This window comes from Klebsiella sp. CN_Kp097, from assembly GCF_040064495.1.
Classification (GTDB): Bacteria; Pseudomonadota; Gammaproteobacteria; order Enterobacterales; family Enterobacteriaceae; genus Klebsiella; species Klebsiella aerogenes.
The window spans coordinates 400,724-457,719 of sequence record NZ_JBEAIL010000001.1 but is presented as its reverse complement, the minus strand read 5'-3'; the positions used below and the strand labels follow the sequence as shown (position 1 = coordinate 457,719).

Here is a 56,996-nt window from a genome sequence, read left to right as displayed (position 1 = left end):
CTCCGGGCGCACCGAGAACAACCGCGTGGTGAACTTCGAAGGCACGCCGGATATGGTCGGTAAATTCGTCGACGTAGAAATCGTCGATGTCTACACTAACTCATTACGCGGCAAAATTGTCCGCACAGAAGATGAGATGGGACTGCGCGTCGTGGAATCGCCGGAATCGGTCATTGCGCGTACGCGAAAAGAAAACGATCTGGGCGTCGGCATCTACCAGCCGTAATCCCGGCAGGCCTGTCGGTTCCGGCAGGCCTTGCATTTCCCCTCCTCGCCCCTATATCTACAGCAATGCTTGCGCCATATTCCCGTGACGTGAATAATTTCCTTATTGGCCGGATGACGATTGTCCTCCGGCAACACACGTAATAAGAGGAACAGTTTGAACATAGAAACCCGTGAAATTACCCTGGAGCCAGCGGACAATGCCCGCCTGTTAGCACTGTGCGGCCCGTTTGACGACAACATCAAACAGCTGGAGCGTCGGTTGGGTATTGAGATCAACCGCCGCGACAATCACTTTAAACTGACCGGCCGCGCCATCTGCGTGCACGCCGCGGCCGATATTCTGACAAGCCTGTATGTCGATACCGCGCCAATGCGCGGCCAGATTCAGGATATTGAACCGGAACAAATCCACCTGGCTATTAAAGAAGCCCGGGTGCTCGAGCAGAGCGCCGAGAGCGTGCCGGAATACGGCAAGGCCATCAATATCAAAACCAAACGCGGGGTGATCAAACCGCGTACGCCAAACCAGGCGCAATACATCGCCAATATCCTCGACCACGACATTACCTTTGGCGTCGGCCCGGCGGGTACTGGTAAAACCTATCTTGCGGTCGCCGCGGCGGTCGATGCCCTGGAGCGTCAGGAAATTCGCCGCATTCTGCTGACTCGTCCTGCGGTCGAAGCAGGCGAGAAGCTCGGCTTCCTGCCAGGCGACTTAAGCCAGAAGGTTGACCCGTATTTGCGCCCGCTGTACGACGCGCTGTTCGAGATGCTCGGCTTTGAGAAAGTCGAGAAGCTGATTGAGCGTAACGTCATTGAAGTCGCGCCGCTGGCCTACATGCGCGGGCGTACGCTGAATGACGCCTTTATCATTCTCGATGAAAGCCAGAACACCACCATCGAGCAGATGAAGATGTTCCTGACCCGTATCGGCTTTAACTCGAAAGCGGTTATCACCGGCGACGTGACCCAGATTGACCTACCGCGCAATACCAAATCAGGTCTGCGCCACGCCGTTGAAGTGCTGGCGGAAGTCGATGAAATCAGCTTCAACTTCTTCCACAGCGAAGACGTGGTGCGCCACCCGGTGGTCGCCCGCATCGTCAATGCCTATGAGGCATGGGAAGAAGCCGAACAAAAACGTAAAGCAGAACTGGCCGCCGAGCGCAAACGCGAAGCCCAGGAACAGGAGCAAAAATGAGTCAGGTGATTCTCGATTTACAGCTGGCCTGCGAAGACACCAGCGGTCTACCGGACGAAGCCCTCTTTCAACGCTGGGTGGAAGCCGTGATCCCGCAGTTCCAGGAAGAGTCAGAGTTAACGATTCGCCTGGTGGATGTCGCCGAAAGCCACGAGCTGAACCTGACCTATCGCGGCAAGGATAAGCCGACTAACGTCCTCTCCTTCCCCTTCGAAGCCCCGCCGGGCATTGAGATGCCGCTGCTCGGCGATCTGATCATCTGCCGCCAGGTGGTTGAACAGGAAGCCAAAGAGCAGGAAAAACCGCTGGAGGCTCACTGGGCGCACATGGTCGTGCACGGTAGCCTGCACCTGCTGGGCTACGATCATATCGAAGACGACGAAGCGGAAGAAATGGAAGGCCTCGAAACAGAGATAATGCTTGCTCTGGGCTATGAGGATCCGTACATTGCCGAGAAGATTGCTGAATAGTAACTTGCCGGATGACGGCGCAAGCGCCTTATCCGGCCTACATTCATGCGTATCCCAGGCCTGATAAGCGTAGCGCTATCAGGCAAAACATGCCGTACGACGCTGAGTTTACGCGCGACGAGCGACAATTAAATCAACACGAGAACCCATACGACGCCATGAGCGACGACAATTCACACAGTAGTGACACAGTAAACAGCAAAAAGGGATTTTTCTCCCTCTTACTCAGCCAACTTTTCCACGGCGAACCCAAAAACCGTGATGAATTATTGGCGCTGATCCGTGACTCCGGGCAGAACGAGCTTATCGATGAAGATACGCGCGACATGCTCGAAGGGGTAATGGATATCGCCGACCAACGCGTCCGCGATATTATGATCCCGCGTTCGCAAATGATTACCCTGAAACGCAACCAGACGCTGGACGAGTGCCTCGATGTGATCATCGAATCCGCCCACTCGCGTTTCCCGGTCATTAGCGAAGATAAAGATCACATTGAAGGGATTCTGATGGCTAAGGATCTGCTGCCGTTTATGCGCAGCGACGCCGAAGCTTTCAGCATGGAAAAAGTGTTACGTCCGGCGGTTGTCGTGCCTGAAAGCAAGCGGGTTGACCGCATGCTGAAAGAGTTCCGCTCGCAACGTTATCATATGGCGATCGTCATCGATGAGTTCGGCGGCGTTTCCGGCCTGGTGACTATCGAAGATATTCTCGAACTTATCGTCGGCGAAATCGAAGACGAATACGATGAAGAGGAAGATATCGATTTCCGTCAGCTAAGCCGTCATACCTGGACGGTACGCGCGCTGGCATCGATTGAAGATTTCAATAAAGCCTACGGCACCCACTTCAGCGATGAAGAGGTCGATACCATCGGCGGACTGGTGATGCAGGCCTTTGGTCATCTTCCGGCCCGCGGCGAGTCGATTGACATTGATGGTTACCAATTCAAGGTCGCAATGGCTGACAGCAGACGTATTATTCAGGTCCATGTAAAGCTTCCTGATGATGCGCCGCAGCCGAAGCTGGAAGACTAATTTAACGGGACGATTAACCTAAATGGTATTTGCCTCTTTACTTGAACGCCAGCGCGTACGTCTGCTGCTGGCGCTGTTATTCGGAGCCAGCGGAACGCTGGCTTTTTCACCTTACGACTTCTGGCCAGCGGCGATTGTCTCGCTGTTTGGTCTGCAGGCGCTCACTCTCAACCGTCGCCCGCTACAGAGCGCCTGGATTGGCTACTTCTGGGGGCTTGGGCTATTCGGCACCGGTATTAACTGGGTTTACGTTAGCATCGCGCAGTTCGGCGGCATGCCGGGCCCGGTTAACGTTTTCCTTGTTGCTTTGCTGGCGGCCTATTTATCGCTGTACACCGGTCTGTTCGCCGGGATCCTCGCGAGACTATGGCCGAAAACTAACTGGATCCGTTTGGCCATCGCCGCGCCTGTCATCTGGCAAATTACCGAATTTCTCCGCGGCTGGGTGCTGACCGGTTTCCCGTGGCTACAGTTCGGCTATAGCCAGATTGACGGTCCGCTAAAGGGTCTGGCGCCGGTGATGGGCGTTGAGGCGATAAACTTTCTGTTGATGGTGGTCAGCGGCCTGCTGGCGCTGGCTATCGCGCAGCGCCACTGGAAACCGTTGCTGGTGGCGATAGTGCTGTTTGCCCTGCCCTTCCCGCTGCGTTATATCCAGTGGTATCAACTGCTGCCTGAGCGGGCGACGGAAGTCTCTTTGGTGCAGGGCGATATTCCGCAGGCGATGAAATGGGATGAAAACCAGCTGGTTAACACCCTGAAAACCTATCTCGATCTCACCCAGCCGCATATGGGTAAATCGCAGCTGATTATCTGGCCGGAGTCGGCGATTCCGGATCTGGAAATCAATCAGCAGCATTTCCTCAGCATGGTTGATGACCTGATGCGGGCCAAAAATAGCTCGTTGATTACCGGTATTGTCGATGCGCGCCTCAATAAACAAAACCGCTACGATACCTACAACACCATCATCACGCTGGGTAAAGATAACCCGTACAGCTACGACTCGACCAATCGCTATAACAAAAACCATCTGGTGCCGTTCGGCGAATTCGTACCGCTGGAATCGATTTTACGCCCACTGGCGCCGTTCTTCGATTTGCCGATGTCCTCGTTCAGCCGCGGCCCTTACGTGCAGCCGCAGCTGGTAGCGCATAACCTGAAGCTTACGGCGGCAATTTGCTACGAAATCATTCTCGGCGAGCAGGTCCGCGATAATTTCCGCCCGGATACCGATTATCTGCTGACTATCTCCAACGATGCGTGGTTTGGTAAGTCAATTGGCCCATGGCAGCACTTCCAGATGGCGCGGATGCGCGCGCTGGAACTGGCGCGCCCGCTGCTACGCAGCACCAACAACGGTATCACCGCCGTTATTGGCCCGCGTGGTGAAATTCAGGACATGATCCCACAGTTTACCCGCGCGGTGTTGACCACTAAGGTCACGCCAACCACCGGCCTGACGCCGTATGCTCGTACCGGCAATTGGCCGCTGTGGGCGTTAACCGCCCTCTTTGGCTTTGCCGCGCTGGTGATGAGCCTGCGCCAGCGTCGACGCTAATCTTTTCCGCCGGGCAGCCGCCCGGCCTGCTCCCGGCGGCATTCGTCGCCGGCGGGCCTTCCCCGCTTTACGCTCTCCAGCGCCAATCTGGCACGTCCATTGCTTAATTTCATCCCTGTAGGCGATTTTGACCGCGGTTGTACCAGGGTTGCACCGAAAGCGTTCGCACTTCGCGCCACGTTGGTGCAACAACCCATTTTTGCCCACAAATGGTGCGGTGCGCTTCGCAAAAATAAACAATAACGCATCAAAATCTTTACATTAAGCCAAACTAAATGCTAACAAGCTCATACAAATACTGCACTTTAAGATTGCAGACGATTCCCGAAAGCGCCGCCTTACGGCAGTGCTCGCAGGAATAACAACACATACACACAATCACAATGGGTATCACTAGCGTCCCTGGCGTTAAGGATAAGGAGTTGGATATGCAATTACGTAAACTGGCCGCCGCAATGCTGGTCATGGGAGTGACCGCTGGTCTGGCGCACGCTGAAGATGCCGCCCCGGCCGCAGGTCAGAGCACGCTGGATAAAATCGCCAAAAACGGGGTGATCGTCGTCGGCCACCGCGAGTCGTCAGTACCATTCTCCTATTACGATAACCAACAAAAAGTGGTGGGTTACTCTCAGGATTACTCCAACGCTATCGTTGAAGCCATCAAGAAAAAGCTGAATAAACCCGATCTGCAGGTGAAACTGATTCCGGTCACCTCGCAGAACCGCATCCCGTTACTGCAGAACGGCACTTATGATTTCGAGTGCGGTTCCACCACCAACAACCTTGAGCGTCAGAAGCAGGCCGCCTTCTCCGATACCATTTTCGTCGTCGGCACTCGTCTGCTGGTGAAAAAAGGTGGGCCGATTAAAGACTTCCCGGATCTGAAAGACAAAGCGGTAGTCGTCACTTCCGGTACCACCTCGGAAGTACTGCTGCATAAGCTGAACGACGAGAAGAAAATGAACATGCGCATCATCAGCGCGAAAGATCACGGCGACTCTTTCCGTACGCTGGAAAGTGGCCGCGCGGTGGCCTTTATGATGGATGATGCCCTGCTGGCCGGCGAGCGCGCAAAAGCGAAGAAACCGGATAACTGGGAAATCGTCGGTACGCCGCAGTCGAAAGAAGCCTATGGCTGCATGCTGCGTAAAGACGACGCATCGTTCAAAACACTGGTCGATGACACCGTTGCCCAGGCGCAGACCTCTGGCGAAGCGGCGAAATGGTTTGATACCTGGTTTAAGAACCCGATTCCGCCGAAAAATCTGAACCTGAACTTCGAACTGTCCGACGACATGAAGGCGCTGTTCAAATCACCCAATGACAAGGCTCTTAACTAATTAAAAAAACAGGGGCTCGATAAAGTAGCCCTCCCGATTGTTGCCTTTGCACGGACAGACTATACGGTGGCTGGTCGTTCCCCAGCCGCCGCGAATACCGAAACAAGCAGGGCAACAATCTTCGAGGGTAGCGCTGCTACCCTTTTTTTTCTGGAGTTTATTTATGTCAATAGACTGGAACTGGGGAATATTCCTGCAACCCGCCCCGTTCGGCAACACCACTTATTTAGGCTGGTTATGGAGCGGCTTTCAGGTTACCGTCGCACTGTCGATTAGCGCCTGGATTATCGCTTTCCTCATCGGCTCGCTGTTCGGTATTCTGCGTACCGTCCCTAACCGCTGGTTAGCCGGGATCGGCACCTGCTACGTCGAACTGTTTCGTAACGTTCCACTGATTGTCCAGTTCTTTACCTGGTACCTTGTTATTCCGGAGTTTCTGCCGGAAAACATCGGCATGTGGTTTAAGTCGGAACTGGATCCAAATATTCAGTTCTTTGTCTCCTCAATGCTGTGCCTTGGGCTGTTTACCGCTGCCCGCGTCTGCGAGCAGGTCCGCGCCGCGATACAGTCCCTTCCTCGCGGGCAGAAAAATGCCGGCCTGGCGATGGGGCTGACTCTGCCGCAAACCTATCGCTACGTGCTGCTGCCGAACGCTTATCGCGTTATCGTGCCGCCGATGACCTCGGAAATGATGAACCTGGTAAAAAACTCGGCTATCGCTTCCACTATCGGTCTGGCGGATATGGCGGCGCAGGCGGGTAAGCTGCTGGATTACTCAGCCCACGCCTGGGAATCGTTTACCGCGATCACCCTCGCCTATGTATTCATCAACGCCGTAATCATGCTGGTGATGTATGTGGTTGAACGTAAAGTTCGCCTGCCGGGCAATATGGGAGGCAAATAATGTACGATTTTGACTGGAGTTCAATTGTTCCTTCCATGCCCTACCTGCTGGCAGGGTTGGTCATTACGCTGAAAATCACCGTCACGGCAATTATTATCGGTATCGTCTGGGGCACCATTCTGGCGGTGATGCGCCTGTCAAGCTTCCTGCCGTTGGCGTGGTTTGCCAAAACCTACGTTAACGTTTTCCGCTCGATTCCGCTGGTGATGGTGCTGCTGTGGTTCTATCTGATCGTTCCCGGATTCCTGCAAAACGTGCTGGGGCTGTCGCCGAAAACCGATATTCGTCTGATTTCGGCGATGGTGGCATTTTCGATGTTTGAAGCGGCCTACTATTCGGAAATTATTCGCGCCGGGATCCAGAGTATTTCCCGTGGTCAGTCGAGCGCCGCGCTGGCGCTGGGGATGACCCACTGGCAATCGATGAAGTTGGTGATTCTGCCGCAGGCCTTCCGCGCGATGGTCCCGCTGCTGTTAACCCAGGGTATCGTCCTGTTCCAGGATACCTCGCTGGTGTACGTCCTGAGCCTGGCCGATTTCTTCCGTACCGCCTCCACCATTGGCGAACGTGACGGAACCCAGGTGGAAATGATCCTGTTCGCAGGCGCCGTTTATTTTGTATTTAGTCTCAGCGCATCGCTGTTGGTCAGCTGGTTGAAGAAAAGGACTGTGTAATGATTACCCTGAAAAATATTTCAAAATGGTATGGTCACTTTCAGGTGCTGACCGATTGCTCCACCGAAGTGAAAAAAGGCGAAGTGGTGGTGGTTTGCGGGCCGTCAGGCTCCGGTAAATCGACGCTGATTAAAACCGTTAATGGCCTTGAGCCGGTGCAGCAAGGCGAAATTATCGTTGATGGCACTCAGGTTAACGATAAGAAAACCAATCTTGCTAAACTGCGTTCCCGCGTAGGTATGGTATTCCAGCACTTTGAACTGTTCCCGCACCTGTCGATCATCGACAACCTGACGCTGGCGCAAATTAAGGTTCTCAATCGCGATAAAGAATCTTCGCGTAAAAAGGGGCTTAAGCTGCTGGAGCGCGTGGGTCTGGCGGCGCATGCGGAAAAATATCCGGCGCAGCTCTCCGGCGGCCAGCAGCAGCGTGTCGCGATCGCGCGCGCGCTGTGCATGGATCCGATCGCGATGCTGTTCGATGAGCCAACTTCAGCGCTAGACCCGGAGATGATCAACGAAGTACTGGACGTGATGGTCGAGCTGGCTAACGAAGGTATGACCATGATGGTGGTGACGCACGAAATGGGCTTTGCCCGTAAAGTAGCGAACCGGGTCATCTTTATGGATGAAGGTAAAATTGTCGAAGATGTCGATAAAGAAGCCTTCTTCGCCAACCCGCAATCAGAACGCGCGAAAGATTTCCTTGCCAAAATCCTGCACTAAAATCCCAGCGCGCACGTCATGTGCGCGCCTTTTCTCTCTCGATAATGTGTGCCATATATTAGTGGTTTATTTTAATTGTTTTCTTATTAAACCAGTGAATAATTTAACACTCCCCCCTAACAAATCACATTCTAAATTAATTTAATTCATACAAAATTCAGTTTTCTTCGCATGGCTAAGCGTTACTGCCACCGCTAACATACCCCCCTTAAGAACAAGCCCTGGGAATATTACCCAACACATTACTTTCTGATAATAAAAATAATATTTTTATAGATGGCCCTATGGCCTGAATAAGGTCACATATTAAGCAAGCTTAACAATACAGCATGCAAATTAAATGAAACAAATGGAACTTGCTTCATGTTTAATAAAAAAAATCTGATTTACACCCTGCTGATTCTATTTTTCTGTCAGCAGCAGGTTTTCGCCAGTACGATAGTCTCCACCACGACTAACCAAAACGAGCAGGATAAAGCCCGTCAGGCGGCGCTGACACCACAGCAGCAGGCCGCCCAGGCTTCATTAATTAATACCGACCGACAAACGCTCACATTTCCAAAGGAAGAAAACTGCAGATTCATCAATAATATTCATATCGATTCTGCCGAGCCGAAGCTCACGCATCAGCTTCTTGATAACCTTACAGCTCAGGCTCTGCATCGTTGTCTGGGGATTAACGGTATTCAGCACCTCACCATGGCATTACAAAATGAGTTAATCGCCCGTGGTTACATCACTTCATTACTAACCATCCCGGAACAGTCATTGACGGCGGGCACATTAAGGCTCGAACTCGCTTATGGCAAAATCGGTGATATTTTCTGGTCAACGACAAGCGAGCAAACCACCAGCATCTGGAACAATATCCCCACCCGCACGGGAGATATCCTGCGTCTCACCGATCTCGAACAGGGAATGGAAAACCTGCGCCGCCTGCCAGGAAGTTCGGCGAATATGCAAATATTACCGGGACAACGGGAGGCAGAAAGCAATCTGCAGCTAACGCGTCGGCTGGATAAAAAATGGCAGGTGGGAGCCTGGATGGATGACGCTGGCAGCCGCGCCAGCGGTCGCTATCAGGCCGGAGGTGCGCTCTATCTTTATGATATCACCACACTCAACGACATTTTCTATGTCTCAGGGGGAGGAGATATCGAGTTTAATCAACATAATGATGGTAACCAGAATGGCAGTCTGTATTACTCGATTCCCTTCGGTTACTGGGCGTTAGGTCTTTACGGTTCACAGAGCCAATATCGCCAGTTGTTCAAGGGCAACTGGTCGCAAACGGATTATAAAAGTAAAAATCGCTACTATAGCGCGACGCTGTCACGACTGCTGTCTCACACCCGTCAGCAAAAAACGTCGCTGGATTTCCGTATCTCAAAAAGTACATCACACTACTATTTTGGCGGTGAAGAACTTAGGGTGATGCGCAAACAGAACCCGACATGGGAGCTGACGCTACGACAGCAACGCTATTTCGATAAAAAAGTCGTCGCCGCCAGCCTGGGGTTACAGCGCCGCCTCCCATGGCTAAACTCCGTCGCCACACCGGAAGAAAAAGCAGGCCAGTTCAGTAAGCGCTCACGCGTAGTACATGCCGATTTGCAGGCCTTAATGAAATTCGATTTAACCGGAGATAGATTTAGCTATGCACCGCATTTTAATGCGCAATATAGCCCGGACATTCTCTCTTCGGATAACCAATTTAATATTGGCAACCGCTGGACGGTTCGCGGATTTGATGGCGAATATACTCTCTCTGGCAATCAGGGATGGTACTGGAGCAATGATTTCATCTGGGATATTGCCGGCCCGGAACAGCAATTCTATTTAGGATTAGATATTGGTCGTATTATCGGCAGTGAACAATATCGGCAAGGAAAAGTTATTTCAGGTGCCGTTAGCGGATTGCGCGGTGATATATTCTCAACACAATATGATTTTTTCATCGGCACACCGCTAAGTAAACCAGATAACTTTAGTAGTGACTCATTCAATATGGGTTTCTCATTGAAGTGGAAGTATTAACACAACCTATTTTTCACTATATTTAAAGGAATAAATTCATGTTTAAGTTTAAATTAACCTATGTTGCTTTAGCAGCAGCGTTAAGCTCGACGGTGGTGTACGCCGATCCGTCGACTTACACCCATCTATCAGGCGCAACGGTGGTTGATATTGAAGCGCCGAATGCTGCAGGCGTTTCGCACAACCTGTACCGTGAATTTAACGTTGGCAGCAAAGGTTTAATACTCAATAACAGCGACAGCGATATTAATCATGCGACTTTTGGCAATATTGCTAAAAACAACAATCTGACTAATGGCGGCGCATCGGTGATCCTGAATGAAGTCACCTCCAATAAAGCCAGTTCATTAAATGGCTTCATTGAAGTCGCCGGGCTGAAAGCTGACGTGGTAATCGCTAACCCTAACGGTATTACCTGCTCCGGCTGTAGTTTCGTTAATACCAACAAGGCAATATTAACGACAGGTCAGGTGAATTTGACCGATGAAGGCGCTATCGGCAGCTATACCATCACCAATGGCAAAATCACCATCGATGAAAATGGCATGAACGCCGCTAACAGCTATGCTGCTCTACTCGCCGACGCGATTAAAATTAATGGTAAAGTGCAGGCCAAGAACGCCCTTGTTAGTGCAGGTAATTTCACCATGGATAACAGTTCTGGCGCGGTGACCTCAGCGGGTAAAAAAGCGACCCTGATCGAAATGACGATTAACCCGCAATACAGCATCGACGTCAGTAGTCTTGGCGGCATTACTGCCAACAGCATTAGCATGATTGGCAATAACATTGGTTTTGGCGTACGTAATAATGGCTCTATTATCTCAAACAGCTCACTGCAACTCACCAGCTACGGAAACCTGATAAATAAAGGGACGATAAAAGGAAACGGTCTGCTAAGCCAGGTTTCTACGGTCACAGGTATCACCAATGAAGGCAGTATCGGCGGAGCCAATTATTTAATGCTCTCCAGTGGGGATTATATCGTTAACGTCGGTTCTATCACTGGCGGTCAGCTAATTGCCACCGCTAACGGCAACATCACTAACGGCGACTCTGGAACGATGACCGGAACCAGTGGGTTAAGCCTGGCCAGCGGTGGAAAAATCCGTAATGAGGCTAAGGCCTCCCTGCTGTCGAATAACCAGATTTCCGCCACGGCAATAGGCGATTTTCTGAATGAAGGGAAAATCAGTGCTAAAAACACCACCCTTACTTTTGTTGGCGAGAGTTTTAAAAATACCGGGAACATTAATTCAACCGGCAACACCACCATTCAGTCTCTTAAGCAGGATGGCACCGTAAATGTCGGGGAAATCTACAATCTGGGTAATATCACTGGCGAAAACATCAATCTACAAACCAACGGCACGCTGGCGCAAAGCACCAGTGGCCGCATGGAGGCCACCAACGCCATTACCGCGCATAGCTACTGGCTGAATAACAACGGTTATATGAAAGCCGCTGATATTACTACCGATCATGGCACGATTAGTAACACAGGTACTATCACCGCGGCCAATGTCTCTCTGACAACTTATTATGATGTTACTAATGAAGGGACGATTTACAGCACCGGCGATCTGCTGCTGGACACCCAGTTGAAAGGCAATATCTATAACTACTCATTAATTCAGGCGAACGGCACCTTAACCATGACCGCGAAAAAGGTTGTTAACAGTGGTCGCGGCTGCGGTTGGTTGAAATTTAATACCTGTGATGTCGGCACCATCAGCGCCAACAAGATGGTCCTCAACTCCTCATATAAATACGCCAGCGAGATGGGCGGTTATCAATACTTTAAGATTGCGGAAATCAATACCGTTCTGTAATGACTCAGCGATGCGCAGCGCAATGCGCATCGCTGCTTTTAGCGTTTACGGCTCAAATGGCCGACGCTGGAACTGATCGTGCCCGCACTTTGGGCACCGCGGCAATACGTCCGGGGTATACACCGCCAGGTGATAGTGGCACTTCTCGCATACCAGGTTGCCAAGACCTACCACTTCACCGCTGTGATAGACCCCGTGGTGGTTCAGATCCTGAAATACTTCGCGCCACTCAAGCTGGGTTTTATCGGTGATATCGGCAAGCTCCTGCCACAGACTCTCTTTGATCACCCGCATAAATACGCTGTCGCTGTCGTCTTCCTGACTCTCTTCATAGCTGCGGGCAAATTCTTCCAGATCGCGCTTTACCGCCGCGATTAGCGATTCAATCTCGCTCTGCGTCAAATCGCCTGCCTGGGTGATTTTCTCCCTCGCCTGCTTCACCAGCGCGTCAATGTCACGCTCTCCATTGCGCAGCCGTTCACTGAGCGAGGAGACCAGTTCCCGGTAATATTGAGCAACCTTGTTCATCATTTCGCCTCCGGTGTGATTAACTGCTTCTAATAATAGACGTTATCGGCGGTTTGCTTTGCCATCCGCGCCACAGAGTCGCGAAAAATTCTGCGTCGCTTTTGCCGATGTTAATGTGCGAAAGGCTGTTTTGACGTGGACGTTTGGGCTATGCTATGCCGATCTGAAATAACACATCCATTGGCTACATTTTGTAGCTGTATTGAAAACAGGACCACTGGCTGCCATGCAAGAGCAATACCGCCCGGAAGAGATAGAATCGAAAGTCCAGCTTCACTGGGACGAAAATCGTACATTTGAAGTAACTGAAGACGAGAGCAAAGAGAAGTATTACTGCCTGTCGATGCTTCCTTATCCTTCTGGTCGACTACACATGGGTCACGTGCGTAACTACACCATCGGCGACGTCATCGCGCGCTATCAGCGCATGCTGGGCAAAAACGTCCTGCAGCCGATCGGTTGGGATGCGTTTGGTCTGCCTGCGGAAGGCGCGGCGGTGAAAAACAATACCGCCCCGGCCCCGTGGACCTATGACAACATCGCATACATGAAAAACCAGCTGAAAAAGCTGGGCTTCGGCTATGACTGGAGCCGTGAAATTGCGACCTGCACCCCGGAATACTACCGCTGGGAGCAAAAATTCTTCACCGAGCTGTATAAAAAAGGCCTGGTGTACAAAAAAACCTCAGCGGTGAACTGGTGTCCGAACGATCAGACCGTGCTGGCTAACGAACAGGTTATCGACGGCTGCTGCTGGCGCTGCGACACCAAAGTTGAGCGCAAAGAGATCCCGCAGTGGTTTATTAAAATCACCGCCTACGCCGACGAACTGCTCAACGATCTGGACAACCTGGATCACTGGCCTGACACCGTTAAGACCATGCAGCGCAACTGGATCGGCCGCTCTGAAGGGGTAGAAATCTCCTTTGACGTCAACGACTACGCCGATAAGCTGACCGTCTACACCACCCGCCCGGATACCTTCATGGGCTGCACCTACCTTGCCGTCGCAGCGGGTCACCCGCTGGCGCAACAGGCTGCGGCTAACAATCCGGCGCTGGCCGCCTTTATCGACGAATGCCGTAATACCAAAGTTGCCGAAGCCGATATGGCGACGATGGAGAAAAAAGGCGTCGACACCGGCTTTAAAGCTATTCACCCGCTGACCGGCGAAGCCATCCCGGTATGGGCGGCTAACTTCGTACTGATGGAGTACGGCACCGGCGCGGTGATGGCCGTTCCAGGTCACGACCAGCGCGACTACGAGTTTGCCAGCAAATACGGCCTGAACATCAAGCCAGTTATTCTCGCCGCTGACGGTTCCGAGCCGGATCTCTCCGAGCAGGCCCTGACCGAGAAAGGCGTGCTGTTCAACTCCGGCGAATTTAGCGGCCTGGATTACGAAGCAGGCTTCAACGCCATTGCCGATAAACTGGCCGCGATGGGCGTTGGCGAGCGCAAAGTTAACTACCGCCTGCGCGATTGGGGTGTTTCCCGCCAGCGTTACTGGGGCGCGCCAATTCCGATGGTGACCCTGGAAGACGGTACCGTGATGCCGACGCCGGAAGACCAACTGCCGGTTATCCTGCCGGAAGACGTCGTCATGGACGGCATCACCAGCCCGATCAAAGCCGATCCTGAGTGGGCGAAAACCACCGTTAACGGCATGCCGGCGCTGCGTGAAACCGACACATTCGACACCTTTATGGAGTCCTCCTGGTACTACGCGCGCTACACCTGCCCGCAGTACGATAAAGGTATGCTGGACCCGAATGCCGCGAACTACTGGCTGCCGGTGGATATCTACATCGGCGGCATCGAACACGCCATCATGCACCTGCTCTATTTCCGCTTCTTCCACAAGCTGATGCGCGATGCCGGTATGGTGAATTCCGATGAGCCAGCTAAACAGCTGCTGTGCCAGGGTATGGTACTGGCCGATGCGTTCTACTACGTCGGCGAAAACGGCGAGCGTAACTGGGTATCACCGATTGACGCCACCGTTGAGCGTGATGAAAAAGGCCGTATCGTTAAAGCCTTCGACCCACAGGGCCGCGAGCTGGTGTATACCGGCATGAGCAAAATGTCCAAGTCGAAGAACAACGGTATCGACCCGCAGGTTATGGTTGAGCGCTACGGCGCGGATACCGTACGTCTGTTCATGATGTTCGCCTCCCCAGCAGAAATGACCCTTGAGTGGCAGGAATCTGGCGTAGAAGGGGCAAACCGCTTCCTGAAACGCGTCTGGAAACTGGTTTACGAGCATACCTCTCAGGGCCCGGCTGTCGCCCTGGATGTGGCAAGCCTCAGCGAAGATCAGCAAGCGCTGCGTCGCGACGTGCATAAAACGATTGCCAAAGTGACCGATGATATCGGCCGTCGTCAGACCTTCAATACCGCCATTGCCGCGGTAATGGAGCTGATGAACAAACTGGCGAAAGCGCCGCAGGAAAGCGAACAAGATCGCGCGCTGATGCGTGAAGCGCTGCTGGCCGTGGTGCGTATGCTCAACCCGTTCACCCCGCATGCCTGCTTCACCCTGTGGCAAGAACTGGGCGGCGAAGGCGATATCGACAACGCGCCGTGGCCGGTAGCAGACGAAAGTGCAATGGTTGAAAACACGACTCTGGTCGTCGTCCAGGTAAACGGTAAAGTTCGTGGTAAAATTACCGTTGCGGTAGACGCAACCGAAGAGCAGGTTCGTGAACGTGCAGGCCAGGAACATCTGGTCGCAAAATACCTTGAAGGCGTGACCGTACGTAAAGTGATTTACGTTCCGGGCAAACTGCTCAATCTGGTCGTTGGCTAAGCGCGGGAGGAAGCGTGCGATATCTGGCAACAATGCTGTTATCTCTGGCGGTGTTAATCACCGCCGGTTGCGGCTGGCATCTACGTAGTAATACGCAGGTTCCAACCACAATGAAAACTATGATTTTCCAGTCAGGCGATCCGAATGGTCCATTAAGCCGTGCGGTACGTAACCAGCTACGTCTGAATGGCGTAGAGCTGATCGAAGCCGATACGCTGCGTAAGGATATTCCGTCCCTGCGTCTGGGTAACTCATCCATTCAGAAAGATACGGCATCCATTTTCCAGGATGGTCGTACTGCTGAATACCAAATGGTGCTGACCGTTAACGCCACCGTATTGATTCCGGGCCATGACATTTACCCAATCAATACCAAGGTTTATCGCTCGTTCTTCGATAACCCGCAGGCGGCGCTGGCGAAAGATGCCGAGCAGGACATGATTGTTCGTGAAATGTACGATAAGGCTGCGGAACAGTTGATCCGTAAATTGCCGAGCGTGCATGTCGCGGATGTCGAAGCCACTAAAGAGGCTGAGCAGCCGGTGTCTGGTACCCCGGCCACCTCAACCTCTGGCAACCGCGTCTCCACTACGCTGGGTAACTGATGATTCGGTTGTACCCGGAACAACTCCGCGCGCAGCTCACTGAAGGGCTGCGCGCGGCGTATTTATTGCTTGGTAGCGACCCATTGCTGTTACAGGAAAGCCAGGATGCGATCCGCGAAGCCGCGGCCGCCCAGGGCTTTACCGAACATCACACCGCGACCATCGATGCCAGCACCGACTGGCCCGCCCTTTTTTCCTTAAGTCAGGCGCTGAGCCTCTTTTCCAGCCGCCAGACGCTTCTGCTTATCCTGCCGGAAAACGGCCCGAATGCGGCGATCAACGAACAGCTGTCCACGCTGGTCGGTATGCTGCATGAAGATCTGCTGCTGATTGTCCGCGGCAACAAGCTTACCAAGGCGCAGGAAAACGCGGCGTGGATAACAGCGCTTGCCAGCCGCGCCGTGCAGGTGAGCTGCCAGACGCCGGAATACGCGCAGTTGCCTCGCTGGCTGGCCGCCCGCGCTAAACAGAATCAGTTGCAGTTAGATGAGGCCGCCAGCCAACTGCTGTGCTACTGCTATGAAGGCAACCTGCTGGCGCTGGCGCAGGCGCTGGAGCGCCTCTCTTTGCTGTGGCCTGACGGTAAACTGACGCTGCCGCGCGTTGAACAGGCAGTGAATGACGCCGCCCACTTTACGCCGTATCACTGGGTCGATGCCCTGCTGGCCGGCAAAAGCAAACGCGTACTGCACGTCCTGCAACAACTGCGCCTTGAAGGTTGCGAACCCGCTATTTTGCTGCGCACGTTGCAGCGCGAACTGCTGCTGCTGGTCACTCTGAAGCGCCAGTCGGCACATACGCCGCTGCGCACGCTGTTTGATAAACACCGGGTCTGGCAGAATCGACGTCAGCTGGTCGGCGACGCGCTCACGCGCCTCAGCGCCGAACAGTTACGCCAGGCCGTTACGTTATTAACCCGCGCCGAGCTCACCTTCAAACAGGACTACGGCCAGTCAATATGGCCCGAGCTGGAAAGCCTTTCGTTACTGCTCTGCCATAAAGCGCTGGCGGACGTTTTTATTGATGGTTGATATGACTCAGTTGCAGGCAATGTACGGCGGCACCTTCGATCCGGTGCATTATGGTCACCTTAAGCCGGTAGAGATTCTGGCAAACCAAATTGGTCTTAGCCGGGTCATTATCGTGCCCAATAACGTGCCGCCGCATCGCCCGCAGCCGGAAGCCACCAGCGCCCAGCGGGTGCATATGCTGGAGCTGGCAATTGCCGATAAACCCCTATTCGTTCTCGACGAACGAGAGCTACAACGCGATACGCCGTCCTGGACTGCGCAAACGCTACAGGAGTGGCGGCAAGAACAAGGCCCGGAACAGCCCCTGGCGTTTATCATCGGCCAGGACTCGCTGCTGACCTTCCCCACCTGGCATAACTACGCCACGATCCTCGATAACGCGCATCTGATCGTCTGCCGCCGTCCGGGATATCCGCTGGCGATGAAGCGCGAAGAAGATCAGCAATGGCTCGATAAACATCTCACCCACGACGTCGAGTTGTTACATACCCGTCCCGCCGGGGTTATCTATCTGGCGGAAACCCCGTGGTTCGATATTTCCGCCACGCTGATTCGTCAGCGTCTACAGCAAGGTGTCTCCTGCGCCGATATGCTGCCGACCGCCGTACTGGACTATATTCACCAGCAGAAGCTCTATTGCTGAGAACCGGCTGCGAGGATATCGTTACGCTACGCGATTTCCACGGAGTGCATCATGAAATTATGGCTGGTTCGCCACGGCGAAACGCAGGCTAACGTCGACGGACTGTATAGCGGACATGCCCCCACCCCCCTTACCGAACGCGGTATCCAGCAGGCGCGCTCGCTGGGTGACTATCTGCAAGCGGCGCCTTTCGACCAGGTATTGTGCAGCGAGCTGGCGAGAACCCAGCACACCGCCGACCTGTTGCTCGCTGGCCGGCCTGTCCCCCGGCTAATTATTCCTTCATTGAATGAGATGTTCTTTGGCGATTGGGAAATGCGCCACCATCGCGATCTGCAAAAAGAAGACCCGCGGAACTACGCTGCCTGGTGCAAAGACTGGCAACACGCCACGCCGACCAATGGCGAAAGCTTCCAGGCCTTTGCCCAGCGTATCGCGGACTTTGCCGCCAGCCTCGGGCAATATCAACAGCGGGCTAACCTGCTGATCGTCGGCCATCAGGGCGCTTTAAGCCTGTTAATCGCACTCTTATTGCAGATGCCGGCGGCAGCAATGTGGCATTTTCCCCTCGCCCACGGTTGCTGGAGCCTTATCGAACAGCGTGACGATTTCGCTACCCTGCGGGTATTAAATAGCCAGGCGCAGTGGCGCGCGGAATAAGAATTCATGGCCGCCCATTGACAGCCCCGAGCAGGCTGCTATTCTCCGCAGCCAGGCTACACCCGCTATACGCATCTTGCAGAAATTGTTTTACAAAAATGGCGATGCATTCGTCGGCAAGGGATGGGATGATAGCCCGCTTTCAAGGGCTGAAAGCTGACTTTTCTCCCGACATTGCCATGACTTCGGGTATACTGTCAGGCTCGTTATTGTTATCACTCTTCACGCACCCAGGGGGAACACTTGCAGGGTAAAGCACTCCAGGATTTTGTTATCGACAAAATTGATGACCTGAAAGGTCAGGACATCGTCGCCATTGATGTACATGGCAAATCCAGCATCACCGATTGCATGATTATTTGCACCGGCACCTCCACGCGCCACGTAATGTCCATCGCCGACCATGTGGTGCAGGAATCCCGCGCCGCCGGTATGCTGCCGCTGGGCGTTGAAGGTGAAGCCGCCGCCGACTGGATCGTAGTCGATCTGGGCGACGTGATGGTTCACGTCATGCAGGAAGAGAGCCGTCGTCTGTACGAGCTGGAAAAACTCTGGAGTTAATGCGTGAAGCTACAATTGGTGGCCGTTGGCACCAAAATGCCGGACTGGGTTCAGACCGGCTTTAGCGAATATCTGCGCCGTTTTCCAAAAGATATGCCGTTCGAACTGGTAGAGATCCCTGCCGGTAAGCGCGGAAAGAATGCCGATATCAAACGTATCCTCGAAAAAGAGGGCGAAATGATGCTGGCAGCGGCAGGCAAGAACCGTATCGTGACCCTGGACATCCCCGGCAAACCCTGGGATACGCCACAGCTGGCGCGAGAACTGGAACGCTGGAAGCAGGATGGCCGGGACGTCAGTTTACTCATTGGCGGCCCGGAAGGTCTCTCTCCGGCCTGCAAAGCTGCAGCGGAACAGAGTTGGTCGCTTTCCACGCTCACGTTGCCCCATCCGCTGGTACGCGTGCTGGTGGCTGAGAGCCTGTATCGTGCGTGGAGCATAACGACTAACCACCCTTACCACCGTGAGTAATGATGACCTGGGTAGACTAAGCAGCGAATGAAATTACAGAATTCTTTCCGCGACTATACGGCTGAATCCTCGCTGTTTGTACGCCGCGCGCTGGTCGCTTTTACGGGCATTTTGTTGCTTACCGGCGTGCTGATTGCCAACCTCTACAACGTACAGATTGTCCGTTTCAACGACTACCAAACGCGTTCCAACGAAAACCGCATTAAGCTGGTCCCTATTCCGCCCAGCCGCGGCATTATTTACGATCGTAACGGCACGCCGCTGGCGCTGAACCGCACCATCTATCAGTTGGAGATGATGCCGGAAAAAGTCGATAACGTGCAGCAGACGCTGGATGCGCTGCGCGACGTCGTCGACCTGACCGACGACGACATCGCCGGCTTTAAAAAAGAGCGCGCGCGCTCTCACCGTTTCACCTCGATTCCGGTGAAGGTCAATCTTAATGAAGTCCAGGTGGCGCGTTTCGCCGTAAACCAGTACCGCTTTCCCGGCGTTGAAGTCAAAGGCTACAAGCGCCGCTACTATCCGTATAACTCCGCCCTGACCCACGTTATCGGCTACGTCTCTAAAATTAACGATAAAGACGTCGATCGCCTGGATAAAGAGGGCAAACTGGCTAACTACGCGTCGACCCACGACATCGGTAAGCTGGGAATCGAGCGCTATTATGAAGACGTGCTACACGGACAAACCGGCTACGAAGAGGTTGAAGTCAACAACCGCGGCCGCGTTATTCGTCAGCTAAAAGAAGTGCCGCCGCAGGCCGGGCGCGATATCTACCTAACCCTTGATTTGAAGCTGCAGCAGTATATCGAAACGCTGCTGGCGGGCAGCCGCGCGGCGGTGGTGGTCACCGACCCGCGCAGCGGCGCGATTCTGGCGCTGGTTTCAACCCCGAGCTACGATCCCAACCTGTTTGTCGATGGTATCTCCAGTAAAGATTATTCCGGACTACTCAACGATCCAAATACCCCGCTGGTCAACCGCGCGACGCAGGGGGTCTATCCACCCGCCTCGACGGTAAAACCCTACGTCGCGGTCTCAGCCTTGAGCGCCGGCGTCATTACCCGCAACACCAGTCTGTTCGACCCCGGCTGGTGGCAGTTGCCTGGCTCGGAAAAACGCTATCGCGACTGGAAAAAGTGGGGTCATGGTCATCTGAACGTCACCAAGGCGCTGGAAGAGTCCGCGGATACCTATTTCTATCAGGTTGCCTATGATATGGGCATCGATCGCCTTTCCGAATGGATGAGTAAATTCGGCTACGGCGATTACACTGGCGTTGACCTGGCGGAAGAACGCTCCGGCAACATGCCAACTCGCGAATGGAAGCTTAAGCGCTTTAAGAAACCCTGGTATCAGGGGGATACCATCCCGGTCGGTATCGGCCAGGGCTACTGGACCGCCACGCCGATTCAGATGAACAAAGCGCTGATGATCCTGATAAACGACGGCGTGGTTAAAGTGCCTCACCTTCTGCAAAGCACCCTCGAAGACGGGAAACAGGTACCGTGGGTTCAGCCGCATGAACCGCCGGTCGGCGATATTCATTCCGGCTATTGGGAAATCGCTAAAGATGGGATGTATGGCGTTGCCAACCGCGGCAATGGTACCGCGCACAAATACTTTGCCAGCGCGCCGTATAAGATTGCGGCGAAGTCCGGTACCGCGCAGGTATTCGGCCTGAAAGCCAACGAAACCTATAACGCGCACCGAATTTCCGAACGTCTGCGTGACCACAAACTTATGACGGCGTTTGCGCCTTACAACAACCCCCAGGTCGCGGTGGCGATGATCCTGGAGAATGGCGGCGCCGGCCCGGCGGTCGGTACCATTATGCGCCAGATCCTCGATCACATCATGCTGGGTGATAACAACACCAATCTGCCGAGTGAAAGCCCGGCGGTGACGGCGGGGGAGGATCAATAATGACCGATAATCCGAACAAAAAATCACTATGGGATAAAATCCATCTGGACCCCACGATGCTGCTCATCCTGCTGGCGCTGCTCACCTACAGCGCGCTGGTTATCTGGAGCGCCAGCGGCCAGGACGTGGGCATGATGGAGCGTAAAATCGGCCAAATCGCCATGGGCGTGGTGATAATGATCGTGATGGCGCAGATCCCGCCGCGGGTATATGAGGGCTGGGCGCCCTACCTCTATATTTTCTGTATTATTTTGCTGGTTGCCGTAGACGCCTTCGGCGCAATATCCAAAGGCGCACAGCGCTGGTTGGATCTCGGTATTGTACGCTTTCAGCCCTCGGAGATTGCCAAAATAGCGGTACCGCTGATGGTGGCGCGGTTTATTAACCGCGATGTCTGTCCGCCGTCATTGAAGAATACCGCCATCGCACTGGTCCTGATCTTCCTGCCGACCCTGCTGGTTGCGGCGCAGCCAGACCTCGGCACCTCGATTTTGATCGCCCTCTCCGGCCTGTTTGTCCTGTTCCTCTCCGGCCTCAGTTGGCGTTTAATCGGTATCGCGGTAGTGCTGGTCGCCGCCTTTATTCCGATTTTATGGTTCTTCCTGATGCACGATTACCAGCGTCAACGCGTCATGATGCTCCTCGATCCAGAGACCGATCCGCTGGGCGCGGGCTATCATATTATTCAGTCGAAAATCGCTATTGGTTCCGGCGGCTTACGCGGTAAAGGCTGGTTGCATGGTACTCAGTCGCAGCTCGAATTCCTGCCTGAGCGCCATACTGACTTTATCTTCGCCGTGCTGGCGGAAGAGCTGGGTCTTATCGGGGTGTTGATCCTGCTGGCATTGTACATTTTGCTTATCATGCGCGGACTGTGGATCGCCGCCCAGGCGCAAACCACCTTTGGCCGCGTCATGGCAGGCGGTTTAATGTTGATTTTATTCGTTTATGTCTTCGTAAATATTGGTATGGTAAGTGGTATTTTGCCGGTGGTGGGGGTACCTTTGCCGCTGGTCAGCTACGGGGGCTCAGCCCTAATCGTATTGATGGCCGGGTTTGGTATCGTAATGTCGATCCATACCCACAGAAAAATGTTGTCGAAAAGCGTTTAAGGGGTTCGCAATGCGTAAGCAATGGCTGGGGATCTGCATAGCAGCGGGGCTGCTGGCGGCATGTTCGGGTGAAGATGTTCAGCAGAAGACGGTTAGCGTCCCGCAGCCGGCTGTCTGTAATGGTCCGACGGTAGAAATTAGCGGCGCCGACCCGCGTTTCGAAACGCTGAACGCCACGGCCAATCAGGATTATGAACGCGATGGCAAAAGCTACAAAATCGTCCAGGATCCGGCCAACTTCACCCAGACCGGTCTGGCGGCAATTTATGACGCCGAGCCGAACAGCAACCTGACCGCCTCTGGCGAAGCGTTCGATCCAACACAGCTTACCGCCGCGCATCCGACCTTGCCCATCCCAAGCTATGCGCGTATCACGAACCTGGCTAATGGCCGAATGATCGTGGTGCGCATTAACGATCGCGGCCCGTACGGCAATGACCGGGTCATTTCCCTGTCCCGCGCCTCCGCCGACCGCCTGAATACCTCGAACAATACTAAAGTTCGTATCGATCCTATCATCGTCTCTCAGGACGGCGCCTTGTCCGGCCCTGGTATGGCATGCACCACCGTCGCCAAACAGACCTATGCCCTGCCTTCACGTCCCAACCTTGATGGCGATGGTTCTGCCGCCATCGCCCCGGCCGATCAGTCAAACGTTCACGCCATCAGCAACTCAACGCTTAAGCCTGAAGATAACGTGGGCGCGCCGGTTAACGGCAGTGGATTCCTTGGCGCGCCGACGCCGCTGAATAATGGCGTGCTGGAAGGTAGCGAACCTGCTGCTGCGCCTGCCGCCGTCGCCGCGACGCCGGCAACACCCAGCGCACCGGTCACCGCGCCGGGCTCGATTCAGGGAAGCGTTGCGCCTGCCGCGACCGCAGCAGCAGCCGCGACTGTTGCCGCACCAGCCGCCAGCACCAGTGGCGAGTTCGTCGTGCAGGTGGGCGCCGTTAGCGACCAGGCTCGCGCCCAGCAATATCAGCAGCGCCTGAGCCAGCAGTTCGCCGTTCCCGGACGTGTGATGCAAAACGGCGCCGTATGGCGGATCCAACTGGGGCCATTTGCCAGTAAGTCGCAAGCGTCGACGGTACAACAGCGCCTGCAAAACGAAGCGCAGCTGCAATCATTTATTACTCGCGCCAACTAAACGCAACGCCGCGGCATCCCGTGCTACTGCATATGTAAAAATCATTAACAAAGTCATATGTAATGTCGGGTGCCGCTGCGAAATGCATTTGTTATAGTAAGGCACTTTTTTTAATTTCATCACGGATGCCGTTGTTCTAACCATGAAGACCTCTTTCACCGCTCGTTTACTCGTTACGGCCCTCTCCGTTGCGGCACTGTCTACCGCTGCCCGCGCCGATGACCTGAATATGAAAACCATGATCCCAGGCGCTCCGCAGATCGATGCTGAATCCTGGGTTCTTATCGATTACAACTCAGGTAAAGTACTGGCGGAAAACAACGCCGACGCCCGTCGCGATCCGGCGAGCCTGACCAAAATGATGACCAGCTACGTCATTGGCCAGGCCATGAAGGCGGGGAAATTCAAAGAATCCGATCTGGTCACCGTGGGTAACGACGCGTGGGCAACCGGTAATCCGGTGTTTAAAGGTTCTTCCCTGATGTTCCTGAAACCGGGCATGCAGGTGCCGGTTTCTCAGCTGATCCGCGGCATCAACCTGCAATCCGGTAACGATGCCTGCGTGGCGATGGCCGACTACGTCGCCGGCAGCCAGGACGCATTTGTCAGCCTGATGAACAATTACGTTAACGCGTTGGGCCTGAAAAACACCCATTTCCAGACCGTTCACGGCCTGGATGCCGACGGTCAGTACAGCTCCGCGCGTGACATGGCTCTGATCGGCCAGGCGCTGATCCGCGACGTACCGAATGAGTACTCCATCTACCGTGAGAAAGAGTTCACCTTTAACGGTATTCGCCAGCTGAACCGTAACGGCCTGCTGTGGGATAACAGCCTCAACGTCGACGGTATTAAAACCGGCCATACCGATAAAGCAGGTTACAACCTGGTCGCTTCTGCTACCGAAGGCCAGATGCGCCTGATCTCCGCGGTTATGGGTGGACGTACCTATAAGGGTCGTGAATCCGAGAGCAAGAAACTGCTGACCTGGGGCTTCCGCTTCTTCGAAACCGTAAACCCCATTAAAGCAGGTAAAGAGTTCGCCTCTGAACCGGCCTGGTTCGGCGATAGCGATCGCGCCTCTCTGGGCGTAGATAAGGATGTCTATCTGACTATCCCACGCGGGCGCATGAAAGATCTGAAAGCCAGCTATGTGTTGAATAACACCGAGCTGCACGCGCCGCTGCAGAAAAACCAGGTAGTCGGTACCATCAACTTCCAGTTAGATGGCAAAACTATCGATCAGCGTCCGTTAGTGGTGCTGCAGGAAATTCCGGAAGGTAATTTCTTCGGCAAAATCATTGATTACATTAAGTTAATGTTCCATCACTGGTTTGGTTAAAAATTGAACACTTGAAAGTGTGATTTCTATCCCCATATACTATTCATCAAAGAAACCTGATAACTCCCACATCACGTGGGAGTTATTATTTTAGTCGTCACACCGGAGCTGACATGAAAACCAAACTTAACGAACTGCTTGAATTCCCTACTCCATTTACTTACAAAGTAATGGGGCAGGCGTTGCCTGAGCTGGTTGATCAGGTGGTGGAAGTGGTACAGCGCCATGCGCCTGGTGATTACTCTCCGTCAGTAAAACCGAGCAGCAAAGGTAACTACCACTCGGTCTCCATCACCATTAACGCTACCCACATTGAGCAGGTCGAAGCCCTGTACGAAGAGCTGGGCAATATCGAAATCGTGCGGATGGTGCTGTAATCCCTCGCCTTACCCGGCCTCAAGCGCCGGGTAATCCTCTTTCTTTCGCTGTGATATACTCTCCCCCACTTAAGTCATCCCTCTCGGCGGAGACGTTGTTTTGCAGCACAATACCATTCTTATTCGACAACTCGGCCTGCAACCTTACGAACCCATCTCGCAGGCAATGCATGAATTTACCGACAGTCGTGACGACACGACGCTGGATGAAATCTGGCTGGTAGAACATCACCCGGTCTTTACTCAGGGTCAGGCCGGTAAAGCCGAACACGTGCTGGTGCCAGGCGATATCCCGGTTATTCAGAGCGATCGCGGCGGTCAGGTGACCTATCACGGGCCAGGCCAACAGGTGATGTATGTATTGCTGAATCTTAAACGGCGTAAACTCGGCGTACGTGAATTAGTGACGCTACTGGAGCAGACCGTGGTCAATACTCTCGCAGAGTATCAGATTGAATCCCACCCACGCGCCGATGCGCCGGGGGTTTACGTTGGTGAACAGAAAATCTGTTCACTGGGGCTGCGTATTCGCAAGGGCTGCTCGTTCCACGGACTGGCGCTGAATGTGGCAATGGATTTGACGCCATTCCTGCGTATTAATCCGTGCGGCTATGCCGGCATGGAGATGACGCAAATGCGCCACTGGCAGCCGCAGGCCACTACGGAAAACGTCGCGCCGCGGCTGGTCGCCAACCTGCTGGCGCTGCTGAATAACCCGCCGCATGAATATGTCGCCGCTTGATGCGCACCGCGCTCTGAACCTTCAGAGCGCAACTCATTATTAATACTTCAAATTTGCAATCAATTGTCACTCTACGCCACATAATCGCCCGCTATAATGAGGCTATGACCCAACGACCGGATCCGCGAGTGGCCGACAATCATCCTCCATTGGAAAGCAACGAACAGCCAGAAGATCGGCAGATCTTTCGTATTCTGCGTAATATCGATCTTAACCTGTTAACTATCTTCGAAGCCGTGTACGTGCACAAAGGCATCGTCAACGCGGCGAAGGTATTAAATATCACACCTTCGGCGATTAGCCAGTCCATCAATAAACTACGGGCTCTATTCCCCGACCCGCTCTTTATTCGTAAAGGTCAGGGAGTCACGCCCACAGCTTATGCGACCCACCTGCATCAATATATCAGCCAGGGGATGGAAGCCTTTCTCAATGCGCTGGATTTGGGCAGCGGCTCACATCAGCAGCGTGTGCTCACTATTGCCACCGCGCCGACCGTCGGCGCTCTGGTGATACCGAAAATCGCCAATGCGTTGAAATCGCGCTTTCCTCAGGTATTACTGCACAATATGGCGATTACCGATGCCGCCAGCCAGCTTAATCAGCGGCAGGTTGACTTACTGATCGACAGCTATCCCCATAGCGGGCTGGCTATTGCACACCAGGTGCTGTTCTCCGAACCGGTTGTCATCTTTTGCCGCGAAAATCACCCCATTTTGCACCTTCCCCTGACGAAGGAAAATCTGCAGCAGTATGAGTTCGCGCTATTGCTACCGGAAGGGCAGCGCTACCCTACCCTGCATCGCCAGCTAGAAGAGTACGTCGGCGAACGCCGCTGCGGCTTTAGCAGCTATAACCTGTTGACCCAGGCGGCAATGATGAATAATAGCGATTTGCTGGGGCTGACGCCGGAGAGTATGTTCGCGCTGGTGGCGAAAATCTGGCCTTTACAAGCGATTTCTTTTCCACCTCTGCAGGACCAGCGTATTGATATTTCGCTCCATTACAACCGGCAAAGCGCACAGGAGCCGTTACTGAAAGCGATTATCGACACCATTGTGCAAACTTATGCCTGCTAACCGCACGCGAGGGAAAAGGATAAAACAACAACTATTTTACAATTTGCCGGGTAACCAGGCTGCTTTCAACCCCGTATCAATGATATACTGCCTGTCCTTAGTTCAAAAATAGTTGATAAATACAACATTTGATTGAATTAATTCGCTTTCCTTCGTGACTCGCAACTGGAACACGCACGCTATGAGTAAACCCATTGTGATGGAACGCGGTGTTAAGTACCGCGACGCCGATAAAATGGCCCTTATCCCGGTGAAAAACGTGGCAACTGAGCGTGAAGCTCTGCTCAGAAAACCGGAATGGATGAAAATCAAACTTCCGGCTGACTCGTCCCGTATTCAGGGGATCAAGGCAGCGATGCGTAAGAATGGCCTGCACTCCGTGTGCGAAGAAGCCTCTTGCCCGAACCTTGCCGAGTGCTTCAACCACGGTACCGCGACCTTTATGATCCTCGGCGCTATCTGTACTCGCCGTTGTCCGTTCTGCGACGTTGCCCACGGTCGTCCGGTGACGCCTGATGCCAATGAGCCGCAAAAACTGGCGCAAACCATCGCCGATATGGGTCTGCGCTACGTGGTGGTGACTTCCGTTGACCGCGACGATCTTCGTGATGGCGGCGCGCAACACTTCGCTGACTGTATCAGCGCTATCCGCGAGAAGAGCCCAAATATCAAGATTGAAACGCTGGTGCCGGATTTCCGTGGCCGTATGGATCGCGCGCTGGATATCCTGAAAGTGACGCCGCCGGATGTGTTTAACCACAACCTGGAAAACGTACCGCGTCTGTATCGCCAGGTGCGTCCGGGCGCAGATTACAACTGGTCGCTGAAGCTGCTGGAGCGCTTTAAAGAAGCGCATCCGGAAATCCCGACCAAATCGGGTCTGATGGTCGGTCTTGGCGAAACCAATGAAGAGATCATCGAAGTGATGCGCGATCTGCGCCGTCATGGCGTCACCATGCTGACGCTGGGTCAGTATCTGCAGCCAAGTCGTCACCACCTTCCGGTACAGCGTTATGTTAGCCCGGAAGAGTTTGAAGAGATGAAAGCTGAAGCCATGGCGATGGGCTTTACCCATGCTGCCTGCGGCCCGTTCGTCCGCTCTTCCTATCATGCCGATCTGCAGGCAAAAGGTATGGAAGTAAAATAACTCCTGTCTTTCTCTGGCCGTCGTTCGCGGCGGCCTGATTTACCGGCTAATCCCCCTTTCCATTGTCATACCTGGTTGCATCTTTTTTCATATCCAAAACGCTAACCATAAAAAAGGCGACAACGAATACGCTGCCGCCTCTTTGCCGCCTGAGCTTCACACCCGGCCGCGACGCGCCCCCGTTCGTCGGGAGCCCGTGATTAATTACTCTTTATGAGAGAGCTTCTGTGCCGGCGCGTCTTCCTCAGCGCTGGTCTTTTTGGCACTATCATCGTCATCATTCATGGCTTTCTTGAAGCCTTTGATAGCCGAACCCAGGTCTCCACCCAGCGTGCGTAATTTTTTGGTACCAAACACTAAAATAATCAGCGCTGCGACTACCAGCAGTTTGGTAATACTAATCTCACCCATAGCTAACCTTCTTCTCTATACAAGCTCAAGCTGCGAATACGCCATCATACACATATACGCATACAATTAACGGCTATTTGACGCGCCGACACAATAGCAATCTGTAACAAGGTGAATCAAGCCTTGTTTAAAAAAACGTCACAATAATTGCGGTGGCGCAAATCTGCGATTACGCAGCACCGGCAAACTCTCACGCACCTGACGAATATAATCTGCGGATATCTCAGCAAAAATCAGCTGCGGCTGGGCAGCAGCGCCAGCAATGGTGGTACCGAGCGGATCGATAATCCGGCTCTGACCGATATTACGCGTTCCACATTCGCCTGCCGCAATAATGTAGCAGGTGGTATCCAGCGCTCTTGCCGCCAGCAGCGTTGCCCAGTGATGTTCTTTCAATGGCCCGCGAACCCACGCGGTAGGAAGCACCAACACATCGGCCCCCTTTAACGCTAACGATAGCGCTAATTCGGGAAAGCGTAAATCGTAGCAGGTCATTAAGCCGATTCGCATCCCATTTACATCAATTAACGGCGGAATTTGTTCGCCGGCATCCACCAGCCGCGACTCCTGCATATTAAACGCATCGTACAAATGGAGTTTCTGGTATTGTGCGCTAATCATCCCCTGTCGTATTGCGACCAGGGTATTGCTCGCGCGCCCTTCGCCAGAGGGCACGTGCAGCGTTAATATCGTGGTTAAGTCATTACTCCGGCTTTCGGCCAGCAGTTGCTGCATGAAGCCGCCGTCCAGCGCCTGCGCTGATTTTACCGACATATCAGGATCGTTATCGGCCCGCGCCAGCAACGCCTCGGGTAAGACCAGTAACGATACCCCGCATTCTGCCGCCTGACGCATCAGTTCAACGCAGATCTGCGCATTAGTTTGCCACTGCGCCGTGACGGCAAATTGCCCTGCTGCTACCCGCATCTCTTTCTCCCACTTCGAATCCATAGCCAAAAACGCCTTTGGCGCGCTACACTCGGCCTTATACCTAACCAAATAGCAGGAAATGACCGTGTTACAACTCCTTTTAGCCGTTTTTGTTGGCGGCGGAACCGGCAGCGTGTTGCGCTGGTGGCTGGGCATGAAATTTAACCCCATGCATCATGCGATTCCCATTGGCACGCTAATCGCTAACCTGCTGGGCGCATTTATTATCGGCGCCGGGCTGGCGTGGTTCAATCGCCTGACGAATGTCGATCCGATGTGGAAACTGCTTATCACTACCGGTTTCTGCGGCGGCCTGACGACTTTCTCCACCTTTTCAGCAGAAGTGGTCTTCCTGCTCCAGCAGGGGCGTTTCAGTTGGGCATTGTTAAACGTGCTGGTCAATCTACTGGGTTCTTTCGCCATGACCGCGACGGCATTCTGGCTGTTCTCACAGTCAGCCGCCCGCTAACGACAGGCAAAAAAAAACCCGCTATAAGCGGGTTTTTATATTCTACTGACGCGTTGGTTAGATAGCCATTACGTTTGCAGCAGAAGGGCCTTTGGCACCGTTAGTGATTTCGAACTCTACGCGCTGACCTTCAGCCAGAGTTTTGAAACCGTTGGACTGGATTGCAGAGAAGTGTACGAATACATCTTTGCTGCCATCTTCCGGAGTAATGAAACCGAATCCTTTGGACTCATTAAACCACTTAACGTTACCTTTAATCTTAGACATCAAAATTACCTTTAAATTAAAAAACGACACTAATGCTGTGTCGGATACCAGTACATCAATTGTGATGCCTTTTGTCCAGCGTAACTTTCTTAAAAAGTGATAAAAGTCTCTATCTTTATAGCCGACAGTTACGTTAGTCATTGTTTTTCAACAAGACAAAGAACTTATCACTTTTGTCACTACGTTATAACGATTAAAACTGAATGCGTGCCCAGGCAAAATAAACGTTGCCGTTGTTATAAGTGCCGGGGATGTAGGTCATCTGGAACGTCGCCGGGCCGTAGCCAATCGATGCCAGCGGCAGCACCACCGGGATCGGGATATAGTTCCAGTTGTCGCGCGCCGTTACGCCAAGGGTGTAACCAAGGCCAAGATGGAAGTTGTCGTCGGCCAGCGGGCGCCAGGTTTTTTCCCAGCCATAGCCGCCAATCGGCTCCCACTTATTAAAGGAATCTTTAAACGCCATCAGATAAAGGCCGTGCCAGTTACCTTTATCGTCCCAACGCGACATGCCAAATCCCGCGCCCCATGGGCGTTCGTTATACTTATCGGTTTTCTCTTTGTCATAGGCAAAGCGCGCGTGCCAGGTGATCGCCGGGATGTAGAGATCGTAGTGCTCAGGCTCGTTCCAGGTTTGCGCGACATTGTCCGTCAGCGTGTTGTAGCCATCGCGGAGCGTTGACGAGAACGAGGCGTTAGCATAGCCGGACGACAGCAGCAGGCCGGACAGCGCAAGCATAAATAATGTAAATTGACGTAGTTTAAACACTTCTCTATTACCGATTGCAATTTTAAAAACGAAGTAAAGTAACAAATGTAATCTTAATAGACTGTTAACGGAATAAGGCAAAATCCTGAATTGCGCCATAGCAAAAAGCTCATGCTGGTAGACAACTTTTGTGATGTTAGCCGTGCCACGGGTTCTGATTAGTCAATTCTCAGTAGTTTATTGATTTGGGTCAGCAAGTTCTGTCCGTTTTTTGGGCACATTCCATCACTTAATTTTTGTAGTGCTTTAGATATCAGCAGATTCTTTGGGTTAATGGCTTAGGGGTAAAGTATGCTTACGCTTGTTGAGATCCTTATCGGGGTCGTGGTTATTGTGGGCGTCGCCCGCTACATTATAAAAGGTTATTCCGCGACAGGGGTGCTGTTTGTCGGCGGTTTAATCTTGCTTATCGCCAGCGCCATTATGGGGCATAAAGTTCTCCCGGCCAGCGCCGCCAGTACGGGTTACACCGCAACCGACATCTTTGAATATATTAAAATACTGCTTATGAGCCGCGGCGGCGACCTCGGCATGATGATTATGATGCTCTGCGGTTTCGCCACCTATATGACCCATATCGGGGCCAACGATATGGTGGTTAAACTGGCCTCTAAGCCGCTGCAATATATTAACTCGCCTTATCTGTTGATGATTGCCGCCTACTTCCTCGCCTGCCTGATGTCGCTGGCGGTCTCCTCGGCAACTGGCCTTGGGGTGCTGCTGATGGCGACCCTGTTTCCGGTAATGGTCAATGTCGGCATCAGCCGCGGCGCCGCGGCGGCGATTTGCGCCTCCCCTGCCGCGTTGATCCTGTCACCAACCTCCGGTGACGTAGTGCTGGCGGCCAAAGCTGCCGAAATGCCGCTGATTGATTTCGCTTTCAAAACCACTTTACCTATCTCGATTGCCGCTATCGTCTGTATGGCCATCGCTCACTTCTTCTGGCAGCGCTACCTCGATAAAAAAGAGAACGCCTCGCACGAGATGCTCGACGTCAATGAGATAACCACCACCGCCCCGGCGCTGTACGCCATTCTGCCTTTCACACCGATTATCGGCGTGCTGATTTTTGACGGCAAATGGGGGCCGGAGTTACACATCATCACGATTCTGGTGATCTGTATGGTGCTGGCTTCAGTACTGGAATTCCTGCGCAGTTTTGACACTAAAAAGGTCTTCACCGGGCTGGAAGCCGCCTATCGCGGCATGGCGGACGCCTTCGCCAGCGTCGTCATGCTGTTAGTCGCGGCGGGCGTATTTGCCCAGGGTCTGAGCACTATCGGTTTTATCGACGGTCTTATCTCTATTGCGACCTCGTTCGGATCCGCCAGCATCATCCTGATGTTGGTATTAGTCGTCCTGACCATGCTGGCGGCGATGACTACCGGTTCCGGCAACGCGCCGTTTTACGCCTTCGTTGAGATGATCCCGAAGCTTGCCCACTCTTCCGGCATCAACCCGGCCTATCTGTCGATCCCTATGTTGCAGGCATCGAATCTGGGACGCACCATTTCACCGGTTTCCGGCGTGGTGGTGGCGGTGGCGGGAATGGCGAAGATTTCTCCGTTCGAAGTTGTTAAACGCACCTCGGTCCCCGTTATCGTCGGCCTGTTAGTGGTGATCATCGCCACCGAGATTCTGGTCCCCGGCGCCGCGATTCAATAAACCACAAACCGCAGTGAAAAGGCGCCAGCAGGCGCCTTTTTTATGCTTTAATAAATCCCAGCAATTAATCATCTCCCACTATCAGGAATAAAAATGTTCAGGAAGGATGTCGTCGCCATTGCCCTTTTACTCGGCGCAACACAGGTTGGCGCAGAACCGCTTACCGCGACGAAATACGGTGATTTCGATCGTTACGTGCTGGCATTGTCCTGGCAAACCGGTTTTTGTCAGAGCATGCTGGATAGGAATCGTAATGAACCAGAGGAGTGCCGGCTACAGCAGGAAGAACGCAACAAAGCCGATTTTCTGACGGTACACGGCCTGTGGCCGGGCCTGCCGAAGTCGATCGCCTCGCGCGGCGTCGATGAGCGCCGCTGGATGCGCTACGGCTGCGCGACGCGCCCTATCCCCAATATGCCGGAAGTCAGAGCCGGGCGTAAATGCCAGGCCGCGGAAACCGGGCTATCGCTGGAAATGGCCAATAAGCTGAATAGCGTGATGCCGGGTTCCGGCGGTAACTCCTGCCTGGAACGCTATGAGTATGCCAAACATGGCGTCTGTTTCGGCTTCGATCCGGATAGCTACTTCGGCACGATGGTGCGCCTGAATGGCGAAGTGAAGCAAAGCGCAATCGGCGATTTTCTGGCGAAACATTACGGACAAACCGTTAGCCGTAGCGATTTTGATGCCGCCGTCGCCAAAGCCTATGGCGCGCAAAACGTGAAAGCCTTTAAATTAACCTGTGACGGCAATCCCGCTTATTTAACGGAAATGCAAATCTCCATCAAAGCTAGCGCGATCAATGCTCCGCTGGGCGCAGATTCGTTCCTGCCGCAGCCGCATCCGGGCAACTGCGCTAAGCAGTTTGTGCTGGACAAAGTCGGTTCTTGATAACAAAGCGATGCGTCCATTTCATCTGCTTTTGCTAACGATGCGCTGAATGTGCACTTAATCACTTCAAACATCAGGCAAGTCTCAGTATGATGAAGGGACATTAACCCTTGCCCCTTTCGGCGAGGGTTTTCTTTTACGGAAAAGGTTCCTGGATAACATGGAGTATGCAATGACCAGACCCGCAATCATTATTAATGAATTCGATGCTGAACGTATCGACAGACTGCTTGAACAGCCGGCGTATGCTAATTCACCGGTAGCCGATGCCCTGAACGACGAACTGGACCGCGCGCAAATGCTGGCGCCGGAAGCAATGCCGCACGACGTCGTCAGCATGAACAGCAAAGTCCGCTTCCGCGACTTAACCAGCGGTGAAGAACGGGTGCGGACCCTGGTTTTCCCAGCGCAGGCGACCGATAGCGCCACTCAGCTTTCGGTTCTGGCGCCGGTTGGCGCGGCGCTGCTCGGGCTGAAAGTAGGTACCTCCATTCATTGGGAGTTACCCGGCGGCGCATCGGCGCATCTGGAAGTGCTGGAACTGCTGTACCAGCCGGAAGCCGCAGGCGAATTCCACCGCTAAATACCCCGCTGCCTGAGGCGTTTCACGCTTTATTCAGAGGATGCCTCGTCATCCTCTTTCTGTTTCCCTTCCTCTCTGACAAATTTTTACCTCATCCCGTGACGGCGTATACAGTTTTGCGACCTGAATGCCACAATATCCTTGTATAATATGTTGATATAGAAACAGACAAACAAGGAGAAATGCATATGTATAAAACTATCATTATGCCGGTTGATGTCTTTGAAATGGAGCTGAGCGACAAGGCTGTCCGCCATGCAGAGTTTCTCGCCCAACAGGACGGTATTATTCATTTACTTCACGTCTTACCCGGTTCATCCAGCTTCACCATGAGCCGTTTTACCGCCGATCTGCGCCGCTTTGAAGAGCATTTACAGCATGAAGCGGAAACTCGCTTACAGACCATGGTCGGCCACTTTAGCATTGACCCTTCACGTATTAAGAGCCATGTGCGTTTCGGCAACGTCCGCGATATGGTTAATGAACTGGCCAATGAAATCAAAGCTGACGTGGTAGTCATCGGTTCACGTAATCCGTCGATCAGCACCCATTTACTGGGTTCAAACGCCTCAAGCGTGATTCGTCATGCCCATATTCCGGTAATGGTCGTGAGATAACGGAACGGTGCAATAAGCAAAAAAAAGAGGCGACCCCAGGGTCGCCTCTTTGCTGTGTGCAGGTGTTGTCTTACGACTTTTTATGCGCTTTTGCTACGAATCAGATAATCGAATGAGCTCAGAGAAGCCTTCGCACCTTCGCCAGTGGCGATAATAATTTGTTTGTACGGCACGGTAGTGCAGTCGCCGGCGGCAAATACGCCCTTCACGTTGGTTTCACATTTGGCATCAATGATGATTTCACCCATGCGGTTACGCTCAACCGTACCTTCCAGCCAGTTGGTATTCGGCAACAGGCCGATCTGGACAAAAATACCGGCTAACGCGACATGATGCTCATCGCCGCTGACGCGGTCGCGGTACTGCAGCCCTGTCACCTTACTACCGTCGCCAACCACTTCGGTGGTCTGGGCGTTGAGAATAATATCGACATTTTTCAGGCTGCGTACTTTATCCTGCAGCACCTGGTCGGCTTTCATTTCTGGCGCGAACTCCAGCAACGTCACGTGTTCAACGACGCCCGCCAAATCAATTGCCGCTTCAACGCCAGAGTTACCGCCGCCAATCACCGCCACACGTTTACCTTTAAACAACGGGCCGTCGCAGTGCGGGCAGTAGGTTACGCCCTTAGTGCGGTATTGGTCTTCACCAGGCACGTTCATGTTACGCCATTTGGCGCCGGTTGCGATGATCACGCTGCGCGCTTTCAGCACCGCGCCGGAGGCGGTTTCGATCTGATGCAGGCCGCCTTCGACGGCTGCCGGGATCAGTTTTGCCGCGCTTTGTGAATCAATCACATCAACATCATATTCACTGACGTGCGCTTTCAGGGCGCCGGCCAGTTTTTGGCCTTCGGTTTTCGGTACGGAAATATAGTTTTCGATATCTACAGTATCCAGCACCTGGCCGCCGAAACGTTCGCCCATCAGGCCGGTACGAATGCCTTTACGCGCGGAGTATACCGCCGCCGCTGCGCCAGACGGGCCGGAACCGACGATTAGAACATCATAAGCATCGCGTTTGTTCAGCTCTTCCGCCGCGCGTTTTTCCGCGCCGGTATCCACTTTGGCGACGATTTCAGTCAGCGTCATACGACCTTGACCAAACTCCTGACCATTCACAAACACCGCCGGTACGCCCATCACGTTGCGATTGGTGATTTCATTCTGGAAGGTTCCACCATCAATCGCCGTGTGTTTGATGCGCGGGTTCAGCACCGCCATCAGGTTCAGCGCCTGCACCACGTCCGGGCAGTTGTGGCAAGAGAGCGAGTAGTAAGTCTCGAATTCAAAATCACCGTCAAGGTTGCGGATCTGCTCCAGCAGCGACTGCGCTTCTTTCGACGGATGACCGCCGGTCCACAGTAGCGCCAGTACTAATGAGGTGAACTCATGTCCCAGGGGAGAACCAGCAAAACGCGGCCCCTGGTTGGAACCTGGGTTAGTAATCAGGAACGATGGCTTACGTACCGCCAGCGTGTTGTCTTCTTTAAAGGTAACTTTGTCTGACAGTTCAGCGATTTCAGCCAACAGTTCCTTGATCTCTGCCGATTTAGCGCTGTCATCCAGCGTGGCAATCAGCTCAACAGGTTTGGTCAGCTTCTCAAGATAGGCCTTGAGCTGGGTTTTCATGTTGGTGTCGAGCATTTTTATCTCCTGGGCTTAAAACATCATCATGCAAGCGGCCTTAGTCAGGCAGCCTGAATGCGCTTGCATCATGGTGTTGGAATAAAACGGGCGCTGGTGCGCCCGTTGATTAGCGGGAATAAAACGAATTAGATCTTACCAACCAGATCTAAAGAAGGAGCCAGCGTCGCTTCGCCTTCTTTCCACTTAGCCGGGCACACTTCACCTGGGTGGGAAGCAACGTACTGAGCGGCTTTGATTTTACGCAGCAGGTCAGACGCATCACGGCCGATACCTTCAGCGGTAACTTCGATTGCCTGGATGATACCCTGCGGGTCAACGACGAAGGTCGCGCGGTCAGCCAGACCTTCATCTTCACGCATATTGTCGAAGTTACGGGTCAGGGCGCCAGTCGGGTCGCCGATCATCGCGTATTTGATTTTAGCGATGGTGTCAGAGCTGCTGTGCCACGCTTTGTGGGTAAAGTGGGTGTCGGTAGAAACAGAGTAAACGTCTACGCCCAGTTTCTGCAGCTCTTCGTAATGGTCAGCCACGTCGCCCAGTTCGGTCGGGCAAACGAAAGTGAAGTCGGCCGGGTAGAAGAAGAAGACGCTCCAGCGGCCTTCAGTGTCTTTTTCGGTAACTTCGATGAATTCACCGTTTTTGAATGCCTGGTTTTTGAAAGGTTTGATTTTGGTATTAATTAAAGACATCGATACTTCCTCCGTGTTTTTGTTGAGGTCTAAGTTAACGAATTTTTCCTGACTCGACCAATGCGTTTGCATTATCAAATCAATAAGCGTTATCTAACAACCGTAACAAGACAACTTTGTGAACCTGCCGTCGCGATCGCGGTTTTTCCCCGTGTTTCGCCTCATTTCGCTGAAAGTAAAAAGGCCGCCCTCTCAGGCGGCCCCGTTACCTGAAATACCCGCAGGTAGCTTCAGCGCCAGAATGGCTGGCAATATGTTGCGCTCTACACCTTAATGTAACAGCATGAAGGATTACATCATTCGCCGAACTAAAGGGCAACCAAACGCCCGGCAGGTGTTATCTATGGCTGCGATAGGTTTCACCACCACTGCACATTAGCTTCTGATTTAAAAGGAATACTCATGTTAAAACGACTGCTTTTTCTGAGCCTGCTGCCGTTGTGTAGCTATGCCGAAGACCTCCCCGCCCCCGTAAAAGCAATAGAAAAACAGGGTATTACTATCATTAAGCCCTTTGAAGCCCCCGGCGGCGTCAAAGGCTGGCTCGGGAAGTATCAGGATATGGGCGTTGCTATTTATCTCACCCCCGACGGTAAGCACGCCATTTCCGGCTACATGTACGACGAAAAAGGCAACAATCTGAGCGAACAGCTTTTCCAGAAAGAACTCTATACCCCGGCCGGACAGGCGATGTGGAAAAAACTCGAGTCCGCTGACTGGCTACGGGAAGGTAAAAAAGAGGCGCCCATCGTCCTTTATGTGTTTGCCGACCCTTTCTGCCCCTACTGTAAACAGTTCTGGCAACAGGCGAGGCCGTGGGTTGAATCCGGTAAGGTGCAACTACGCACCTTATTGGTCGGCGTGATTAAACCAGAAAGTCCGGCCACCGCAGCGGCCATACTGGCAAGCAAAGACCCGGCGCAAACCTGGCATGATTACGAACAGTCCAACGGCAAACTGAAGCTGAACGTACCGACAGATATCCCTGCGGCCTTGATGAGGACCCTGAATATCAACCAGCAGCTGATGGATGACCTTGGCGCTAACGCCACGCCGGCTATTTACTATATGAATAAAGATAACATGTTGCAGCAGGTAGTGGGACTACCCGATAAAGAGAAACTGCAGGTGATGATGGGTGAAAAGCAGCAGTAAAAAATAACGCATTTCCGCCAGGTACTTAAGGACAAAAAAGGATCTGGCGGAAAGCGATTGGTTGGTATACATTTAGTAGGGATTAATTGTATATTTAGCTATAATAATGATATTTGATAGCATCGCCACAAATGTATAACGGTAAGAAATAATAATCCGTTCGCCTCGCTGCAACATAAACAGGACGTTAAGCATGGCCAACCTTTATGATTTAAAAAAATTCGATCTAAACCTGTTGGTTATCTTCGAGTGCATTTATCAACATCTTAGTATCAGTAAAGCGGCGGAAACGCTGTTTATTACTCCTTCCGCGGTAAGCCAGTCACTGCAGCGGTTACGTAATCAATTAAACGATCCGCTATTTGTGCGTTCCGGTAAAGGAATTACCCCGACGACCGTGGGCATGAACTTACATCATCACCTGGAAAAAAACCTCAACCAATTAGAAAAAACAATTAATATCGCCAATCATTCTGAATTAAGTAAACGATTTGTAATTTACAGCCCGCAACTTCTTATATCACCAGCAACCATGGATTTAATTAATAAATTGCACATGGACCCGAATCTACAAATCGATCATCGCGATCTGCTGCTATCCCCAGAAAGCGTTGAAGACCTGATGGCTTACCGTAAAGCCGACCTGATTTATAGTATTACGCCTCTTTCTAATCACAGTACTATTTGCCAGCCTTTTCAGGAATTAGAAATTGCACTGGTTTGTCGCGAAGGCCACCCTCGTGCAGATCATCTGAATTCATTTGAAGAGGTGTCTCGGGAAGGATTTACGCTTTACACCTCATCTGACCCGAATGTAAAGGCCTTTCAACAGCACGGGAGCGATCTCATGCCTGAAAGAAGAATTGCGTTTCGCAGCAACTCGCTAATAGCTATTTTAACGATGATCAATCAGAGCGATCTTATTGGTTTTGTCCCGAAGCACGCATTAAGTTATTTTAGCGCGTCATTTAAATTCCGCGAAATCATTTTGCCTGACCCGATCCCTCCGGTAATGGCCTATATGATTTATAATCGTTCATCATTAAACAACCCCAAATTTGCCGAATTTATTACGCAAAATACCGCAGTCAACTAATTTGCCATTACAAACATATTCACATGGTGAATATGTTTGTGTGAATTACATTGAACCCACTTAAAACATTACCATTTCATATTAACCTTACCATTAATGTGTTCTACACTACCGTGAAAGCGCATCCATCACATTAAAGGATTAATGGTAATGTCTTTGGTAAAAATTCCATTACCCGAGTCCGTTCTTCAGGCTAGCCAGCAGCGGATACAGTGGGTATTAGAAAATTTTTCACGCATTTGCATCTCTTTCTCCGGCGGAAAAGACTCCACCACCATGCTGCACCTGGCGGCGCTTTGCGCCCGGCAAATGGGAAAAAAAATCAACGTGTTGTTTATTGATTGGGAGGCGCAATTTTCCTGCACCATTCAGCATTGCGAAAATATCCGTACCGAATACCAGGATGTTATTGAGAAATTTTATTGGGTCGCCCTACCGCTCACCACGCAAAATTCACTGACTCAGTTTTCGCCGGAGTGGCAATGCTGGGAGCCGGGCGTCAACTGGGTACGCCAGCCGCCCGCTGACGCCATTACCGATCCCGGCTATTTCCCGTTTTATAGCAGCGGAATGAGCTTCGAAGAGTTCGTCCGTGATTTCGCCGACTGGTTTTCACAAAACCGTCCGGCGGCGATGATGGTGGGTATCCGGGCAGATGAATCGCTTAATCGGTTTATGACCATCTCATCTCAGCGCAAACTGCGCTTTGCCGATGATAAGCCATGGACGACATCGGCGCCGGGCGGCCATACCTGGTACATCTACCCGATTTATGACTGGAAAACCGCCGATATCTGGACGTGGTTTAGCAAAAGCGGTCATACCTATAACCCCCTTTACGATCTGATGTATCAGGCCGGGGTGCCGCTGCGCTATATGCGCATCTGCGAACCCTTTGGCCCGGAGCAGCGCCAGGGTCTCTGGCTGTATCATGTGCTGGAGCCAGAACGTTGGGCAGCCATTTGCCAGCGCGTAAACGGCGTGCACAGCGGTGGTATTTACGCAGGGTACGACAACAAATTTTATGGCCACCGCAAACTCGATAAACCCGGGCACCACAGCTGGAAGAGTTACGCCCTGTTCCTGCTGGATAGCATGCCGCGGCCAACCGCCGAGCATTATCGTAATAAAATCGCGGTCTATCTGCATTGGTATCAAAAACAGGGAATGGAGGATATCCCCGATAGCCAGGAGAGCGACATCGGCACCCGGGATATCCCTTCATGGCGGCGCGTCTGCAAAGTGTTATTAAACAATGATTACTGGTGTCGCCAGCTCTCATTTAGCCCAACTAAAGCCACCCGCTATAAAAGCTACTGCAAGCGCATAAGTAAAAAACGCCAACAATGGGGACTGCTATGCAACAACGACTAATTACCCAAATAGAAGAGTATCTGGCAGCGCTGCCGGAAGAGGAAAAAATCGACGCGCTGAATCACTTTCGCCAGGCTCTGCACCGCCATAGCCCCTTTCACAACCAGCCGGTTGACTGCGTGCTATGGGTTAAAGAGGAAGAGGTGGTTCCCAACGATTACAACCCTAATAACCTTGCGCCGCCGGAAAAGCGGCTGTTATTAACTTCGCTGGAGGCCAATGGTTTCACGCAACCGATCGTGGTGCAGAATCAACAGTCAAAACGCTATACCATCGTTGACGGTTTTCACCGCCACGAACTGGCGGGCAGCAAGCTGTCGCTGAAAAAACAGCTCAAGGGATATTTGCCGGTAACCTGTCTGTCGGCGAACAGCCCCCCGCGCGATGCCCTGATGGCCGCGACTATCCGCCACAACCGGGCGCGCGGGCGCCATCAGATCCACGCGATGTCGGAAATTGTCCGCGAGCTGGCCAATCTCGGCTGGAGCAATAGCAAAATCAGCAAAGAGCTGGGGATGGATGCCGATGAAGTGCTGCGCCTGAAGCAAATTAACGGCCTGGCCGAGATGTTCGGCGACCGTCAATTTTCTCAGGCATGGACGGTGAAATAGCTACAGGCGACGCAGCCGCTCTGCTGCCGCCTGCAGGGTCTCCGGCTGCTTGGCGAAGCACAGGCGAATCAGCTTATGCGGGAACGGATCGGCACAGAATACCGACAGCGGGATCGCCGCCACGCCGACTTCAGTGGTCAGCCAGCGACAGAAGCTGACGTCATCAAGGTCAGAGATCGCGCTATAGTCGGCCAGCAAGAAGTAGGTCCCTTCACAAGGCAAAATCTCCAGCCGGCTATCACGTAGCGCATCGATAAACAGATCCCGACGCTGCCGATAAAACGCAGGCAGTTCGCGGTAGTGCTCCGGCTGCGCGTGCAGCATATCCGCCAGCGCCAATTGAGCGGGCGTATTGACGGCAAACGTCAAATACTGGTGCACCTTACGCAGTTCGGCGCTGATGGCGGCAGGCGCCACGCAATAACCCACTTTCCAGCCGGTCATGTGAAAGGTTTTACCGAAAGAAGAGACCGCTACCGCCCGCTCGCGCAGCTGCGGATGGGCCAGCACGCTGGCATGCCCCTGCTCTGCAAAACAGATATGTTCATACACTTCGTCGCTGATAACGTAGATTTCCCGTTCAGCGATCGCCTGCCACAGCGCGGCAAAATCTTCCCGCTGCCAGACCGTGGCTGATGGATTATGCGGCGTATTAAGAATGACCAAACGGGTGCGGTCGCTTAACGTGGCGGCAAACTGCTGCCAGTCAACGCGGAAATGCGGCGGCTGCAGAGCAATACGTTTCAGCGCCCCGCCGGAAAGTTCTACCGCTGGCGCGTAGCTGTCATAGCTCGGGTCAAAGCAGATCACCTCATCGCCGGCTCTGACCAGCGCGGTGATCGCCGCATACAGCGCTTCGGTCGCCCCCGCGGTGACGGTGACATCGCTATTCGCATCCGGGCGATAGCCATACAGCTCAGCGGTTTTATCGGCAATGGCTTCGCGCAGCGCCGGTACGCCGGTCATCGGAGCGTACTGGTTAGCCCCCTGGGCGACGTGCCAGGCCAACCGTTCCTTTAGGTAACGCGGGCCATCAAAATCCGGAAAACCTTGTGATAGATTGATGGCCTGATGCTGCTGCGCCAGCGCGCTCATCTGGGTAAAAATGGTGGTGCCTAATGCAGGGAGTTTACTCTCAGGAATCAGTGGTTTATTGCTCATTCTCTTTGTTCCGATTGTAATGCTGTTGTTGAAGCCACTATAACACGATGTTAATATTTGGCAATCAAGACGCTTAGACGTCTAAATGCTAACGTTATTTCGCTTGCCGCAGGCAGGCGGCAAACCGACGCCACCGGCAGCACGGCGCACTATCCACTCTGGAGATACCATGATCCGCGCTATCGTGACCGATATTGAAGGCACCACCAGCGACATTCGCTTCGTCCATAACGTCTTATTCCCCTACGCCCGCGAGCGGCTGGCCGCTTTTGTCAGCGCGCAGCAGTATGTCGAGCCGGTCAGTACCATTCTCGACAATCTGCGTACAGAAATCGCCGCTCCCGAAGCCAGTACCGCAGCGCTTATCGAGACGCTATTCCGCTTCATGGACGAAGATCGTAAATCCACGGCGCTGAAAGCGCTGCAGGGCATTATCTGGCGCGAGGGCTATCTGAACGGCGACTTTACCGGCCATCTTTATCCCGATGTACTCCCGGCGCTGGAGAAGTGGAAGGCGATGGGCATTGATTTATATGTATATTCCTCAGGCTCGGTCGCCGCGCAGAAATTGTTATTTGGCTACAGCGACGAAGGTGATATTACTCATCTCTTCAGCGGCTATTTCGATACCCTGGTCGGCGCCAAACGCGAAGTTCAATCCTATCGCACTATCGCCGAACAACTGGGGCATAGCCCGGCGAGCATTCTGTTCCTCTCTGATATCCATCAGGAACTGGACGCCGCCGAATCTGCAGGTTTACGCACCCTGCAGCTGGTACGCGGCGACTGCGACCCGGCCAGCCATCATCCACAGGTTCAGCGTTTTGACGACATCGACCCGGAGCAACTTCCCGCATGAGCGAATTAACTATTTTTTCCGTTAACGACGCCAGCCATCCACGCTGGCACAGCAGCAACGCCGATGAAATCCAGCAGCAATTGCGCGCAAAAGGGGTACGCTTCGAGCGCTGGCAGGCCGATCGCTACCTGGGCCCGGCGCCAACCGCTGAAACCGTTATTGCGGCCTATCAGCACGCGATTGATAAACTGGTGGCTGAAAAGGGCTACCAGAGCTGGGATGTCATTAGCCTGCGGGCGGATAATCCGCAGAAAGAGGCGCTGCGGGCTAAATTCCTCAATGAGCATACCCATGGAGAAGATGAAGTGCGCTTCTTTGTCGAAGGCGCCGGGCTGTTTTGCCTGCATATCGGCGATGAAGTCTTTCAGGTGCTGTGCGAAAAGAACGATCTGATCTCCGTCCCGGCGCATACGCCGCACTGGTTCGATATGGGTTCGGAGCCGAATTTCACCGCCATTCGTATTTTTGACAATCCGGAAGGCTGGATAGCGCAGTTCACCGGCGATGCTATCGCCGATGCCTATCCGCGCTTACCCTAACCTTTATGCATAGCGGCGGCGCAGCAGCTCGCATTCGAAGAGAAATTCGAGCCCTTCCAGCTGACGCCGCGCCTCGCTAACATCCCTGCCCCAACAGGTTAAACCGTGGCCGCGGATCAAAAATCCATAACGCAAAGGATGGCTACGGGCATACGCTTCAACCCGCGCCGCCAGCGCCTCAATATCCTGATCGTTATCAAAAATCGCCACCGGTACGCTATCGAGATGGCTATGCTGCCCGCTCAGCGTTTTTTGCATTTCATAGCCCTGCAGCTGCAGGGTATCGCTGGTTTCAAGACGTGAGAGCACCGTAGCGTGCACGGTATGCACGTGCAGCACGACGTTCGCTTGCGGAAACAGACGATAAACCAGCGTATGCAAGCCGGTCTCCGCCGACGGTTTACGGCCCGACGGCGCGCGATTGCTGGTGATGTCCACCTGTAAAAAATCGTCGCTGGTCAGGCTGCCCTTATCGCGCCCCGATTCGCTCAACCAACACCAGCGCGCATCCTCGCGTACTGACATATTGCCGCCGGTCGCCGGCGCCCACCCTTTTGCGCCAATCCAGTGACAGGTGGTCACCAGTTGTGCGAGTCGCTCTTGCCACATAATCGTTCCTTATCACTGTTAACCGTTACGCCAGCGGCGCAAAAATACCGTCTGCCACCTGCTGTGGCGTGACCACGCCGCTATCCAGCACCCAACCGCTGATTAACGCGGCTGGCGTCACGTCAAAGGCCGGGTTATAAACCGGCGCGTTTTCTGGCGCCCACTGCACGGCGCCAAAGCTGCCTTTTACGCCGGTCACCTCTTGCGCCGCACGCTGTTCAATCGGGATCGCCGCGCCGTTCGGGCAGTAGCGATCGAGAGTGGTTTGCGGCGCCGCCACGTAGAAAGGAATACGATGATAGTGAGCCAGCACCGCCAGCGAATAGGTCCCAATTTTATTCGCCACGTCGCCGTTGGCGGCGATACGATCCGCGCCGACCCATACCGCATCAACCTGCCCCTGCGCCATCAGGCTGGCGGCCATTGAGTCGGTAATCAGCTGATACGGCACGCCCAGCTCACCCAGCTCCCAGGCGGTCAGGCGCCCGCCCTGCAGCAGCGGCCGCGTCTCATCGACCCAGACGTTAGCCACCTTGCCCTGTTCATGGGCCAAAGCGATAACCCCCAGCGCGGTGCCAACCCCCGCCGTCGCCAGGCCACCGGTATTACAGTGGGTCAACAAACGGCTACCCGGCGTTACCAGCGCATTGCCAGCTTCGGCAATGCTGGCGCACAGCTGTTTATCTTCCGCAATCAGGCGCAGCGCTTCGGTCTCCAGCGCCTGCGGATAGTCTTCCTGCGCCAGCGCCTGCTTCATACGATCGAGATTATTCATTAGATTGACCGCCGTCGGCCGCGCCGCGCGCAGGGTTTCCAGCGCCTGAGCAAGCTCGTCGCGGGATAAGCCGCGCTGCGCCAACAGCGCCAGCAGCAGACTGGCGGAGAGACCAATCAACGGCGCGCCGCGCACCCGCAGGGCATGAATATGGTCCACCAGCAGCGCAACGTTATCCGCCGCCAGCCAGCGTTTTTCCTGCGGCAATGCCTGTTGATCGAGAATAAAAAGCTGATTTTCGCTTACCCGCAGGCTGGTGGTCTGTAGTGTCTGCATATCGTTAAATCCCTGTTGCGTTGTTGTATCACATTGTGTCAGGATGAAATCCAGATGTATAGACGTCTGAACGGCTTAATTCAGCACTTTTGAGGATCGAGGCAATGTCGCAATACCATACCTTCACGGCCAGCGATGCGGTGGCTTACGCACAACAATTTGGCGGGCTCGACGATCCGTCTGAGCTGGTGTCGGCGCAGGAGGTAGGCGACGGCAATCTCAATCTGGTGTTCAAAATTTTCGATGCTCAGGGCGTGAGCCGGATTATTGTTAAGCAGGCGCTGCCCTACGTGCGCTGCGTCGGCGAATCCTGGCCGCTGACCCTCGACCGCGCGCGCCTCGAAGCACAGACCCTGGTCGCCCACTATCAGCACAGCCCGCAGCATACGGTACACATTCTTCATTTCGATCCCGCTCTGGCGGTGATGATAATGGAGGACCTTTCCGATCACCGTATCTGGCGCGGCGAGCTTATCGGCAACGTCTACTATCCGCAGGCGGCAGGCCAGTTGGGCGAATATCTGGCGCAGACGCTGTTCCACACCAGCGATTTCTATCTCCATCCGCATGAGAAAAAAGCGCAGGTGGCGCAATTTATCAATCCGGAAATGTGCGAGATCACCGAGGATCTGTTTTTTAACGATCCGTATCAGATCCACGAGCGCAATAACTACCCGGCGGAGCTGGAAGAAGAGGTTGCCGCCCTGCGTGAGGACGCTCAGCTTAAACTGGCGGTCGCGGCGCTGAAGCACCGCTTTTTCTCACAGGCCGAAGCCCTGCTGCACGGCGATATTCATAGCGGCTCCATCTTCGTCGCTGAAAATAGCCTTAAAGCCATCGATGCCGAATTTGGCTATTTCGGCCCTATCGGTTTTGACGTCGGCACCGCCATTGGCAATTTGTTGCTTAACTATTGTGGTCTACCTGGCCATCTCGGCATTCGCGATGCCGCCGCCGCGCGCGAACAGCGGCTCAACGATATACAGACCTTGTGGCACACCTTCAGCGAGCGTTTCCAGGCGTTAGCGACGGAGAAAACCCGCGATGCGGCGCTGGCCTGCCCCGGTTACGCCTCAGTATTCCTCAAAAAAGTATGGTGCGATGCCATTGGATTCTGCGGAACTGAACTGATACGCCGCAGCGTCGGGCTTTCACACGTCGCCGATATCGATTCGATTCCGGACACGGCCATGCGCCACGAATGCCTGCGCCATGCAATTACGCTCGGCAAAGCGCTGATCGTCATCGCCGAGCGTATCGATAGCGTGGACGAACTTATCGCCCGCGTACGTCAGTACAGCTAACCGCGTGATTATTTATGTTGGGCTTCCAGGGTGGCAAACCACGGGGCAATAAAATCTTCGGTCTGCCCCCAGCCTGGGATGATTTTCCCCAGCGACGCCACGTTGACCGCCCCCGGCTGTGCCGCCAGCAGCGCCTGCGGAATGGCCGCCGCTTTGAAATCGTAGGTAGCCGGGGTGCTTTCCCCGGCAATCTTATTGGCAATCAAGCGCACATTGGTGGCGCCGATGAGTTTCGGGTCGACCGCCACGCTAACCTTCCACGGGCTACCGGCCTCCCGCATCAGCTGTAAATCCTGATTGGAAATATCGATGCTGTAGAGTTTGATTTCGCTGCGCCCGTTTTCTTTCAGCGCCTTATAGGCTCCCTGACTAAAGGCATCCCATGTCCCCCAGATGGCGTCAATTTTACCTTTAGGATACTTAGCCAGAATCGCGCCAACTTTGTTGGCCGTGTCACCCTGCACGTCAGATGACACGGCGCCGATAGACTCCAGCTCTTTAATCCCCGGATTTTGTTTTAGCAGCGTCTGGTAGGCCGCCTGGCGGCGCTCCATTGGCGGGAAGCCTGCCACCCATAGCTTGATAATGTTGGCCTTGCCGTTGAAGTCTTTTACCAGTTGGCCAAAAGAGAGCTCGGTCAACGAGGCGTCATCCTGCTGGCTAACCGTCACGCCGGGGACGGATCCCTGCACCGCGGTATCGAACACCGCCACTTTGATCCCGGCATCGACCGCTTTTTTCACCAGCGCGGTCGAGTAGGGATCGCGCCCCTGGGAAAGAATAATACCGTCGTATTTCTGGCTAATGGCCTGATTGACGAAATCCTGGAACTTCGCGTCATCACCGTTGCTCAGGAAAGCGCTGACTTTAAAACCGAGCTTTTTACCTTCCTGAATCGCCCCGGCGACAAACTGGGTAGTGTTATCGTCAGAACCGAGATTGCGAATCACCGCGATGCGGATCGGGCCGTTATGCTCAGCGATCGCCGCCGGAACCGGCGTCGGGGTTTGCGCCAGCGCTGCCATCGACTGCAGCAGGCCCAGCGCCATAAGAGAAAGTGCTATCTTTTTCATTTTGTTTACCCTGTAAAGTGTTAGGTCCGGCGCTGAAAATAGGTCAGTGCCAGCGCGCCAGCCAGCACCAGTCCTTTAATAATGTCCATCGCGTAATAGGGCACCGACAGCATCACCAGGCCATTGGAAAGCACGCCGAGGATAACTGCTCCCACCAGCGTTCCCAGCGCATTCGGCTTGCCGGAGCCCGCCAGCGAAAAGCCGATCCACGCCGCCGCGACCGCGTCCATCAGGTAACCGCCGCCGGCGTTCACCTGGGAAGAACCAATCCTTGATGCCAGCAGAATGCCGCCCAGCCCGGCCAGCAGCGAGGCAATCACGTAGGCCGCCACTTTATAGCGCGTGATCCGCAGGCCGGAGAGCCGCGCCGCCTCCGGATTACCGCCGATGGCGTACATCCGCCGCCCGTGGGTGGTGAACGACAGCGCCAGCTGCGCGATTAGCGTTACCACCAGCATGATAATGACGATGGTCGGTACCTGCCCCAGCGCGCCAAACGCCGCCGGAATCGTGCCTTCAGCCATATCGCCGCTCGGCAACACCATATTTTCGGTGATCGAGCCGCCGTAGCTGTAGGTCATCGCTACGCCCTGAATCACAAACAGGCTGGCAAGCGTGGCGAGCATGTCAGGAATGCGCAGCACCACGATCAGAAACGCGTTGAATAACCCCACCAGCGTACAGAGCGCGAGGGTAATCAGAATGGCTTCAGTGGTGTTCAGGCCGTGCCAGACAAACAACGAAATCACTAACGCATTCGCCAGCGACGCCGTCGACCCCACCGACAGATCGAAACCGCCGATAGTGAGCGAAATCGACACCCCAATGGCAATCACCGTCACGATAGCGATGGAGCGCAGAATGTTGATGATGTTAAAGGGATCAAGAAAGTTATCTGAGGCTAAACCAAAGACGCCAACCAGCAGCACCACGGTCAGCAACATGCCCCATTTATAGAGAAAATCGAAAAACCGCTGACGGCCCGATACCGTCGCGTTGACTGCCAGGGCCTTGCTCACGCTGCCGCTCCTCCGGTGGAGTAATAAAGAATCGTCTCTTCCCGCGCTTCGGCGCCGGGAATTTCCGCCACAATGCGCCCATCCCATAACACGCAGATGCGATCGCACAGGCCCACCAGCTCGGAAAATTCGCCGGAGGCGTAAATCACGCCCCGGCCCTCCCGCGCCAGGCCATCAATTAACTGAAACAGATCGGTTTTCGCTTTCACGTCCACCCCTTTCGTCGGCTCGTCGAAAATCAGCACGTTTGCACTGCCGCGCAGCCATTTGCCGATGGCCACTTTTTGCTGATTACCGCCGGAGAGACGGCGCAGTGACTGCCCCGGTCCGGTGGCGCGCACGCCGATACGGGCAATTACCTCCTGCGCCCACCGCCACGCCTGCCGATGGCCGAACAGGCTCCAGCGCGAAAAGCTGTTATCGGCGCTGACCGCCAGATTCATGGCGATCGCCTCATCGATGAATATCCCCTCTTTGCGCCGCTCTTCCGGCACCAGCGCCAGCCCCTGGAGGACGGAATCGGCCGGATCGCGCGGCCGCCACGGCTGGCCGTTAAGTTCGCCGTGGCGCAGGCGGCTTTTACTGGCGCCGAATAAGGCTTTGCAGAGTTCAGTTTTCCCCGCGCCCGCCAAGCCGGCGATACCGAGAATTTCCCCCTTATGCAGGCGTAGCGAGATATCCTGCAACAGCGCTTCGTCATGCAAACCGTCAACCTGCAACAGCACCTCTTCGCCATGCGGCGGACGCGCAGGCGGGAAAATATCGCTCAACTCGTGGCCAAGCATTTTTTCGACGATCTGTTCGCCGCTGAGTTCGGCCATCGGGCCGCTTTCGATTAAACGACCATCGCGCAGCACCGTCAGGGTGTCGCAAATCGCTTTCAGCTCATGGATACGATGCGAAATAAAGACCACGCCGATCCCCTGCTGCTGCAGACGACGAACCACCGCAAATAAGCGTTCGCTTTCGTGCTGATCCAACGGCGCGGTGGGTTCATCAAGAATCAAAAAACGGCAGTGGTGCGACAGTGCGCGAGCCAGCAGAATTTGCTGCTTTTCGGCAAGGGTACAGCTATCGATTGAACGTCGAACGTCCAGCGCAATATCAAGCTGCGCCAGCGCTTCGCGCGCCTGCTGACGCACCCGCGACCAGCGAAAAACCGCACCCGGTTCAGCCAGCCTGTCCAGCATGATGTTTTCCGCAATGCTCAGCCCCGGAACCAGCGCAACATCCACCTCCTGCTGTACCAGATGAATCCCCAGTTGCTTTGCATCGCGCGGCGAACGAATGCTAACCGGCTGGTTATTGATCACCACTTCACCTTCGTAATCGGCATGCGTCCCGCACAACACCGCCATCAGCGTCGATTTGCCTGCGCCGTTGGCGCCGGTCAGCGCATGCACCGTTCCGCCCTTAAGGGTAAACGCCACCTTGCTCAGCGCCTGAAAGCCGGAAAAGGCCAGGCTAATGTTATGCATCTCAAGGCGATTCACGCTCATCACCCTCCCCAGGCAATTAATATTCTGATTTAACGAATTTTTCACAGCCGCCGATGCCTGACAACTGCGTAAAAAGCATAAGCTAAAACCAAATAATATTAGCCATCTGGATGTCCAGGCATAACATCAGGTTAACCCAACCCCCATAAGGAGCGCTTCCCGCCCTGGCAGCGCTTTAGCCTGCCGGCGACGTTACCCCTGACGCTTTGCGCGCGACGTTTGAGAAGGTGGAATACTTCAGCCGTTAATCACCCAGACCATCTATACCTAATGATGATTCTCACCACTCTCGTAACGAGGTCATCATGCAGATCGATTTAACAGGTAAGAAGGCGCTGGTTACCGGCGCCAGCCGTGGGTTGGGTCGCGCTATTGCGCTGTCGCTGGCGCGCGCCGGCGCCGATGTGGTTATTACGTATGAAAAATCGGCCGATAAAGCCCAGGCAGTCGCCGATGAAATTAAGGCGCTGGGTCGGTACAGCGAAGCGGTGCAGGCAGACAGCGCCAGCGCGCAGGCCATTCAGGATGCCGTCACCCATGCAGCCCGGGCCCTCGGCGGGCTGGACATTCTGGTCAACAACGCTGGCATCGCCCGCGGCGGTCCACTGGAATCCATGACGCTGGCGGACATTGACGACCTTATCAACGTCAATATTCGTGGGGTGGTCATCGCTATCCAGGAAGCGCTGGTGCATATGTCCGATGGCGGACGGATCATCAACATCGGCAGCTGTCTGGCCAACCGCGTAGCCATGCCGGGCATCGCGGTTTACGCCATGACCAAGTCCGCCCTCAACTCCCTGACCCGTGGCCTGGCGCGTGATTTAGGCCCTCGCGGGATCACCGTTAACCTTGTCCATCCAGGGCCGACCAACAGCGATATGAACCCGGAGAATGGGGAACAGGCGGAAGCCCAGCGCCAGATGATTGCGGTCGGTCACTACGGCCAGCCGCAAGACATCGCCGCGGCGGTCACCTTCCTGGCCAGCCCGGCCGCCGGGCAGATCTCCGGTACGGGGCTCGACGTGGATGGCGGCCTGAACGCCTGATCGCATGTTTTCTGCAAGCCTCTGTCGCCCGGCAGAGGCCTTCCCGCGCCGCCTCGACGGGTTACGCTTTGCCTCTTACCTGCGTTTTTTCTCCGCTCTACTGTACTCCATAAGAAATTCGGAATTTATCTAATAGTCTTATTATTTCCTTATGTTTTGTGTGGGCGTACAGTGGAGGTACGGATGAAGATTGTCTGGTCAAAAACGGCAAATAAGCAATTTTCTAAAATCGATAATCGGTATAAGAACCGCATTAAATCCAGGCTGGAGAAGATGAATGATAAAGCTTCACCTATCTCGGATATCAAAAAATTGTCCTTTCCCGAAAACCACTACAGGCTGCGATTAGGTGATTACAGAGTCATCTACACCTTTGGGGATCCGCCGGACGATACCTGCTACGTAGTGGCGGTTAAACGCCGAACCACCACCACCTACATTCATGAGGAACATACCGAATATGACTATTCAGTACATCAAGGATGAAGAAGGAAAAGACCAGTATGTCGTCATTCCTTACAGCGATTACTTTCGTATGCGCCTGGCTCTGCTGGAGTACGACGACGAGGATGAAAACAATTGGGAAGATATTTCTTATGAATCAGATATCTATGATAACGTAATGCTGCCAGGGGATGTCTGCGACGTGATGCATAAAGAAAACGTCAGCCTGCAGGCCGCGTGGCGTATCCTGCGCGGACTCTCACAGCGGGAGGTCGCGGCTAAACTCGGCATCAGCCAGTCCGCGGTGTCACAGCTGGAAGCGCTGGACTCCCGTCCGCAGAAGCGGACCCGCGAAAAACTGGCGGCGATTTACGGCTGTACCCAGGAGCAAATCAGCCTCTACTTACCAAAAGAAGGCTAGCAGCACTTCGCCCCGCCCTTGCCGCCGTAGCGCGCGTCCTGGCGTTCGCGAAAGAACTCTTCATAGGTCATCGGCGTCTGATCCGGGTGGGTTATTCGCATATGCTCGACGTAGTTATCGTAATCCGGCACGCCGATCATCATCTTCGCCGCCTGGCCTAAATATTTTCCTGCTTTTGAAAGGGTGTCGAACATAATGAGTTTCTCGCTTATTTCCCTCACCCCAGCCCTCTCCCACAGGGAGAGGGAGGAGAAGAAAGGTAGGCCAAACAGGTTAATGCGCGCGTTTTGCCTGCGCCGTTAAGCCCTGCGCATCCGCGGGCATCGCTTCATACGGCGTCTCTTTCGCCGTCGGTTTATCCTCTTTCAGCGCCGCCAGCGCGGTTTTAATCGAGAACAGCGCCAGAACCACCACCACAATCATAAAGAAGATAGTCAGCCCGGCATCAAGACGGTTATTAAACACCAGCTGCGCCAGCTGCGATTCCGTATACTGCGGCGGAATGGCGCCGCTGTCGATCATCGCCTGGAATTTATTGGCGATGGCCAGGAAACCGACTTTGGTATCCGGGCTAAACGACTTCTGCCAGCCAGCGGTCAACGTACAAATCAGCAGCCAGCTTGTCGGCAGCAGCGCCACCCACGCATAGCGCTGGCGTTTCATCTTGAACAGTACCACCGCGCACAGCATCAGCGCCATCCCCGCCAGCATCTGGTTGGCAATACCGAACAGCGGCCACAGGGTATTGATGCCGCCCAGCGGATCGACCACCCCCTGATGCAGGAAGTAGCCCCACGCCAGGACGCACAGCGCGGTCGCCAGCAGGTTAGCCGGCAGCGAGCTGGTTTTTTTCAACCCGGGGCTAATCACGCCCAGCAGATCCTGCAGCATGAATCGCGCCGCGCGGGTGCCCGCATCAACCGCCGTCAGGATAAACAGCGCCTCAAACAGAATGGCGAAGTGGTACCAGAAAGAGACATCCATTAGTCCGCCCAGCGAGCCGTGCAGAATGTAAGCCATCCCCACCGCCAGCGTCGGCGCGCCGCCGGCGCGTGAAATAATCGACTGTTCGCCGACCTCGCTGGCAATCTGGCGCAGCGTATCCGGGGTTATGCTAAAGCCCCAGCCGCTCACTACCTGCGCCGCCGAGGCCACGACATCGGTGGTTCCTGCCGGCGCCAGCACCGCCATCGGGCTGTTCATCGCGAAGTAGACGCCCGGATCGATAATACAGGCCGCCACCAGCGCCATAATGGCGACGAAGGATTCCATCAACATGCCGCCGTAGCCGATAAAGCAGGCCTGCCCTTCGTTGGCCAACATTTTCGGCGTGGTGCCGGAGGAGATCAGCGCATGGAAGCCGGAAACCGCGCCGCAGGCGATGGTGATAAACAGGAACGGGAACAGGTTGCCGGTCCATACCGGGCCGGTGCCGTCAACGAACTTCGTTAGCGCCGGCATGGTCAGCGTCGGGCGCATAATCAGGATGCCAATCGCCAGACCAACGATGGTGCCGATTTTCAGGAACGTGGAGAGATAGTCGCGCGGCGCCAGCAACAGCCAGACTGGCAGTACCGCAGCCACAAAGCCGTAACCCACCAGAATCCACGTCAGCTGTACGCCGGTGTAATCAAACCACGGCGCCCAGGTCGGGCTTTCCGCCACCCAGCCGCCGGAAATGATCGCGAACACCAGCATCACCAGGCCTATCACCGACACCTCGCCGATGCGCCCCGGGCGCAGATAGCGAATATAGATGCCCATAAAAATCGCCAGCGGGATGGTAAAGGCGACGGTGTATGTCCCCCACGGACTGTGGGTCAATGCTTTCACCACGATCATCGCCAGTACCGCGAGGATGATCACCATGATCATAAAACAGGCCACCAGCGCCAGTACGCCAGCGGTCGGCCCCATCTCCTCTTTAACCAGTTCGCCAAGCGAACGGCCATCGCGACGGGTCGAAACAAACAGCACCATAAAGTCCTGCACGGCGCCGGCCAGCACCACGCCGGCGAGGATCCAGATCATCCCCGGCAGGTAGCCCATCTGCGCGGCAAGCACCGGGCCAACCAGCGGCCCTGCGCCGGCAATCGCCGCAAAATGGTGACCGAACAGCACTTTTTTGTCAGTCGGAACATAGTCGAGGCCGTCGTTATGTCGTACCGCCGGCGTCATCCGCGTTGGGTCAACGCCGAGGACGGTTTTGGCGATATACAGGCCGTAGAAACGATATGCGATCAGATAAACGCAGACCGCCGCGACGACAATCCACAGCGCATTTATCTGCTCACCCCGGTTTAAGGCGATATAGCCGAGGGCAAAGGCTCCGATCACGGAGAGCAGTGTCCAGATAAGGTATTTCCCTGAATTATTCATTGTTGTGGTCCACCGGTAGGGTAATCAGGATGTTACAGTTTGTTTCTAGAACACAACGCAGAGTTTAACAACTTCGAAACAGCGCAGATGCCATACCGCGGCGGAGATTTGTCTCACATTGCTAGCGAGATCACTTAAGACAGGAAAATAAATGAAAGGATTACCGTGAACAGTGCCGTTTTTTTGTCGGGTGGCGGCTAACGCCTTACCCGACCTACAGATCCGTAGCCCGGCTCAGCGCAGCGCAAGCCGGGGAAATAGCAGCGTCTTAGCCAAGCACCGCGGTTCCCAGACGACAGGTGCAGCAGCGCCGCCCTTTTTCGTCATACACCACAATTTCCCAGCTCTGACTCTGGCGGCCAAGATGCAGCGGTCGGCATTCGCCGCGCACTTTACCGCTGGAGACCGGACGATGGTGGGTAGCGTTAAGCTCGGTGCCCACCACACATTGCCCATCCTCGGTCATCAGCCAACCGGCCATCGAGCCCAGCGTCTCCGCCAGCGCCGCGGAAGCGCCGCCGTGCAGCAGACCAAACGGCTGATGCGTGCGCGCATCCACCGGCATCTCCGCCTCCAGCAGCGCCTCCTCCAGCCGGGTGTAGACAATACCCAGATGCGCCACCATGGTGTTTTCGCTACTGGCGTTCAGCGCCGCAAGCGTGAGCTCTCGTTTCCAGGCCATCTACGCCCCCAGCGTCGAGCCGCCATCGACCACAATATCCTGCAGCGTAATATGGCTGGCGTGAGAAGAGGCGAGGAACAAAATGGTATTGGCGATCTCCTGCGGTCGGGCGATTTTGCCCAGCGGGATGCCAAGCTTAAACTGCTCGCCAAATCCGCGGATCCGCTGCTGTTCAGCATCTTCATTGACCCACAGGGTACGTTGCATATCGGTGTCGGTGGAGCCCGGCGATACCAGGTTGCAGCGCACGCCGCTACCTGCCAGCTCAAGCCCGACGGTCAATGCCAGGCTTTTCAGCGCCGCTTTCGAGGCGCCATAGGCGCTCATGCCGATACGCGGCGTATGCGCGGCATCGGAGGCGACGGTGACGATCGCCCCGCCCCGCTGACGGCGGAACTGCGCCATCGTCTGCTGAAACAGATTAAACGCGCCGCCGACGTTCACAGCGAAAGTCTGCTGCCAGTCCTCCGCGCTCAATTGATCGGTCGCCCCCATGCGCAGGATCCCGGCGGCATTCACCAGCACGTCCAGTCGTTCGATATCGTTGAGCAGACGCGCGCAAACGTCGCGTACCTGGTCGGCATCGGCGACGTCGAGCATTTCGGTGGCAAACGGATAACCTTCGCCGTCAAAGGCAAGGTCGAAACCGGTGACGTTGGCCCCGGCCTCGACGAAAGCCAACGCGGTGGCATAGCCAATGCCTTTACCTGCGCCAGTCACCCACACGGTCTGGCCGTGAAAATCGAGCGCCGCCATTATTTCACCTCGCGGGAGAGCAGCGCCCACCAGGCGTCGATGGTCGGGTTTTTCGCCAGCATCACGAAGTCGATATCGCCGTGTACTTTGCGCCAGCGGGCGGCCAGCGCCATCATACGCACCGAATCCAGACCGTAGTCGATCAGGTTTTCATCATCCAGCGGTTCGTCGGATTCGTCGAGCAGCGGCAGAATTAGTGCGCGCAGCGCCGCTTTGGAGGCCGGCAGCGGCAACAATTCTTCGGTCATCACCACGCGTCCAGAACGGCCGGCGACGTATTTCAGCGCCATCAAATGCTCTTCGCGGCTGAAATCTGCCAGCGCGTCGGCGACAAAGAACGGTTTGATATCGCGCATAAAAGCGTCGGTGGCGGTGGTCATGCAGCCGATATGGGCGTAAACGCCGGTGATGATCAGCTGGTCGCGGCCGGTCTCTTTCAGCATCTCTTCAAGCGGTGAGCGATGAAACGCGCTGTAGCGCCATTTCACCAGCACCGTATCCTGTTCATCCGGCGCCAGCGCGGCAATCACCTGCTGCTGCTCCGGCGATCGGGTCAACCCCGGCCCCCACATATCATTCAACAGGGCGCGGTCTTCATCGCTCTGCTCTTTCGGCTGGGCGGTGTAGTACACCGGAATGCCGTTTTGTTTGCAGAAGTCGCGCAGGGCGGCGATATTGGCCACCACTTTTTCCATCATCGCGCTGTTTTCGCCCCAGAAGTTGAGGAAATACTCCTGCATATCGTGGATCAGCAGCGCGGCGCGCGACGGCTCAAAGGCCCAG

General features: G+C 54.3%; 59 protein-coding genes (2 of these 59 running past the window's edge). 41 read left to right on the top strand and 18 right to left on the bottom strand.

Features of this window, described 5'->3' with window-relative positions:
- The 11 genes from miaB to ABLV07_RS02100 form a co-directional block, all read left to right on the top strand.
- On the top strand, positions 1-226 hold the end of the coding sequence (miaB, locus tag ABLV07_RS02150; protein WP_015367713.1) for a tRNA (N6-isopentenyl adenosine(37)-C2)-methylthiotransferase MiaB. It extends 1,199 nt beyond the left edge of the window; 226 of the gene's 1,425 nt are visible here — the last part of the coding sequence; its start codon lies off the left edge, out of view; the stop codon is at positions 224-226.
- Positions 227-382: 156 nt separating this feature from the next.
- Positions 383-1,429, top strand: a complete 1,047-nt coding sequence (locus tag ABLV07_RS02145) for a PhoH family protein (protein WP_015367714.1) — start codon at positions 383-385, stop codon at positions 1,427-1,429.
- Entirely contained in the window at positions 1,426-1,899 is a 474-nt protein-coding gene (ybeY, locus tag ABLV07_RS02140; protein ID WP_020079357.1) for an rRNA maturation RNase YbeY, read from the top strand. The genes ABLV07_RS02145 and ybeY overlap by 4 nt, the downstream gene beginning before the upstream one ends.
- A 158-nt stretch (positions 1,900-2,057) precedes the next feature.
- The gene (gene corC, locus ABLV07_RS02135) at positions 2,058-2,936 is read left to right on the top strand and encodes a CNNM family magnesium/cobalt transport protein CorC (protein WP_015704743.1); all 879 of its coding nucleotides are present in this window, start codon (positions 2,058-2,060) and stop codon (positions 2,934-2,936) included.
- 22 nt (positions 2,937-2,958) lie between these two features.
- On the top strand, positions 2,959-4,497 hold the full coding sequence (gene lnt, locus ABLV07_RS02130) for an apolipoprotein N-acyltransferase (RefSeq protein WP_015367717.1): 1,539 nt from the start codon (positions 2,959-2,961) through the stop codon (positions 4,495-4,497).
- Between the two features lie 428 nt (positions 4,498-4,925).
- Complete coding sequence (locus ABLV07_RS02125) at positions 4,926-5,837, top strand: amino acid ABC transporter substrate-binding protein (protein ID WP_015367719.1); 912 nt, start codon at positions 4,926-4,928, stop codon at positions 5,835-5,837.
- A 163-nt stretch (positions 5,838-6,000) separates the two neighbouring features.
- Positions 6,001-6,741 carry an amino acid ABC transporter permease gene (locus ABLV07_RS02120; RefSeq protein ID WP_015367720.1) on the top strand — a complete coding sequence of 247 codons (741 nt, stop codon included), beginning with the start codon at positions 6,001-6,003 and terminating at the stop codon, positions 6,739-6,741.
- Complete coding sequence (gene gltK, locus ABLV07_RS02115) at positions 6,741-7,415, top strand: glutamate/aspartate ABC transporter permease GltK (protein ID WP_015367721.1); 675 nt, start codon at positions 6,741-6,743, stop codon at positions 7,413-7,415. The genes ABLV07_RS02120 and gltK overlap by 1 nt, the downstream gene beginning before the upstream one ends.
- Positions 7,415-8,140 (top strand): amino acid ABC transporter ATP-binding protein, encoded by a 726-nt coding sequence (locus tag ABLV07_RS02110; RefSeq protein WP_015367722.1) that lies wholly within the window; start codon positions 7,415-7,417, stop codon positions 8,138-8,140. The genes gltK and ABLV07_RS02110 overlap by 1 nt, the downstream gene beginning before the upstream one ends.
- Before the next feature lie 363 nt (positions 8,141-8,503).
- A complete protein-coding gene (locus ABLV07_RS02105; protein WP_052951186.1) occupies positions 8,504-10,177 on the top strand; it encodes a ShlB/FhaC/HecB family hemolysin secretion/activation protein in 1,674 nt (557 codons plus the stop codon).
- Positions 10,178-10,215: 38 nt separating this feature from the next.
- Entirely contained in the window at positions 10,216-12,009 is a 1,794-nt protein-coding gene (locus ABLV07_RS02100) for a filamentous hemagglutinin N-terminal domain-containing protein (RefSeq protein WP_046884133.1), read from the top strand.
- Between the two features lie 45 nt (positions 12,010-12,054).
- Here the strand turns inward: ABLV07_RS02100 and ABLV07_RS02095 are convergent, their stop codons facing one another.
- A complete protein-coding gene (locus ABLV07_RS02095) occupies positions 12,055-12,537 on the bottom strand; it encodes a zinc ribbon-containing protein (protein ID WP_045381625.1) in 483 nt (160 codons plus the stop codon).
- 226 nt (positions 12,538-12,763) lie between these two features.
- On the opposite strand from ABLV07_RS02095, the gene leuS reads away from it, so the two are divergent.
- The 15 genes from leuS to lipA all read left to right on the top strand — a co-directional run bounded on the left by leuS (position 12,764) and on the right by lipA (position 28,192).
- Positions 12,764-15,346: a leucine--tRNA ligase gene (gene leuS, locus ABLV07_RS02090; RefSeq protein ID WP_015367727.1), complete on the top strand. Its 2,583-nt coding sequence runs from the start codon at positions 12,764-12,766 to the stop codon at positions 15,344-15,346.
- A gap of 14 nt (positions 15,347-15,360) precedes the next feature.
- Positions 15,361-15,951 (top strand): LPS assembly lipoprotein LptE, encoded by a 591-nt coding sequence (gene lptE, locus ABLV07_RS02085; protein ID WP_015704738.1) that lies wholly within the window; start codon positions 15,361-15,363, stop codon positions 15,949-15,951.
- Positions 15,951-16,982: a DNA polymerase III subunit delta gene (holA, locus tag ABLV07_RS02080; protein ID WP_020079360.1), complete on the top strand. Its 1,032-nt coding sequence runs from the start codon at positions 15,951-15,953 to the stop codon at positions 16,980-16,982. Before lptE ends, holA begins: the two co-directional genes overlap by 1 nt.
- Positions 16,975-17,625: a nicotinate-nucleotide adenylyltransferase gene (gene nadD / locus ABLV07_RS02075; RefSeq protein WP_042893298.1), complete on the top strand. Its 651-nt coding sequence runs from the start codon at positions 16,975-16,977 to the stop codon at positions 17,623-17,625. Before holA ends, nadD begins: the two co-directional genes overlap by 8 nt.
- 51 nt (positions 17,626-17,676) lie before the next feature.
- A complete protein-coding gene (locus tag ABLV07_RS02070) occupies positions 17,677-18,285 on the top strand; it encodes an adenosylcobalamin/alpha-ribazole phosphatase (RefSeq protein WP_042893300.1) in 609 nt (202 codons plus the stop codon).
- 243 nt (positions 18,286-18,528) lie between these two features.
- Entirely contained in the window at positions 18,529-18,846 is a 318-nt protein-coding gene (rsfS, locus tag ABLV07_RS02065) for a ribosome silencing factor (RefSeq protein ID WP_002894623.1), read from the top strand.
- Positions 18,847-18,849: 3 nt separating this feature from the next.
- Positions 18,850-19,317 (top strand): 23S rRNA (pseudouridine(1915)-N(3))-methyltransferase RlmH, encoded by a 468-nt coding sequence (gene rlmH / locus ABLV07_RS02060; RefSeq protein WP_015367732.1) that lies wholly within the window; start codon positions 18,850-18,852, stop codon positions 19,315-19,317.
- Positions 19,318-19,344: 27 nt separating this feature from the next.
- Positions 19,345-21,246 (top strand): peptidoglycan DD-transpeptidase MrdA, encoded by a 1,902-nt coding sequence (gene mrdA / locus ABLV07_RS02055; protein WP_015367733.1) that lies wholly within the window; start codon positions 19,345-19,347, stop codon positions 21,244-21,246.
- Entirely contained in the window at positions 21,246-22,358 is a 1,113-nt protein-coding gene (mrdB, locus tag ABLV07_RS02050) for a peptidoglycan glycosyltransferase MrdB (protein ID WP_008805635.1), read from the top strand. Before mrdA ends, mrdB begins: the two co-directional genes overlap by 1 nt.
- A 10-nt stretch (positions 22,359-22,368) precedes the next feature.
- Positions 22,369-23,505: an endolytic peptidoglycan transglycosylase RlpA gene (gene rlpA / locus ABLV07_RS02045; RefSeq protein WP_045361993.1), complete on the top strand. Its 1,137-nt coding sequence runs from the start codon at positions 22,369-22,371 to the stop codon at positions 23,503-23,505.
- A 142-nt stretch (positions 23,506-23,647) separates the two neighbouring features.
- Complete coding sequence (dacA, locus tag ABLV07_RS02040) at positions 23,648-24,847, top strand: D-alanyl-D-alanine carboxypeptidase DacA (RefSeq protein WP_015367735.1); 1,200 nt, start codon at positions 23,648-23,650, stop codon at positions 24,845-24,847.
- Positions 24,848-24,960: 113 nt separating this feature from the next.
- The gene (gene ybeD / locus ABLV07_RS02035; protein WP_015367736.1) at positions 24,961-25,224 is read left to right on the top strand and encodes a DUF493 family protein YbeD; all 264 of its coding nucleotides are present in this window, start codon (positions 24,961-24,963) and stop codon (positions 25,222-25,224) included.
- A 100-nt stretch (positions 25,225-25,324) separates the two neighbouring features.
- Complete coding sequence (gene lipB, locus ABLV07_RS02030; protein ID WP_015367737.1) at positions 25,325-25,966, top strand: lipoyl(octanoyl) transferase LipB; 642 nt, start codon at positions 25,325-25,327, stop codon at positions 25,964-25,966.
- 128 nt (positions 25,967-26,094) lie between these two features.
- Positions 26,095-27,045: a YbeF family transcriptional regulator gene (locus ABLV07_RS02025; protein WP_015367738.1), complete on the top strand. Its 951-nt coding sequence runs from the start codon at positions 26,095-26,097 to the stop codon at positions 27,043-27,045.
- A 181-nt stretch (positions 27,046-27,226) separates the two neighbouring features.
- Positions 27,227-28,192: a lipoyl synthase gene (lipA, locus tag ABLV07_RS02020; protein ID WP_015367739.1), complete on the top strand. Its 966-nt coding sequence runs from the start codon at positions 27,227-27,229 to the stop codon at positions 28,190-28,192.
- Between the two features lie 204 nt (positions 28,193-28,396).
- On the opposite strand, the gene tatE is transcribed toward lipA, so the two are convergent.
- Together tatE and ABLV07_RS02010 are read right to left on the bottom strand one after the other, a co-directional pair.
- A complete protein-coding gene (gene tatE, locus ABLV07_RS02015; protein ID WP_004859519.1) occupies positions 28,397-28,603 on the bottom strand; it encodes a twin-arginine translocase subunit TatE in 207 nt (68 codons plus the stop codon).
- A gap of 138 nt (positions 28,604-28,741) precedes the next feature.
- The gene (locus ABLV07_RS02010) at positions 28,742-29,530 is read right to left on the bottom strand and encodes a deaminated glutathione amidase (RefSeq protein WP_015704731.1); all 789 of its coding nucleotides are present in this window, start codon (positions 29,528-29,530) and stop codon (positions 28,742-28,744) included.
- An 88-nt stretch (positions 29,531-29,618) separates the two neighbouring features.
- On the opposite strand from ABLV07_RS02010, the gene crcB reads away from it, so the two are divergent.
- Positions 29,619-30,002 carry a fluoride efflux transporter CrcB gene (crcB, locus tag ABLV07_RS02005; RefSeq protein WP_015704730.1) on the top strand — a complete coding sequence of 128 codons (384 nt, stop codon included), beginning with the start codon at positions 29,619-29,621 and terminating at the stop codon, positions 30,000-30,002.
- Between the two features lie 57 nt (positions 30,003-30,059).
- On the opposite strand, the gene cspE is transcribed toward crcB, so the two are convergent.
- Together cspE and pagP are read right to left on the bottom strand one after the other, a co-directional pair.
- On the bottom strand, positions 30,060-30,269 hold the full coding sequence (gene cspE / locus ABLV07_RS02000; protein ID WP_012542460.1) for a transcription antiterminator/RNA stability regulator CspE: 210 nt from the start codon (positions 30,267-30,269) through the stop codon (positions 30,060-30,062).
- Between the two features lie 193 nt (positions 30,270-30,462).
- Positions 30,463-31,038, bottom strand: a complete 576-nt coding sequence (pagP, locus tag ABLV07_RS01995; RefSeq protein ID WP_162184122.1) for a lipid IV(A) palmitoyltransferase PagP — start codon at positions 31,036-31,038, stop codon at positions 30,463-30,465.
- A gap of 291 nt (positions 31,039-31,329) precedes the next feature.
- On the opposite strand from pagP, the gene dcuC reads away from it, so the two are divergent.
- The 4 genes from dcuC (at position 31,330) to uspG (ending at position 34,794) form a co-directional block, all read left to right on the top strand.
- Positions 31,330-32,703: an anaerobic C4-dicarboxylate transporter DcuC gene (dcuC, locus tag ABLV07_RS01990; RefSeq protein ID WP_015704728.1), complete on the top strand. Its 1,374-nt coding sequence runs from the start codon at positions 31,330-31,332 to the stop codon at positions 32,701-32,703.
- Positions 32,704-32,796: 93 nt separating this feature from the next.
- Positions 32,797-33,594 (top strand): ribonuclease I, encoded by a 798-nt coding sequence (gene rna, locus ABLV07_RS01985; protein ID WP_015367744.1) that lies wholly within the window; start codon positions 32,797-32,799, stop codon positions 33,592-33,594.
- Positions 33,595-33,766: 172 nt separating this feature from the next.
- Entirely contained in the window at positions 33,767-34,177 is a 411-nt protein-coding gene (gene rnk / locus ABLV07_RS01980) for a nucleoside diphosphate kinase regulator (protein WP_015367745.1), read from the top strand.
- Positions 34,178-34,365: 188 nt separating this feature from the next.
- On the top strand, positions 34,366-34,794 hold the full coding sequence (uspG, locus tag ABLV07_RS01975; protein WP_015367746.1) for a universal stress protein UspG: 429 nt from the start codon (positions 34,366-34,368) through the stop codon (positions 34,792-34,794).
- Between the two features lie 80 nt (positions 34,795-34,874).
- Here the strand turns inward: uspG and ahpF are convergent, their stop codons facing one another.
- Complete coding sequence (gene ahpF, locus ABLV07_RS01970; RefSeq protein WP_049033628.1) at positions 34,875-36,440, bottom strand: alkyl hydroperoxide reductase subunit F; 1,566 nt, start codon at positions 36,438-36,440, stop codon at positions 34,875-34,877.
- Positions 36,441-36,568: 128 nt separating this feature from the next.
- Positions 36,569-37,132 carry an alkyl hydroperoxide reductase subunit C gene (gene ahpC / locus ABLV07_RS01965; protein WP_004859485.1) on the bottom strand — a complete coding sequence of 188 codons (564 nt, stop codon included), beginning with the start codon at positions 37,130-37,132 and terminating at the stop codon, positions 36,569-36,571.
- A 402-nt stretch (positions 37,133-37,534) separates the two neighbouring features.
- Here ahpC and dsbG point away from each other — a divergent pair, with 402 nt between their 5' ends.
- From dsbG to ABLV07_RS01945, 4 genes are all read left to right on the top strand, one after another.
- Positions 37,535-38,287 carry a thiol:disulfide interchange protein DsbG gene (gene dsbG, locus ABLV07_RS01960; RefSeq protein WP_015704726.1) on the top strand — a complete coding sequence of 251 codons (753 nt, stop codon included), beginning with the start codon at positions 37,535-37,537 and terminating at the stop codon, positions 38,285-38,287.
- Between the two features lie 193 nt (positions 38,288-38,480).
- Positions 38,481-39,383 (top strand): LysR family transcriptional regulator, encoded by a 903-nt coding sequence (locus tag ABLV07_RS01955; protein ID WP_032707606.1) that lies wholly within the window; start codon positions 38,481-38,483, stop codon positions 39,381-39,383.
- Positions 39,384-39,533: 150 nt separating this feature from the next.
- Positions 39,534-40,757, top strand: coding sequence for a DUF3440 domain-containing protein (locus tag ABLV07_RS01950; RefSeq protein ID WP_049033625.1), 1,224 nt, complete (start codon positions 39,534-39,536; stop codon positions 40,755-40,757).
- The gene (locus ABLV07_RS01945; RefSeq protein WP_086557183.1) at positions 40,742-41,368 is read left to right on the top strand and encodes a ParB/RepB/Spo0J family partition protein; all 627 of its coding nucleotides are present in this window, start codon (positions 40,742-40,744) and stop codon (positions 41,366-41,368) included. Before ABLV07_RS01950 ends, ABLV07_RS01945 begins: the two co-directional genes overlap by 16 nt.
- Here the strand turns inward: ABLV07_RS01945 and ABLV07_RS01940 are convergent, their stop codons facing one another.
- The gene (locus ABLV07_RS01940; protein ID WP_221914274.1) at positions 41,369-42,514 is read right to left on the bottom strand and encodes a pyridoxal phosphate-dependent aminotransferase; all 1,146 of its coding nucleotides are present in this window, start codon (positions 42,512-42,514) and stop codon (positions 41,369-41,371) included.
- A 184-nt stretch (positions 42,515-42,698) separates the two neighbouring features.
- On the opposite strand from ABLV07_RS01940, the gene mtnC reads away from it, so the two are divergent.
- Together mtnC and ABLV07_RS01930 are read left to right on the top strand one after the other, a co-directional pair.
- Positions 42,699-43,388: an acireductone synthase gene (mtnC, locus tag ABLV07_RS01935; protein ID WP_047063577.1), complete on the top strand. Its 690-nt coding sequence runs from the start codon at positions 42,699-42,701 to the stop codon at positions 43,386-43,388.
- Positions 43,385-43,927: an acireductone dioxygenase gene (locus tag ABLV07_RS01930; protein ID WP_015367755.1), complete on the top strand. Its 543-nt coding sequence runs from the start codon at positions 43,385-43,387 to the stop codon at positions 43,925-43,927. Before mtnC ends, ABLV07_RS01930 begins: the two co-directional genes overlap by 4 nt.
- A gap of 3 nt (positions 43,928-43,930) precedes the next feature.
- Here the strand turns inward: ABLV07_RS01930 and ABLV07_RS01925 are convergent, their stop codons facing one another.
- Complete coding sequence (locus tag ABLV07_RS01925) at positions 43,931-44,536, bottom strand: methylthioribulose 1-phosphate dehydratase (protein ID WP_047063578.1); 606 nt, start codon at positions 44,534-44,536, stop codon at positions 43,931-43,933.
- A gap of 25 nt (positions 44,537-44,561) precedes the next feature.
- On the bottom strand, positions 44,562-45,587 hold the full coding sequence (mtnA, locus tag ABLV07_RS01920; protein WP_047063579.1) for an S-methyl-5-thioribose-1-phosphate isomerase: 1,026 nt from the start codon (positions 45,585-45,587) through the stop codon (positions 44,562-44,564).
- 104 nt (positions 45,588-45,691) lie between these two features.
- Between mtnA and mtnK the strand changes: the two genes are divergently transcribed.
- A complete protein-coding gene (gene mtnK, locus ABLV07_RS01915) occupies positions 45,692-46,891 on the top strand; it encodes an S-methyl-5-thioribose kinase (protein WP_015704719.1) in 1,200 nt (399 codons plus the stop codon).
- 8 nt (positions 46,892-46,899) lie between these two features.
- On the opposite strand, the gene ABLV07_RS01910 is transcribed toward mtnK, so the two are convergent.
- From ABLV07_RS01910 to ABLV07_RS01900, 3 genes are read right to left on the bottom strand one after another with little or no spacing between them, the layout of a single operon-like run.
- The gene (locus ABLV07_RS01910; RefSeq protein ID WP_032714061.1) at positions 46,900-47,964 is read right to left on the bottom strand and encodes a sugar ABC transporter substrate-binding protein; all 1,065 of its coding nucleotides are present in this window, start codon (positions 47,962-47,964) and stop codon (positions 46,900-46,902) included.
- Positions 47,965-47,984: 20 nt separating this feature from the next.
- Complete coding sequence (locus ABLV07_RS01905) at positions 47,985-48,983, bottom strand: ABC transporter permease (RefSeq protein ID WP_015367760.1); 999 nt, start codon at positions 48,981-48,983, stop codon at positions 47,985-47,987.
- On the bottom strand, positions 48,980-50,482 hold the full coding sequence (locus ABLV07_RS01900) for a sugar ABC transporter ATP-binding protein (protein ID WP_126027579.1): 1,503 nt from the start codon (positions 50,480-50,482) through the stop codon (positions 48,980-48,982). Before ABLV07_RS01900 ends, ABLV07_RS01905 begins: the two co-directional genes overlap by 4 nt.
- A 305-nt stretch (positions 50,483-50,787) precedes the next feature.
- Between ABLV07_RS01900 and ABLV07_RS01895 the strand changes: the two genes are divergently transcribed.
- From ABLV07_RS01895 to ABLV07_RS01885, 3 genes are all read left to right on the top strand, one after another.
- Entirely contained in the window at positions 50,788-51,531 is a 744-nt protein-coding gene (locus ABLV07_RS01895) for a 3-oxoacyl-ACP reductase family protein (RefSeq protein WP_154105325.1), read from the top strand.
- Positions 51,532-51,714: 183 nt separating this feature from the next.
- On the top strand, positions 51,715-52,017 hold the full coding sequence (locus ABLV07_RS01890) for a type II toxin-antitoxin system RelE/ParE family toxin (protein ID WP_102001746.1): 303 nt from the start codon (positions 51,715-51,717) through the stop codon (positions 52,015-52,017).
- A complete protein-coding gene (locus ABLV07_RS01885) occupies positions 51,992-52,396 on the top strand; it encodes a helix-turn-helix domain-containing protein (protein WP_015704715.1) in 405 nt (134 codons plus the stop codon). Before ABLV07_RS01890 ends, ABLV07_RS01885 begins: the two co-directional genes overlap by 26 nt.
- On the opposite strand, the gene ABLV07_RS01880 is transcribed toward ABLV07_RS01885, so the two are convergent.
- From ABLV07_RS01880 to entB, 5 genes are all read right to left on the bottom strand, one after another.
- Positions 52,393-52,590, bottom strand: a complete 198-nt coding sequence (locus ABLV07_RS01880) for a YbdD/YjiX family protein (protein WP_002893903.1) — start codon at positions 52,588-52,590, stop codon at positions 52,393-52,395. The genes ABLV07_RS01885 and ABLV07_RS01880 overlap by 4 nt on opposite strands.
- A gap of 79 nt (positions 52,591-52,669) precedes the next feature.
- On the bottom strand, positions 52,670-54,775 hold the full coding sequence (gene cstA / locus ABLV07_RS01875; protein ID WP_032714050.1) for a pyruvate/proton symporter CstA: 2,106 nt from the start codon (positions 54,773-54,775) through the stop codon (positions 52,670-52,672).
- Between the two features lie 268 nt (positions 54,776-55,043).
- A complete protein-coding gene (gene entH, locus ABLV07_RS01870) occupies positions 55,044-55,457 on the bottom strand; it encodes a proofreading thioesterase EntH (RefSeq protein ID WP_020079368.1) in 414 nt (137 codons plus the stop codon).
- Complete coding sequence (gene entA / locus ABLV07_RS01865) at positions 55,458-56,213, bottom strand: 2,3-dihydro-2,3-dihydroxybenzoate dehydrogenase EntA (RefSeq protein WP_015367767.1); 756 nt, start codon at positions 56,211-56,213, stop codon at positions 55,458-55,460.
- A protein-coding gene (gene entB, locus ABLV07_RS01860; RefSeq protein WP_015367768.1) for an enterobactin biosynthesis bifunctional isochorismatase/aryl carrier protein EntB crosses the window boundary here: on the bottom strand, positions 56,213-56,996 show its 3' portion. Its footprint extends 68 nt past the window's final position; only the last 784 of its 852 coding nucleotides appear in the window; its start codon lies off the right edge, out of view — the gene reads right to left on this strand; its stop codon occupies positions 56,213-56,215. Before entB ends, entA begins: the two co-directional genes overlap by 1 nt.

Coding starts and splice junctions, on each gene's coding strand:
- dacA (WP_015367735.1), top strand. CDS start 23,648: ATGAAGACCTCTTTCACCGCTCGTTTACTCGTTACGGCCCTCTCCGTT.
- mrdA (WP_015367733.1), top strand. CDS start 19,345: ATGAAATTACAGAATTCTTTCCGCGACTATACGGCTGAATCCTCGCTG.
- leuS (WP_015367727.1), top strand. CDS start 12,764: ATGCAAGAGCAATACCGCCCGGAAGAGATAGAATCGAAAGTCCAGCTT.
- ABLV07_RS02110 (WP_015367722.1), top strand. CDS start 7,415: ATGATTACCCTGAAAAATATTTCAAAATGGTATGGTCACTTTCAGGTG.
- dsbG (WP_015704726.1), top strand. CDS start 37,535: ATGTTAAAACGACTGCTTTTTCTGAGCCTGCTGCCGTTGTGTAGCTAT.
- holA (WP_020079360.1), top strand. CDS start 15,951: ATGATTCGGTTGTACCCGGAACAACTCCGCGCGCAGCTCACTGAAGGG.
- ybeY (WP_020079357.1), top strand. CDS start 1,426: ATGAGTCAGGTGATTCTCGATTTACAGCTGGCCTGCGAAGACACCAGC.
- ABLV07_RS01900 (WP_126027579.1), bottom strand. CDS start 50,482: ATGAGCGTGAATCGCCTTGAGATGCATAACATTAGCCTGGCCTTTTCC.
- rna (WP_015367744.1), top strand. CDS start 32,797: ATGTTCAGGAAGGATGTCGTCGCCATTGCCCTTTTACTCGGCGCAACA.
- ahpF (WP_049033628.1), bottom strand. CDS start 36,440: ATGCTCGACACCAACATGAAAACCCAGCTCAAGGCCTATCTTGAGAAG.
- ybeD (WP_015367736.1), top strand. CDS start 24,961: ATGAAAACCAAACTTAACGAACTGCTTGAATTCCCTACTCCATTTACT.
- ABLV07_RS01895 (WP_154105325.1), top strand. CDS start 50,788: ATGCAGATCGATTTAACAGGTAAGAAGGCGCTGGTTACCGGCGCCAGC.
- ABLV07_RS02070 (WP_042893300.1), top strand. CDS start 17,677: ATGAAATTATGGCTGGTTCGCCACGGCGAAACGCAGGCTAACGTCGAC.
- cspE (WP_012542460.1), bottom strand. CDS start 30,269: ATGTCTAAGATTAAAGGTAACGTTAAGTGGTTTAATGAGTCCAAAGGA.
- corC (WP_015704743.1), top strand. CDS start 2,058: ATGAGCGACGACAATTCACACAGTAGTGACACAGTAAACAGCAAAAAG.
- entH (WP_020079368.1), bottom strand. CDS start 55,457: ATGGCCTGGAAACGAGAGCTCACGCTTGCGGCGCTGAACGCCAGTAGC.
- rnk (WP_015367745.1), top strand. CDS start 33,767: ATGACCAGACCCGCAATCATTATTAATGAATTCGATGCTGAACGTATC.
- tatE (WP_004859519.1), bottom strand. CDS start 28,603: ATGGGTGAGATTAGTATTACCAAACTGCTGGTAGTCGCAGCGCTGATT.
- ABLV07_RS01930 (WP_015367755.1), top strand. CDS start 43,385: ATGAGCGAATTAACTATTTTTTCCGTTAACGACGCCAGCCATCCACGC.
- uspG (WP_015367746.1), top strand. CDS start 34,366: ATGTATAAAACTATCATTATGCCGGTTGATGTCTTTGAAATGGAGCTG.
- ABLV07_RS01910 (WP_032714061.1), bottom strand. CDS start 47,964: ATGAAAAAGATAGCACTTTCTCTTATGGCGCTGGGCCTGCTGCAGTCG.
- lnt (WP_015367717.1), top strand. CDS start 2,959: ATGGTATTTGCCTCTTTACTTGAACGCCAGCGCGTACGTCTGCTGCTG.
- cstA (WP_032714050.1), bottom strand. CDS start 54,775: ATGAATAATTCAGGGAAATACCTTATCTGGACACTGCTCTCCGTGATC.
- mtnK (WP_015704719.1), top strand. CDS start 45,692: ATGTCGCAATACCATACCTTCACGGCCAGCGATGCGGTGGCTTACGCA.
- ABLV07_RS01880 (WP_002893903.1), bottom strand. CDS start 52,590: ATGTTCGACACCCTTTCAAAAGCAGGAAAATATTTAGGCCAGGCGGCG.
- entA (WP_015367767.1), bottom strand. CDS start 56,213: ATGGCGGCGCTCGATTTTCACGGCCAGACCGTGTGGGTGACTGGCGCA.
- ABLV07_RS02100 (WP_046884133.1), top strand. CDS start 10,216: ATGTTTAAGTTTAAATTAACCTATGTTGCTTTAGCAGCAGCGTTAAGC.
- mtnC (WP_047063577.1), top strand. CDS start 42,699: ATGATCCGCGCTATCGTGACCGATATTGAAGGCACCACCAGCGACATT.
- rlpA (WP_045361993.1), top strand. CDS start 22,369: ATGCGTAAGCAATGGCTGGGGATCTGCATAGCAGCGGGGCTGCTGGCG.
- ABLV07_RS01890 (WP_102001746.1), top strand. CDS start 51,715: ATGAAGATTGTCTGGTCAAAAACGGCAAATAAGCAATTTTCTAAAATC.
- ABLV07_RS02125 (WP_015367719.1), top strand. CDS start 4,926: ATGCAATTACGTAAACTGGCCGCCGCAATGCTGGTCATGGGAGTGACC.
- dcuC (WP_015704728.1), top strand. CDS start 31,330: ATGCTTACGCTTGTTGAGATCCTTATCGGGGTCGTGGTTATTGTGGGC.
- ABLV07_RS02095 (WP_045381625.1), bottom strand. CDS start 12,537: ATGAACAAGGTTGCTCAATATTACCGGGAACTGGTCTCCTCGCTCAGT.
- gltK (WP_015367721.1), top strand. CDS start 6,741: ATGTACGATTTTGACTGGAGTTCAATTGTTCCTTCCATGCCCTACCTG.
- ABLV07_RS02120 (WP_015367720.1), top strand. CDS start 6,001: ATGTCAATAGACTGGAACTGGGGAATATTCCTGCAACCCGCCCCGTTC.
- nadD (WP_042893298.1), top strand. CDS start 16,975: ATGGTTGATATGACTCAGTTGCAGGCAATGTACGGCGGCACCTTCGAT.
- ABLV07_RS01945 (WP_086557183.1), top strand. CDS start 40,742: ATGCAACAACGACTAATTACCCAAATAGAAGAGTATCTGGCAGCGCTG.
- lipA (WP_015367739.1), top strand. CDS start 27,227: ATGAGTAAACCCATTGTGATGGAACGCGGTGTTAAGTACCGCGACGCC.
- ABLV07_RS01950 (WP_049033625.1), top strand. CDS start 39,534: ATGTCTTTGGTAAAAATTCCATTACCCGAGTCCGTTCTTCAGGCTAGC.
- ABLV07_RS02105 (WP_052951186.1), top strand. CDS start 8,504: ATGTTTAATAAAAAAAATCTGATTTACACCCTGCTGATTCTATTTTTC.
- mrdB (WP_008805635.1), top strand. CDS start 21,246: ATGACCGATAATCCGAACAAAAAATCACTATGGGATAAAATCCATCTG.
- ABLV07_RS01925 (WP_047063578.1), bottom strand. CDS start 44,536: ATGTGGCAAGAGCGACTCGCACAACTGGTGACCACCTGTCACTGGATT.
- ahpC (WP_004859485.1), bottom strand. CDS start 37,132: ATGTCTTTAATTAATACCAAAATCAAACCTTTCAAAAACCAGGCATTC.
- ABLV07_RS01955 (WP_032707606.1), top strand. CDS start 38,481: ATGGCCAACCTTTATGATTTAAAAAAATTCGATCTAAACCTGTTGGTT.
- mtnA (WP_047063579.1), bottom strand. CDS start 45,587: ATGCAGACACTACAGACCACCAGCCTGCGGGTAAGCGAAAATCAGCTT.
- ABLV07_RS02010 (WP_015704731.1), bottom strand. CDS start 29,530: ATGCGGGTAGCAGCAGGGCAATTTGCCGTCACGGCGCAGTGGCAAACT.
- ABLV07_RS01885 (WP_015704715.1), top strand. CDS start 51,992: ATGACTATTCAGTACATCAAGGATGAAGAAGGAAAAGACCAGTATGTC.